At 72.2% G+C, this 57,671-nt stretch carries 50 protein-coding genes (2 of these 50 cut by a window edge); 14 read left to right on the forward strand and 36 right to left on the reverse strand.

Annotation, left to right across the window (positions count from 1 at the left end):
• Nucleotides 1-1,327 carry the 5' portion of a glutamine-hydrolyzing GMP synthase gene (gene guaA, locus QFZ58_RS14675; protein WP_307125382.1) on the reverse strand. Its footprint begins 266 nt before the window's first position, so the window shows 1,327 of its 1,593 coding nt (coding positions 1-1,327); the start codon lies at nt 1,325-1,327; the stop codon falls past the left edge of the window.
• Between the two features lie 317 nt (nt 1,328-1,644).
• On the opposite strand from guaA, the gene QFZ58_RS14680 reads away from it, so the two are divergent.
• Nucleotides 1,645-1,947 (forward strand): chorismate mutase, encoded by a 303-nt coding sequence (locus tag QFZ58_RS14680; RefSeq protein WP_307125383.1) that lies wholly within the window; start codon nt 1,645-1,647, stop codon nt 1,945-1,947.
• Between the two features lie 365 nt (nt 1,948-2,312).
• On the opposite strand, the gene QFZ58_RS14685 is transcribed toward QFZ58_RS14680, so the two are convergent.
• The 7 genes from QFZ58_RS14685 to QFZ58_RS14720 all read right to left on the reverse strand — a co-directional run bounded on the left by QFZ58_RS14685 (nt 2,313) and on the right by QFZ58_RS14720 (nt 16,618).
• Nucleotides 2,313-2,750 carry a hypothetical protein gene (locus tag QFZ58_RS14685; protein WP_307125384.1) on the reverse strand — a complete coding sequence of 146 codons (438 nt, stop codon included), beginning with the start codon at nt 2,748-2,750 and terminating at the stop codon, nt 2,313-2,315.
• A 144-nt stretch (nt 2,751-2,894) separates the two neighbouring features.
• The gene (locus QFZ58_RS14690) at nt 2,895-4,733 is read right to left on the reverse strand and encodes a GMC oxidoreductase (protein WP_307125385.1); all 1,839 of its coding nucleotides are present in this window, start codon (nt 4,731-4,733) and stop codon (nt 2,895-2,897) included.
• A gap of 77 nt (nt 4,734-4,810) precedes the next feature.
• Nucleotides 4,811-6,448, reverse strand: a complete 1,638-nt coding sequence (locus tag QFZ58_RS14695) for a succinic semialdehyde dehydrogenase (RefSeq protein ID WP_307125386.1) — start codon at nt 6,446-6,448, stop codon at nt 4,811-4,813.
• 461 nt (nt 6,449-6,909) lie between these two features.
• Nucleotides 6,910-8,586, reverse strand: coding sequence for a serine/threonine-protein kinase (locus QFZ58_RS14705; RefSeq protein ID WP_307125387.1), 1,677 nt, complete (start codon nt 8,584-8,586; stop codon nt 6,910-6,912).
• 115 nt (nt 8,587-8,701) lie between these two features.
• Nucleotides 8,702-11,692, reverse strand: coding sequence for a protein kinase (locus tag QFZ58_RS14710; RefSeq protein ID WP_307125388.1), 2,991 nt, complete (start codon nt 11,690-11,692; stop codon nt 8,702-8,704).
• 196 nt (nt 11,693-11,888) lie between these two features.
• The gene (locus QFZ58_RS14715) at nt 11,889-14,018 is read right to left on the reverse strand and encodes a serine/threonine-protein kinase (RefSeq protein WP_307125389.1); all 2,130 of its coding nucleotides are present in this window, start codon (nt 14,016-14,018) and stop codon (nt 11,889-11,891) included.
• 893 nt (nt 14,019-14,911) lie between these two features.
• Nucleotides 14,912-16,618, reverse strand: a complete 1,707-nt coding sequence (locus QFZ58_RS14720; RefSeq protein WP_307125390.1) for a glycerol-3-phosphate dehydrogenase/oxidase — start codon at nt 16,616-16,618, stop codon at nt 14,912-14,914.
• Between the two features lie 282 nt (nt 16,619-16,900).
• Between QFZ58_RS14720 and QFZ58_RS14725 the strand changes: the two genes are divergently transcribed.
• Entirely contained in the window at nt 16,901-18,163 is a 1,263-nt protein-coding gene (locus tag QFZ58_RS14725) for a nucleotide sugar dehydrogenase (RefSeq protein ID WP_307125391.1), read from the forward strand.
• A 122-nt stretch (nt 18,164-18,285) separates the two neighbouring features.
• Nucleotides 18,286-18,903, forward strand: coding sequence for a hypothetical protein (locus tag QFZ58_RS14730; RefSeq protein ID WP_307125392.1), 618 nt, complete (start codon nt 18,286-18,288; stop codon nt 18,901-18,903).
• A gap of 69 nt (nt 18,904-18,972) precedes the next feature.
• Here QFZ58_RS14730 and QFZ58_RS14735 read toward each other — a convergent pair whose 3' ends face one another.
• The 4 genes from QFZ58_RS14735 to QFZ58_RS14750 all read right to left on the reverse strand — a co-directional run bounded on the left by QFZ58_RS14735 (nt 18,973) and on the right by QFZ58_RS14750 (nt 23,329).
• Complete coding sequence (locus QFZ58_RS14735; RefSeq protein WP_307125393.1) at nt 18,973-20,097, reverse strand: GuaB3 family IMP dehydrogenase-related protein; 1,125 nt, start codon at nt 20,095-20,097, stop codon at nt 18,973-18,975.
• A gap of 104 nt (nt 20,098-20,201) precedes the next feature.
• Nucleotides 20,202-21,707 (reverse strand): IMP dehydrogenase, encoded by a 1,506-nt coding sequence (guaB, locus tag QFZ58_RS14740; RefSeq protein WP_307125394.1) that lies wholly within the window; start codon nt 21,705-21,707, stop codon nt 20,202-20,204.
• Nucleotides 21,708-21,843: 136 nt separating this feature from the next.
• Nucleotides 21,844-22,419, reverse strand: a complete 576-nt coding sequence (locus QFZ58_RS14745) for a sigma-70 family RNA polymerase sigma factor (RefSeq protein WP_056796454.1) — start codon at nt 22,417-22,419, stop codon at nt 21,844-21,846.
• Between the two features lie 298 nt (nt 22,420-22,717).
• The gene (locus QFZ58_RS14750) at nt 22,718-23,329 is read right to left on the reverse strand and encodes a response regulator transcription factor (RefSeq protein WP_003948568.1); all 612 of its coding nucleotides are present in this window, start codon (nt 23,327-23,329) and stop codon (nt 22,718-22,720) included.
• 422 nt (nt 23,330-23,751) lie between these two features.
• On the opposite strand from QFZ58_RS14750, the gene QFZ58_RS14755 reads away from it, so the two are divergent.
• Nucleotides 23,752-24,084 (forward strand): WhiB family transcriptional regulator, encoded by a 333-nt coding sequence (locus QFZ58_RS14755; protein WP_307125395.1) that lies wholly within the window; start codon nt 23,752-23,754, stop codon nt 24,082-24,084.
• A 334-nt stretch (nt 24,085-24,418) separates the two neighbouring features.
• On the opposite strand, the gene QFZ58_RS14760 is transcribed toward QFZ58_RS14755, so the two are convergent.
• Nucleotides 24,419-25,309: a LysR family transcriptional regulator gene (locus QFZ58_RS14760; protein ID WP_307125396.1), complete on the reverse strand. Its 891-nt coding sequence runs from the start codon at nt 25,307-25,309 to the stop codon at nt 24,419-24,421.
• An 80-nt stretch (nt 25,310-25,389) separates the two neighbouring features.
• On the opposite strand from QFZ58_RS14760, the gene QFZ58_RS14765 reads away from it, so the two are divergent.
• Nucleotides 25,390-26,058, forward strand: coding sequence for an MOSC domain-containing protein (locus tag QFZ58_RS14765; RefSeq protein WP_307125397.1), 669 nt, complete (start codon nt 25,390-25,392; stop codon nt 26,056-26,058).
• Nucleotides 26,059-26,160: 102 nt separating this feature from the next.
• Complete coding sequence (locus tag QFZ58_RS14770; protein ID WP_307125398.1) at nt 26,161-26,934, forward strand: SDR family oxidoreductase; 774 nt, start codon at nt 26,161-26,163, stop codon at nt 26,932-26,934.
• Between the two features lie 112 nt (nt 26,935-27,046).
• Here QFZ58_RS14770 and groL read toward each other — a convergent pair whose 3' ends face one another.
• The 3 genes from groL to QFZ58_RS14785 all read right to left on the reverse strand — a co-directional run bounded on the left by groL (nt 27,047) and on the right by QFZ58_RS14785 (nt 30,306).
• Nucleotides 27,047-28,672 (reverse strand): chaperonin GroEL, encoded by a 1,626-nt coding sequence (gene groL / locus QFZ58_RS14775; protein WP_307125399.1) that lies wholly within the window; start codon nt 28,670-28,672, stop codon nt 27,047-27,049.
• Nucleotides 28,673-28,770: 98 nt separating this feature from the next.
• Nucleotides 28,771-29,079 (reverse strand): co-chaperone GroES, encoded by a 309-nt coding sequence (gene groES / locus QFZ58_RS14780; protein WP_028439209.1) that lies wholly within the window; start codon nt 29,077-29,079, stop codon nt 28,771-28,773.
• Nucleotides 29,080-29,346: 267 nt separating this feature from the next.
• Nucleotides 29,347-30,306: a polysaccharide deacetylase family protein gene (locus QFZ58_RS14785; RefSeq protein WP_307125400.1), complete on the reverse strand. Its 960-nt coding sequence runs from the start codon at nt 30,304-30,306 to the stop codon at nt 29,347-29,349.
• Between the two features lie 90 nt (nt 30,307-30,396).
• Between QFZ58_RS14785 and QFZ58_RS14790 the strand changes: the two genes are divergently transcribed.
• The gene (locus tag QFZ58_RS14790; protein ID WP_307125401.1) at nt 30,397-31,623 is read left to right on the forward strand and encodes a methyltransferase domain-containing protein; all 1,227 of its coding nucleotides are present in this window, start codon (nt 30,397-30,399) and stop codon (nt 31,621-31,623) included.
• 168 nt (nt 31,624-31,791) lie between these two features.
• Here the strand turns inward: QFZ58_RS14790 and QFZ58_RS14795 are convergent, their stop codons facing one another.
• The 8 genes from QFZ58_RS14795 to tsaB form a co-directional block, all read right to left on the reverse strand.
• Nucleotides 31,792-32,064, reverse strand: a complete 273-nt coding sequence (locus QFZ58_RS14795) for a DUF1876 domain-containing protein (RefSeq protein ID WP_307125402.1) — start codon at nt 32,062-32,064, stop codon at nt 31,792-31,794.
• Nucleotides 32,065-32,135: 71 nt separating this feature from the next.
• Entirely contained in the window at nt 32,136-32,603 is a 468-nt protein-coding gene (locus QFZ58_RS14800; protein ID WP_307125403.1) for a VOC family protein, read from the reverse strand.
• 127 nt (nt 32,604-32,730) lie between these two features.
• Nucleotides 32,731-33,972 (reverse strand): RNA polymerase sigma factor, encoded by a 1,242-nt coding sequence (locus QFZ58_RS14805; protein WP_373428552.1) that lies wholly within the window; start codon nt 33,970-33,972, stop codon nt 32,731-32,733.
• A gap of 76 nt (nt 33,973-34,048) precedes the next feature.
• Nucleotides 34,049-34,405, reverse strand: coding sequence for a YciI family protein (locus QFZ58_RS14810; RefSeq protein WP_307125405.1), 357 nt, complete (start codon nt 34,403-34,405; stop codon nt 34,049-34,051).
• A gap of 128 nt (nt 34,406-34,533) precedes the next feature.
• The gene (locus tag QFZ58_RS14815) at nt 34,534-34,812 is read right to left on the reverse strand and encodes a hypothetical protein (protein ID WP_307125406.1); all 279 of its coding nucleotides are present in this window, start codon (nt 34,810-34,812) and stop codon (nt 34,534-34,536) included.
• Complete coding sequence (tsaD, locus tag QFZ58_RS14820) at nt 34,809-35,909, reverse strand: tRNA (adenosine(37)-N6)-threonylcarbamoyltransferase complex transferase subunit TsaD (RefSeq protein WP_307125407.1); 1,101 nt, start codon at nt 35,907-35,909, stop codon at nt 34,809-34,811. The genes QFZ58_RS14815 and tsaD overlap by 4 nt, the downstream gene beginning before the upstream one ends.
• Nucleotides 35,909-36,400: a ribosomal protein S18-alanine N-acetyltransferase gene (rimI, locus tag QFZ58_RS14825; protein ID WP_307125408.1), complete on the reverse strand. Its 492-nt coding sequence runs from the start codon at nt 36,398-36,400 to the stop codon at nt 35,909-35,911. Before rimI ends, tsaD begins: the two co-directional genes overlap by 1 nt.
• Nucleotides 36,397-37,059 carry a tRNA (adenosine(37)-N6)-threonylcarbamoyltransferase complex dimerization subunit type 1 TsaB gene (gene tsaB / locus QFZ58_RS14830; protein ID WP_307125409.1) on the reverse strand — a complete coding sequence of 221 codons (663 nt, stop codon included), beginning with the start codon at nt 37,057-37,059 and terminating at the stop codon, nt 36,397-36,399. Before tsaB ends, rimI begins: the two co-directional genes overlap by 4 nt.
• A gap of 156 nt (nt 37,060-37,215) precedes the next feature.
• On the opposite strand from tsaB, the gene QFZ58_RS14835 reads away from it, so the two are divergent.
• On the forward strand, nt 37,216-37,779 hold the full coding sequence (locus QFZ58_RS14835; protein WP_307125410.1) for a hypothetical protein: 564 nt from the start codon (nt 37,216-37,218) through the stop codon (nt 37,777-37,779).
• 51 nt (nt 37,780-37,830) lie between these two features.
• Here the strand turns inward: QFZ58_RS14835 and QFZ58_RS14840 are convergent, their stop codons facing one another.
• The 8 genes from QFZ58_RS14840 to glmS all read right to left on the reverse strand — a co-directional run bounded on the left by QFZ58_RS14840 (nt 37,831) and on the right by glmS (nt 45,453).
• Nucleotides 37,831-38,049 carry a hypothetical protein gene (locus tag QFZ58_RS14840; RefSeq protein ID WP_307125411.1) on the reverse strand — a complete coding sequence of 73 codons (219 nt, stop codon included), beginning with the start codon at nt 38,047-38,049 and terminating at the stop codon, nt 37,831-37,833.
• 170 nt (nt 38,050-38,219) lie between these two features.
• Nucleotides 38,220-38,738: a tRNA (adenosine(37)-N6)-threonylcarbamoyltransferase complex ATPase subunit type 1 TsaE gene (tsaE, locus tag QFZ58_RS14845; RefSeq protein ID WP_307125412.1), complete on the reverse strand. Its 519-nt coding sequence runs from the start codon at nt 38,736-38,738 to the stop codon at nt 38,220-38,222.
• 51 nt (nt 38,739-38,789) lie between these two features.
• The gene (locus QFZ58_RS14850; RefSeq protein WP_307125413.1) at nt 38,790-40,010 is read right to left on the reverse strand and encodes an alpha/beta fold hydrolase; all 1,221 of its coding nucleotides are present in this window, start codon (nt 40,008-40,010) and stop codon (nt 38,790-38,792) included.
• A gap of 78 nt (nt 40,011-40,088) precedes the next feature.
• Nucleotides 40,089-41,288 (reverse strand): alanine racemase, encoded by a 1,200-nt coding sequence (gene alr, locus QFZ58_RS14855; RefSeq protein ID WP_307125414.1) that lies wholly within the window; start codon nt 41,286-41,288, stop codon nt 40,089-40,091.
• 60 nt (nt 41,289-41,348) lie between these two features.
• Nucleotides 41,349-41,735, reverse strand: a complete 387-nt coding sequence (locus tag QFZ58_RS14860) for a DUF488 domain-containing protein (RefSeq protein WP_307128870.1) — start codon at nt 41,733-41,735, stop codon at nt 41,349-41,351.
• A gap of 37 nt (nt 41,736-41,772) precedes the next feature.
• The gene (locus QFZ58_RS14865; protein ID WP_307125415.1) at nt 41,773-43,218 is read right to left on the reverse strand and encodes an NAD(P)H-hydrate dehydratase; all 1,446 of its coding nucleotides are present in this window, start codon (nt 43,216-43,218) and stop codon (nt 41,773-41,775) included.
• Nucleotides 43,219-43,222: 4 nt separating this feature from the next.
• A complete protein-coding gene (locus QFZ58_RS14870; protein WP_307125416.1) occupies nt 43,223-43,591 on the reverse strand; it encodes a holo-ACP synthase in 369 nt (122 codons plus the stop codon).
• A 14-nt stretch (nt 43,592-43,605) separates the two neighbouring features.
• Nucleotides 43,606-45,453 (reverse strand): glutamine--fructose-6-phosphate transaminase (isomerizing), encoded by a 1,848-nt coding sequence (gene glmS / locus QFZ58_RS14875; protein WP_307125417.1) that lies wholly within the window; start codon nt 45,451-45,453, stop codon nt 43,606-43,608.
• A 577-nt stretch (nt 45,454-46,030) separates the two neighbouring features.
• Between glmS and QFZ58_RS14880 the strand changes: the two genes are divergently transcribed.
• From QFZ58_RS14880 to QFZ58_RS14900, 5 genes are all read left to right on the forward strand, one after another.
• A complete protein-coding gene (locus QFZ58_RS14880; protein ID WP_307125418.1) occupies nt 46,031-46,978 on the forward strand; it encodes a hypothetical protein in 948 nt (315 codons plus the stop codon).
• 4 nt (nt 46,979-46,982) lie between these two features.
• Entirely contained in the window at nt 46,983-48,749 is a 1,767-nt protein-coding gene (locus QFZ58_RS14885) for a pitrilysin family protein (RefSeq protein ID WP_307125419.1), read from the forward strand.
• 458 nt (nt 48,750-49,207) lie between these two features.
• Nucleotides 49,208-50,200, forward strand: a complete 993-nt coding sequence (gene coaA, locus QFZ58_RS14890) for a type I pantothenate kinase (protein ID WP_307125420.1) — start codon at nt 49,208-49,210, stop codon at nt 50,198-50,200.
• Between the two features lie 18 nt (nt 50,201-50,218).
• Entirely contained in the window at nt 50,219-51,184 is a 966-nt protein-coding gene (locus tag QFZ58_RS14895; RefSeq protein WP_307125421.1) for a DUF389 domain-containing protein, read from the forward strand.
• A 111-nt stretch (nt 51,185-51,295) separates the two neighbouring features.
• Complete coding sequence (locus tag QFZ58_RS14900; RefSeq protein ID WP_307125422.1) at nt 51,296-52,840, forward strand: PH domain-containing protein; 1,545 nt, start codon at nt 51,296-51,298, stop codon at nt 52,838-52,840.
• 45 nt (nt 52,841-52,885) lie between these two features.
• Here the strand turns inward: QFZ58_RS14900 and glmM are convergent, their stop codons facing one another.
• The 4 genes from glmM to QFZ58_RS14920 all read right to left on the reverse strand — a co-directional run bounded on the left by glmM (nt 52,886) and on the right by QFZ58_RS14920 (nt 57,328).
• The gene (glmM, locus tag QFZ58_RS14905; protein WP_307125423.1) at nt 52,886-54,244 is read right to left on the reverse strand and encodes a phosphoglucosamine mutase; all 1,359 of its coding nucleotides are present in this window, start codon (nt 54,242-54,244) and stop codon (nt 52,886-52,888) included.
• Nucleotides 54,245-54,456: 212 nt separating this feature from the next.
• Entirely contained in the window at nt 54,457-54,993 is a 537-nt protein-coding gene (gene rpsI / locus QFZ58_RS14910; protein ID WP_373428553.1) for a 30S ribosomal protein S9, read from the reverse strand.
• Nucleotides 54,994-55,038: 45 nt separating this feature from the next.
• Complete coding sequence (gene rplM, locus QFZ58_RS14915) at nt 55,039-55,482, reverse strand: 50S ribosomal protein L13 (protein WP_307125424.1); 444 nt, start codon at nt 55,480-55,482, stop codon at nt 55,039-55,041.
• Nucleotides 55,483-55,708: 226 nt separating this feature from the next.
• Complete coding sequence (locus tag QFZ58_RS14920; protein ID WP_307125425.1) at nt 55,709-57,328, reverse strand: ABC-F family ATP-binding cassette domain-containing protein; 1,620 nt, start codon at nt 57,326-57,328, stop codon at nt 55,709-55,711.
• A gap of 67 nt (nt 57,329-57,395) precedes the next feature.
• Here QFZ58_RS14920 and QFZ58_RS14925 point away from each other — a divergent pair, with 67 nt between their 5' ends.
• Nucleotides 57,396-57,671 carry the 5' portion of a hypothetical protein gene (locus tag QFZ58_RS14925; protein ID WP_307125426.1) on the forward strand. The gene runs 573 nt beyond the window's last position, so only the first 276 of its 849 coding nucleotides appear in the window; it begins with the start codon at nt 57,396-57,398; its stop codon lies beyond the right edge, outside the window.

The following is a 57,671-nucleotide window of genomic DNA, read 5'->3' on the forward strand; positions in this document are numbered from 1 at the left end:
CGGCCGCGGTCAGCTCCTCGCGGGCGATGGCGTCCGCGTCCCGGAGCAGGTCGAGCCGCTCCTTGGTGACCTCGCCGACGATACGGATGCCGAGGCCGGGGCCGGGGAACGGCTGGCGCTGGACGATCTCCTCCGGCAGCCCGAGCTCCTGGCCGACCATCCGGACCTCGTCCTTGAACAGCTGGCGCAGCGGCTCGACGAGCTCGAACTCGATGTCCTCGGGCAGCCCGCCCACGTTGTGGTGCGACTTGATGTTGGCGGTGCCGGTACCGCCGCCGGACTCCACCACGTCGGGGTAGAGGGTGCCCTGGACGAGGAAGGCGACGTCCTCGCCCTCAGCGGCCTCGGCCACGATCTCCGCCTGGGCCTGCTCGAAGACCCGGATGAACTCCCGGCCGATGATCTTCCGCTTCTGCTCCGGGTCGCTGACCCCGGCCAGTGCGTCCAGGAAGCGCTTCTCGGCGTCGACGACCTTCAGCTTGACGCCGGTGGAGGCCACGAAGTCCTTCTCGACCTGCTCGCTCTCGCCCTTGCGCATCAGACCGTGGTCGACGTACACGCAGGTGAGCTGGGAGCCGATGGCCTTCTGCACCAGGGCTGCCGCGACCGCGGAGTCCACACCGCCGGAGAGGCCGCAGATCGCACGCTTGGTGCCGACCTGCTCGCGGATGAGGGCGATCTGCTCCTCGACGACGTTGGTGGTCGTCCAGGTCGGCTCGATGCCCGCGCCCCGGTACAGGAAGTGCTCCAGTACCTGCTGGCCGTAGGTCGTGTGCATGACCTCCGGGTGGTACTGGACGCCGTACAACTTCTTCTCGTCGTCCTCGAAGGCGGCGACCGGGACGACGTCCGTGGACGCGGTGACGGTGAAGCCCTCGGGAGCGGCGGAGCAGGCGTCGCCGTGGGACATCCACACGGACTGCTCGGTGGGCGTGCCCTCGAAGAGGGTCGATCCGGCCTTGGAGACGGCGAGCGGGGTGCGACCGTACTCGCGTGCGCCGTTGTCGTCGACCGTGCCGCCGAGGGTGGTGGCCATCAGCTGGAAGCCGTAGCACATGCCGAAGACGGGGACCCCGGCCTCGAACAGCGCGCGGTCCAGGCTGGGGGCGTCCGGCGCGTACACCGAGGACGGGCCACCGGACAGGATGATCGCCCGGGGGTTCTTGGCCAGCATCTCGGCGACCGGCATCGTGGACGGGACGATCTCGCTGTAGACCCGGGCCTCACGGACGCGGCGGGCGATGAGCTGGGCGTACTGGGCGCCGAAGTCGACGACGAGGACCACGTCGGTGGTGGGGTCGGCGGCGGCGGGGGGTGCTGCTGGCACGGGAGCGGCCTTCCGGCGGTGGAGAAGAGGGGTCGGTCCACCCAATTCTACCGGCCGCGGAACTTTGTCCTCCCGGACTCCCGTCTCAGCATCCGGGCCCGCCGTGGCCACCGTCCCCGGGGCGGGTCCATACTGTCCTCCATGCGCCAGCACACGATCTTCGTCTTTACCTATGGCATCCGGCCCGCCGGGTGTCATGGTCGTGCTGCTTGAGCAACTGACGAGCAACGTTCCAGACGCCCCGGGCCGACAGGCCCGGGGCGTCTGGCGTTCCGGGCCTGTCGCCCCGGGGGGACCGACCCGACCGGGAGTCACAGATGACCAGCACCGCACCCACGAAGACGGCCACCGAGCAGACCGGCGCGCGCACCGAGGAGGCCGCCTCCCTGATCGGGGGCGCCCGTACCCGGATCGACGTCCTGGACGACCGGATCATCGGTCTCGTCCAGGAACGCATGGCCGTCTCCGCGGTCATCCAGGAGGCCAGGATCACATCCGGGGGCCGCCGGGTGAACCTCTCCCGCGAGATGGACGTCCTCAGCCACTACAGCGACGCCCTGGGCAAGCCGGGCACGGCACTCGCCATGACGCTGCTGGAGCTCTGCCGCGGCCGGGTGTGACAGCAGGGGCGGCACGAACCGGACGGACGGCACGGGACTCGAAGCTGTACGAAAGCTGTACGGACGGACGGACGGCACGGGACGGAAGGCTGTACGGCCGTACCCGCGTTCGGGCCCTGTCTCACCCGTACGGCGCGTGACCGGGCCCCCTCGGCTTCGTTGGTCCGGGTGCCGTGCCAGCCAGGGGCGGCGAGGCAGGAATCCACGCGTGGCTCCGCCGGGACGTGCGACGTGCTGCAGGTACGTCGTGGGACCGCGTCCCGGCGCGTGTGACCGGTCGGCAGGGGACAGCGGTCCGGTCACCCACACACGCGGCCGGCCCCGGGGACGCCCGGAGCCGGCCGCTTCCGGACCGTGGCCGGCGATCAGGCCCGCGCGGTACGGCGCCGGCCCGTCGCGTACAGCACGCCACCCGCGGCCGGAGCGCTCGCCGCGGCGCCGGAGGCCACCAGTGCCACCGAGCCGGTGGAGGCGACGCCACCGCCCGTGCCACCGCCCGTGCCCGACGACGCCGAGCCGGACGTGCCCACGCTTCCGCCCGCACCCGACAACGTGCCCGGGGCGCCGGTGCAGGACGTCCCCGGATCCTGGCCCGCGTTTCCACCGCCGGCCGAGCCATGGGTGGGTCCGCCTGTTCCGCCGGTGCCGCCCGACGTGCCGCCCGTGACCTCGGCGCCCTCGGGGACGGTGAAGTCGCGGGAACAGGAGGGCGGGGACAGTGTGCGCGGCGCGACGGCGGTGCACGGCGGTGGGGCGTCCGGTGGGCGTGCGCGGTAGGCGTGCGCGTGTGTGGCGAGCGCCACATGAGGAATCCGCGAGTCCGGGGGCAACCGTTGCCCGGGTTCACAGGTCATGCAGGGCGAACACCATGCGTGGGGGCTGCACTCGGAGGGGGGTGCAGCCCCCGTGCGTACCCGGTGCCCGGCCGTGGATCGGCGGGGGCGGGCTCAGGCCTCGGAGGCGGTCGCCTTCGGCGGCACGACGGGGATTCTGAGGAACGGCAGTTTCAGCGCGCCGAACGCCTTCTCGGGTACGGCCGGCGTCTTCGGCTCGACCGCGGCGAGCCGCTCGTACGCCTCCCCCTGCGCCGGACGCGGGTCCGCCTCGCCCTTGTTCGGCCAGAAGGACATCGCACGTTCCGCCTGCGCGGTGATCGTCAGCGACGGGTTGACGCCGAGGTTGGCGGAGACCGCCGAACCGTCGACGACGGAGATGCCCGGGTGTCCGTACACCCGGTGGTAGGGGTCGATGACCCCCTCATCGGCGCTCGCCCCGATCGCGCAGCCGCCCAGGAAGTGCGCGGTGAGGGGGGTTCCCATCAGCTCCCCGATGTTCGACCCTGCGAAGCCGTTGATCTCCTGGGCGAGGAGTGTGGCGCCCTGCGTCGCCTCGGCAATCTGCGTCGGGTTCGGTGCCCCGTGTCCCTGCCGGGCGGTGAGCAGGCCCTTTCCGACACCCCGGGGCTTGCGGTAGGCGACCAGGGAGTTGTCCAGCGACTGCATGACGAGTCCGATGATCGTGTGCTCCGACCAGCGCCGGTTGGACAGGGAGCGCATCGTCAGCCACGGGTGCCTGGCCACGTTGCCGAACCAGCTGCGCACCCGGTGCGTGCTGTAGGGGACCTGCAGGATGGTCAGCGCGCCCATCGCGTTGGAGCCCTTGCCGTAGCGGACCGGCTCGATGTGGGTGTTCGCGTCCGGGTGGATCGACGAGGTGATGGCGACGCCCTTGGTGAAGTCGGCCTTCGCGGCGCCGTGCTTCCTGCGGTAGCGGCGGTCGCTGGTCTGCGCGCCCACCAGGCCCTCGGAGTTGGTCCGGGTCAGCTCGCCGAGCTTCGGCGAGAGCCGCGGCAGCAGTCCTTCGTCCTTCATGGTGTGCAGCAGGGTCTGGGTCCCGTACGTGCCCGCCGCCACGATCACCTTCCGGGCCCGCAGGACGGTCGGCCGCGCCTTCCTGCGCCGGTGGGTGGGGACGGTGGAGACGCGGTAGCCGCCGTCCGGGTCGTCGGTGACGGCCACGACGGACGTCATCGGGCGGATCACGGCGCCGGCCTTCTCGGCCAGGTACAGGTAGTTCTCGTTGAGGGTGTTCTTCGCCCCGTGGCGGCAGCCCGTCATGCACTCACCGCACTCGGCGCAGGCCTTGCGGGCCGGGCCGGCACCGCCGAAGTAGGGGTCGGCGACCTCCCCGCCGGGCTTCGCCCTGGACGTCCCGTCGGCGTCCTGCCCGTCACCGAAGAAGACGCCCACCGGGGCGAGGTGGAAGGTGTCGCCGACGCCCATGGTCTCGGCGGTCGCCTTCAGGTGGATGTCGGCCGGGGTCATGGTCGGGTTGAGCCTGACCCCGAGCATCCGCTTCGCCTGGTCGTAGTACGGCGCCAGTTCGTCCTGCCAGTCGGTGATGTCCGCCCACTGGCGGTCCTCGAAGAACGGCGCGGGCGGCACGTACAGGGTGTTGGCGTAGTTGAGGGAGCCACCGCCGACACCCGCTCCCGCCAGCACCATCACCTTGCCGAGCAGGTGGACGCGCTGGATGCCGAAGAGGCCGAGCGCCGGGGCCCACAGGTAGTTCTTGATGTCCCAGGAGTTCTTGGGGAGGGTCTCCCGCGTGAAGCGGCGGCCCGCCTCCAGGACGCCGACCCGGTAGCCCTTCTCGCTCAGCCGCAGGGCCGAGACCGCGCCACCGAAGCCCGAACCGACGACGAGGACGTCGTAGTCGTACGCGTCGTCGTCGGCCGCCTCGACGGCGGATCCGGCCGGTATCTGGGCAGGGCTGTCCTGGGACATGGCTCTCCTCGGTACGACAGAGACGGAAAGGAGCGGGAAGAAGCGGGGGCGGGGGTGCGCGAAGGACGCCGCCTGGGTCAGTGCAGCCGGAGGGCCTTCATCGCCTTGAGGCTGCGGCTCATGAAGGCGGCGTACTTCTCGTCGTCCATCCCGAAGGCCGGCGCGAGCGGCATCAGCCGCTGCTGGGCGACCGTCTGGGCCTCGGTGTACTTGAGGATGCCCTCGGAGCCGTGGCGCCGGCCGAGGCCGGAGTCCTTCATGCCGCCCATCGGGGACTGGACGCTGCCGTACGCCGGTGCGTACCCCTCGTTGATGTTGACGGTGCCGGTCCGCAGGCGGGCGGCGACCCGGTGACCGCGCCGCGCGTCCTTGGTCCAGACACTGGAGTTGAGGCCGTAGGGCGTGGCGTTGGCGAGGGAGACGGCCTCCTCCTCGTCGCTGAACCGGTAGACCGAGACGACGGGGCCGAAGGTCTCCTGGGTGCAGACGGCCATGGGCGCCTCGACACCGTCCAGGATGGTCGGTTCGTAGAAGAGCGGGCCGATGTCGGGACGGGCGACGCCGCCCGCGACGAGGGTGGCGCCCTTCTCGACGGCCTCGGCGACGTGCCGGCTGACGGTCTCGAGCTGGCGTTCGCCGACGAGGGAGCCCATGTCGGCGCCGTACGCGAGCGAGCTGCCGAGCCGCATCGCCTTCGTACGGGCGGCGAAGCGCTCCACGAACGCGTCGGCGACGGACTCGTGGACGTACAGCCGCTCGATGGAGATGCAGAGCTGGCCGGCGGAGGAGAAGCAGGCGCGGACGGCGCCCGCGGCTGCCTTCTCCACGTCGGCGTCCTGGAGGACGAGCATGGCGTTCTTGCCGCCGAGCTCCAGCGAGACGCCGACGAGGCGGGCGGCGGCGCCCTGGGCGACCTCGCGGCCGGTGCGGGTGGAGCCGGTGAACGAGACGTAGTCGGCGTGCCTGACGACCTCGGGACCGACGACCGGGCCCTCGCCGAGGACGACCTGGAACACCGCTTCGGGCAGTCCGGCCTCGATCAGCAGGTCGCGGGCCCACAGGGCGGTCAGCGCGGTCTCGGTGTCGGGCTTCATCACGACGGCGTTGCCGGAGACGAAGGCGGGCAGCGCGTCCCCGACGGAAAGCTCCAGCGGGTAGTTCCAGGGGGCGATCTGGCCGACGACCCCGCGCGGCTGGCGCAGCTCAGTGACCTTGGTGAGGGTCGGGACGACGCCGGTGTGCCGCTTCGGCTTCAGGTAGGCGGCGGCCCTGCGCCCGTAGTGCCGGGCAGACACGGCGACGGCCTGGACCTCCTCGTGGGCGTGCAGCCGGGCCTTGCCGGTCTCCAGCTGGATGAGGTCGAGGACCTCGGACTGGCGCTGGAGGACCAGGTCGTGGAAGCGCAGCAGTACGGCGGCCCTCGCGCGGACGGGCGTCGCCGCCCAGGCGGGCTGGGCGGCGCGGGCGCGCTCGTAGGCGCCGGCGACGTCCTCGGGGGTGGACTCGGGCAGATCGGCCAGCTTCGCCCCGGTGAAGGGGGTGTGGTTGGCCGTGCGCCCGGAGCCGACGACGCCGCGGATCAGCCGGGCGATCACCTCGGGTGTGACCACGTCAGCGGCGGTGCGCACGCCCGCGGGGGCGGCGGCCACGGGGTTCGTGCCGACGCGGTCGCCGGAGGCGGCGGAGGTGGTCGTGGAGGCCTGCGAGTCCGTCATGTGGGCGAGAGTATGTCCACCCGCCCGCTTTGGGTACCCGTGGGTAACAGGTTTTCACAGTCCCACGACAACCCGCGGCCCCACCCCGGCGACCCAGCCAGTGATCACTGGCTACATAACTGCTGATCAGGGCCTATCTTCCGGTGACCGGTCAGGAATCGTGAATCTTCAGGCGCTCGGCGACCTATGCCGTCACCTTCGAGACGGCAGTCGCGCGGGACCTTCCCGCTCTTCAGCCGGGACAGCGCGTGTTCCCCTCGGGCTCGGGGCCCGGTGAGGGACGGCGTCCTCAGCATCTCGCTGCGGGGTTCGTCGCTGCGGGGCTTCCGCTGCGGGCCGAGATGTCTCCGGCCACGCCGCCTGCGGTGCGGGACGGCCGTACGCCTGGGTCACCACAGGGGACGCCGCAGCGGCTGCAGAGCCGGGGCGGTCCGTGGCACCCGGCAGGGCGGCAGGCCCGGTCACTGCTCCGGCGGCTGCCAGCTGCGCAGCATCGCCGCGAAGAGCTCCCGGCTCTCGGCCCAGTCCTCCTCGGGCCCCGTCATGTAGAGCGCGTACTCCGGGCCGCCGGTCTCGCCGAAGTACATCTGGTCGATCCCGTGGCGCGGACCCGGGTGGTCCTTGGACTCGACCCAGGTGAACTCCCACTCGGAGCCGGGCCGGTCGCGGAAGGTGTTGGAGTGCAGGGTCAGCCGCTCGTAACCGGGCAGCCGCACCGAGAGGTCCTTCTCGATGCTCAGCATGTGCAGGTACGAGTTGTCGAAGTCGGGCTGCGGATCGACGCTGATCCTGATGCGGTGCGCCCCGTTGTCCGGGGTGTAGTCGATCTGCCCGCCGCTCTCCTGCCGTGTCCATCCGTGGGGGACGGCCAGGACGAAGCCCTCGGGGTCCTCGACGCGGCGCCAGCCCTCCGGTATCTCCCGCACGGCCTGCGAGTCCTCGGCCGACAAGGACGGAGAGGCCTTCGAGTCCGACGACGAGGGGGACGGACCAGGTGTCGTCGAGCCGGTGACGGTCCGCTCACCCGTGCCGCCTCCTGTGTCCCGGTCGTCGCCCGCGTACTTCATCGCCACGAAGCCGGCCGCTCCGCCGATCAGCGCGGCGACGGCGACGACCAGCAGGACCGTGCGCCACCGGCCCCCGCCGCGCCGGGTGGCGGACGCCGGGGTGGGCGGGACGACGAGCGCCGCGGGGAAGGGCTGCCGGTCGAGGCGGGCCGTCGAACCGTCGGGGGTGGAGAAGGCGTGCAGATCCTCCCCGGACATCCGCTGCGTCGGCACATGGGCCTGCGCGGCGCGGGGCTTGCGCCCCTTCATGGCGTCCAGCAGCATCCGTTCCGTCTCCGCGGCCGTCGGCCGGTCCGCCGGATCCTTGCGCAGCAGTGCGGTGATCACGGGTTCCAGCGCACCGCCCCTCAGCGGCGGCGGCGGTTCCTCCGTGACGACGGCCTGCATGGTGGAGATCGGCGACGAACGGCGGAACGGCGAGTGTCCCTCGACGGCCGTGTAGAGCGTGGCGCCCAGCGACCAGAGGTCGGACGCCGGGCCCGGGTCGCCGCCGCGTACCCGCTCGGGTGCCAGGTAGTCGATGGAGCCGACCAGTTCGCCGGTCCTGGTGATGGTGGAGTCGCCCTCGATCGCGGCGATCCCGAAGTCGGTCAGCAGCACCTGCCCGTCGCGGGCGAGCAGGACGTTCCCCGGTTTGACGTCCCGGTGCAGCACCCCGGCACTGTGCGCGGCCCGAAGGGCGCTCAGCACGTGGAGGCCGATCCTGGCGGCCTCGCGCGCCTCGACCTCGCCGGTCTCCTTGGCCGTGTCGGCGAGCGAGGGCCCGTCGACGTACTGCATGACGATCCACGGGCGGTTGTCGTACTCGATGACGTCGTGGACGGTGACGACCCCGGGGTGGGTGATCCGCGCCGCCGCGCGCGCCTCCTTCTGCGTACGGGCGTGGAGCACCACCCGGTCCGCCTCGGCGGCGTACAGGCCGGCGGTCAACTCCTTGACCGCGACGGTCCGGTGGAGCACCTCGTCGTGGGCGCGCCACACCTTGCCCATGCCCCCTCGGCCCAGGACGTCACCGAGCCGGTACCGCCCGGCCAGTACGATTCCCGCTCCCGTGCCCTGCGCGTGTTCCACGTGTGTCCCCGCCCCATTCCTTCGAATGCCAGGTTACGGAGGGGGGCATCGCGGCGTAACCTCGCACCGCCCACGAGACCGCACTGTGATGCTTGTCGCGAGTGCCGACAAAAGGTCAAGAAGTCACGCGGTAGGTGGAGATGGCCTGTTCGTAGAGATCGGACACCTTGTCACGCTCGCTCTCCGGGCCGATCGCCTGGATGATGTGGTACCTGCCGTCCACGATCATGACCATGTTGCGGACGTAGACCTCGCGTCCGCCGCTCTCCTGCCAGGTGAACTGCCCCTCGGCCATGGCCTGCCGGCCGACGTCGACCCGGCGCAGGCCGGTGGACGTGGCCCAGCTGGACTCCCGGAAGGGCTTCAGTTCGGGTTCGCTGCTGCGCTGATAGTCCAGCGGGTCGGTGCCGTTGGCCTTGACGGTGTCCCTCCCGGGCACGATCAGCACGCTGAACCCGTCGCTGCCGTAACGGATCTGACGGTCCGCGTTGGCGGGGCTGCGCTGCCACTCCTTCGGGACTCCGATCTCGAAGCCCTCCGGGTCCTTGCGCAGCGCATGTCCGGGGGCGAGCGTGGCCGCGGAGTGGCTGGTCTGCGGCTGCTGCGAGCCCGAGGAGCCATCGGAACCGGTGGACGCGCCGGCCGACCCGCTCGCTTCGGGCTCCGGCTCGGCCGGTGCGGCCGGGGCCGAGCCGGAGGGCCGGGGCGCCCCTGACCTCGCCCCCGAGGGGGAGCCCTCCTCGGGCATGAACATCACGGCGTAGACCACGACAGCGGCCAGCAGCAGCAGGATCAGTCCGAGCAGGAGCCGGCCCAGCCGTCGCGGAGTTCGCCCGTCCGGCTGCCGGACGGGCGGTGCCTGGCGGCGCAGCACCTTGGGTTCCTTGGGTGCCCGCGGGGCGCGCGCCGGCTTCTCGTACCGCTGCGGCCTGCCCTGCCGGTGCCGGCCGTGCGCCGCCCCGCGCCCCCGGCGCCTGCGCACCAGCTCGCCCCTGCGGCGCACGACCGGCAGGCGGGTGACGTCGGCGGGTGGCAGTGGCACGACGTCGGTGCCCGCCTCCGGCTCGGGAGCCGAGCGCACCAGGGAGCGCAGCCAGCCGCGCAGCTCCTCGAAATCGGGCCGCTCCGTCGGGTCCTGACGCAGCAGCGACTCGACGACGGGCCTCAGCGGGCCGCAGTCCTCCGCGAACGCGGGCGGCTCCGCACAGACCATCTGGACGAGTTCGGCCGCGTTCTCCTCCGGGTAGGGCGCGTGGCCCTGCACGGCGCGGTAGAGCAGGGCGCCGAGCGCCCACAGGTCCGTCGATGGGCCGATGGGCGGGGCCAGCTGCCAGTTGTCGTGGACGGGCCCGGCCTGCTCGGGTGCCCACCGCTCCGTGACGGCGCCGACCACGGCGATGCGGGCCTGCCGGGCGCGTTCGGCGGCGAGGGGAGTGGCGGGGCCGCGGTAGGCGGGGGTGTCACCGTTCGTGGCGACGACCGCGTCCCATCCGCCCGAAGCCCCCCGCGCCGCCACCGGCTGCGGCAGCCTGTCCTGGCGCTCCACGGGCCCGCTGCCCATGCGCCGGGAGTCGGCGCGCAGCGCGTCCTCGCCGGAGCCCGCGGAGCCGCCCGCGGGCACGGAGCGGCCGGCGCCGGGGCCGTCCCCCCAGGTACCGGCGAGGTGGACACGCCGGCCGGGGGGCAGGAGGCCGCCGGGACCCTCCCCGTCCTCGGGGCCGTCGTCGTCCCCGTCGCCCTCGTCCTCGTAGTCCTCGTCGTCTCCGGCCTCGTACATCGCCGCGTACGGGGCCTCGGCCGCCGGGCCCCAGGGACCGGCCGGCCGCGGGCGTTCCCCGGCGGCCGGGGGCGCGGCGGACTCCTCCTGGGGCCGGGCCTGGGACGGCCGGTCCACGTACGCCGGGCCCTCATACGCCCGGTCCGTGCGCGACGGGTCCTCGTGGGGCTCGTCCACGTACGCCGGACCCGCATGCGGCCGGTCCACGTACGCCGGACCCTCATACGCCCGGTCCGTGCGCGACGGGTCCTCGTGGGGCTCGTCCACGTACGCCGGACCCGCATGCGGCCGGTCCACGTACGCCGGACCCTCATACGCCCGGTCCGTGCGCGACGGGTCCTCGTGGGGCTCGTCCTCGCCCGGTCGGCCGCCCCCCGGGACGGCGTCGCGCGGCAGGCCCTCGTTGGCCCGGGCCGCCGCGCGGGCGCCCGCGCGGTAGGCGGCGATCGCTCCGGCGCGGGCGGCACGCAGCTGCGCCGCGCTGCCCGCCCCGGGCTCCGCCACGGGGACGGCGGGAGGCGCGGGCCTGGGGACGAGCTCCTGCCGGCCCCGGTCCCCGTCCTCCTCCGGCGGGCGCACCGCCTCGATCTCCGCCTGAGGGCGTGCGGCAGGCACTCCCGCGGAGGTTCCCTCCGGGCCGGGCAGCGCGTCCGGTAGCGACGGCTGCGACGGCGGCTCGTACGGGCCGGTGGGGCCCGTCTCGACCGCCGGAGCCCCGTAAGCGCCCTCGTCGTCGGGCTGCGGCACGGGCACGTACCCGCACAGCGCCTCCTCGGCGGCGCCGGCCGCCAGACCGGTCAGCACGACACGGCCGTCGTCGCAGACCAGGACGGTGCGGATGGTGATGTTGCGGTGGGTCCAGCCGTGCGCGTGCAGCACCCGCAGGGCGGTGAGCACGTCGGAGCCGATCTCGGCGGCGCGGTACGGGTTGAGCGGGCGCTCGGCCAGGAGCGCCGCGAGCGGCCGGGCGGCTACCAGTTCGCTCACTATCCACAGCGATCCCGCCTCGGCGAAGACGTCGAAGACCTGGTCCAGCCGTGGGTGGTCGGGAACCTGGGCCGCTGCCTGCGCGGCCTCGATCGCCCGCCGGACGGCGGGGTCCGTGGACCGCCGCACCGCCCGGCCGGTGGCGCGCCTGGCCGTCGCGGCCGATCCGTCGGCGTCGATCACCTCGGCGTCCACGACCTCCGGCAACGGCACCTGGCGGACCAGGACCTCCTGCCCGCTGTAGGTGTCGAACGCCCGGGTCTCCGCCAGTTCGTACGCATCGGACGGAGGCAGCGGAAGGCGGTAGCGGTCGGCGAGTACCCGACCCGCGTAGTCGTCCACGAGGCCTCCCCAGAGCGTACGGTCTCCTGGTCACGGAGACCGTGTCGAACCATCAATTGCGGTCACTTGCGGTGCAGTTGACCCACGATTCCGGCTGCGTACGGTCCATGGCCTCTCACGATACGTGGCAAGTGCCGGCCACGCGGTCGGGTCGGGCCAACCCGGCCGTTGTGTTCAGCCCGGCCGGGCACCCCCGTCAGTCGGTGGACCCGAAGGTGGCGAACGCCGTCTCACGCAGCGTCCGGCACTCCGCGCCGTCCCACTCGCTCTGCTTGCAACTGATCATGATGGAGTACCCGTGGGTGGCGTCGGCCTTGAAGCCCCGGTTGAGGACCTGGACCCGCATACCGTCCTGGATACGTGAGAAGTCCCAGTCGGCGACCGTCGGGTAGCCGTTGTACTCGACGGTCTTTATACGGATGTGCCTGTAGCCGTTGCTGAAACCCCTGACGGAGGACACAGCTGACTTCCAGGCATCGGCGGCGTCGTCCTTCGGGGAGGAGGTGTAGTCGACCTGGAGGCGCGGGAAGCCACCGTCGGTGTTGTAGATGGCACCCGAGTTCGCCCCCGCCACCTTGTCGAACGAGAAGGTCTCGGGCATCGCGACGGTGAAGTGGAACTGCTTGTTGGTGACCTTCTTGTAGCCCGCGGGCAGCGCGCCCGTGCCGGGGGCGTCGCTCTCCGGAGCGGGTGAGGGGTCGTCGGACGCCTGGCCCTTGTCCTCCCCCTGCCCTCCCTTCGCGCCGTCGCCCGTACCGCTGTCGCCGCCGCTGTCCTTGCCGCTGTCCGTGCCCTTGCCCGATCCGCTGCCGGTGTCCGTGCCGCCGCCGGACGTCGATCCGGCCGACGCGGTGGTGCCGCCGGTGGCCTTGCCTCCCTGATCGCCCGCACTGTCGTCGCCGAGGGTGAGCGCCAGGACCGTGCCCAGCACGGCCAGTACGACGACACCGGCGATGACCGCCAGCGTGCGGCGGGGCACGACGTCGGTGATCGACGCGCGGATCGGGGCCGGCTGGCCCGCCGGCCGTGGCGGTCCGCCCGGCGCGGAGGCGGACGCGGAGGCCGTGGCCACCGGGGCCTTCGCGTTCCGTACGGAGCGCAGCGCGCCTCGAAGCCGCTCCCGCGTGCTCTCCCCCAGCCCCGGGCCGGAGGCCCCAGCGGAAGAGGCTGAGGCGGAAGCGGCGGGGATCGCCGGCCCGGCGGGGGCCGCCGAGCCGGTGGCTCCGACGCCCGCCCCGGAAGCGGAACCCGCCGGGGAGCCGCCTGTGGCACCGCCGGCGGCGCCCGCTCCGGCCGCCCCGGCAGAGGCGGCACCCGCGGCACCCGCCGCACCCGCCGCACCCGCCGCACCCGCCGCACCCGCGCCGGATGTACCGGACGTACCGGACGCCTTCTTGCCGCCGCTCTTGGGTCCGCTGATCGTGGGCAGGGCCATGATCTGGGTCCGGTCGGCCGGCGGCTCGGCAGGCCGCTCCGGCGCGTTGATCACGGCGTTCAGCAGAACGCGCGCCCCCGCGTCGTCCAGCCTCTGCTCGGGATCCCGGACCAGCAGGCCGTAGATGACCTCCTCGAGCGGGCCCGCGTTCTTCGGCGGGTCGACCGGCTCCGTCATCACGGCGGTCAGCGTGGCGATGGCCGAGCCCTTGTCGTACGGCGGGCAGCCCTCCACGCTCGCGTACAGCAGTCCGCCGAGGGACCAGAGGTCGGCGGGCGGTCCCGGCTTGTGCCCGCGGGCACGCTCCGGGGAGATGTACGAGGGGGCGCCGACGAGCATGCCCGTCGACGTGACGGACGGGTCGCCCTCCACCTGGGCGATTCCGAAGTCGGTCAGGACGACCCGGCCGTCCTCCGCGATCAGTACGTTGGACGGCTTCACGTCGCGGTGCAGGATGCCCTCGCGGTGCGCGGAGCGCAGCACGTCGAGGACGGCGAGGCCGACCTCCGCCGCCCGTCTCGGCGTCAGCGTCCCGTCCTCGCGGATGACCTCGGCGAGCGACTTGCCCTCGATGAGCTCCATGACGATCCACGGCCGGTCGTCCTCGTCGACCACGTCGTAGACCGTCACCGCGCTGTTGTTGCGGATCCTCGCGATCGCCTTCGCCTCACGCAGCGTGCGCGTGATCAGCCGTCGCTTCTCGTCCTCGTCGATGGCCGAGGGGAACCGCAGTTCCTTGACCGCGACCGTGCGGCCCAGCGTCTCGTCGGCAGCACGCCAGACCGTGCCCATGCCGCCCCGGCCGAGCACCTCCCCGAGTCGGTACCGCCCCGCGAGGAGACGTCCGTCCTTGTCCCGTTGGGGCTCCCGTGCCTGCTCCGCCTCCGACATGCGTCCCCTCTGCGATCAACCCGCCCTGGCAGAGCGTTCATTGTCCCTTACCCCGGGACCGGTCGTGGTCCCGGGTCCGGGGTCGGCCGTGATGTGGCCGGAGGAAGGATCCCGTGGCCGTGCCCGTCCCCGCGCCCGTCCCCGTGCGCTCGCCTGCGCCTCGCCGCTACCGGCTCGGCCCACCCGGGAACGACGAGCCTGCCCAGCGAACCACACCGCACCCCCGCATCGTCCTCCCTTTCCCTGCTCGCCGTCGAGGGCGGGTCTCCCCCGGCCGCCTCCCCGGGCCGTCCCAACTCGCCCGAACGGGAGGAGACCTGCGCGTCGGCGGGGCCCGGCATCGGGCGCCGGACGACCCGTGACGGGAGGGCAGTGTCAGCAGGACGTGCACGGTGGAGGCCGTCCTCCGGCCTGCCCGCCCACGACGGCGGGCTGCGGCTGCCGACCGGCGTCGAGGACCGCTTGCCGGGCCTGGAGTTCGGCAGTCGCGACGACAGCGCCCGCGACTCCGTGCGCGATCTGCCGACGCACACCAGCGGCCCGTACGACTGCGCGCGGCGCCACCCGCCACCGGATCCCGCCGTCACGGGCGGCGCCGGGCCGTCCGCCCCCAGCCGCTCACCCCCGGCGCCGCCGGCCGGTGCCGTCCGTCCGGCCGTGGCACCCCGCCCGGTGACCCGGCCCGGCTCGGACGCGTACTCCGGCACCATCCACGCCCTGCTCCGGCCGGTCGTCCAGCGTGTCGGCAGACACGTGCGGGCCGCCGCCACCCGCGACGGCCCGCACGTCCTCACCATCCGGTTTCGGCACGACGCGCCTCCCGCCCCGGCCGGTGAGCGGAACTGCCGAACACGGAGTCCCGCCGCACCTGCCGGGCGGCGCCCGGCGCTCCGTCAGATCGGCACGATGTCCGGCGCCCCCAGCCGCGCCGCGTCCGCCGTCTGGTCGTCCGGCTGCCGCTGCGACTCCCGCTCCGCCTCCACACGCTTGCGGTAGTGCTCGACCTCCCGCTCGATCTGGCCGGTGTCCCAGCCGAGCACCGGCGCCATGAGGTCCGCGCACTCCCGCGCGCACCGGGTGCCCCGGTCGAAGGTCTCTATGGAGATGCGGGTGCGCCGCGTCAGGACGTCGTCGAGGTGGCGGGCTCCCTCGTGCGAGGCGGCGTAGACGACCTCGGCGCGCAGGTAGTCCTCCGCCCCGGCCAGCGGGTCGCCCAGCGAGGCGTCACGCTTGACCAGCTCCAGGAGCTCCTCGGCCATCGAGCCGTACCGGTTGAGCAGATGCTCCACCCGGACGACGTGCAGCCCGGTGCGGGCGGCGATCCTGGCACGGGCGTTCCACAGGGCGCGGTAGCCCTCGGCGCCGAGCAGCGGGACGTCCTCGGTGACGCAGTCGGCCACCCGGGTGTTGAGCCCATGCACCGCCTCGTCCACCGCGTCCTTCGCCATCACCCGGTACGTCGTGTACTTGCCGCCCGCGACGACGACGAGCCCCGGCACGGGATGGGCCACCGTGTGCTCGCGCGAGAGCTTGCTCGTGGCATCCGACTCGCCGGCCAGCAGCGGCCGGAGCCCGGCGTAGACGCCCTCGACGTCGTCCCTCGTCAACGGCGTGTTCAGCACCGAATTGACGTGCTCGAGCAGATAGTCGATGTCGGCGCTGGACGCGGCCGGATGCGCCTTGTCCAGGTCCCAGTCGGTGTCCGTCGTGCCGACGATCCAGTGCCGGCCCCACGGGATCACGAAGAGGACGGACTTCTCCGTGCGCAGGATCAGCCCGGTCGAGGAGTGGATGCGGTCCTTCGGGACGACGAGGTGGATGCCCTTCGACGCCCGGACGTGGAACTGACCGCGCTCACCGATCAGCGCCTGGGTGTCGTCCGTCCACACACCGGTCGCGTTGACCACCTGTTTGGCCTTGACCTCGTACTCCCCGCCCCCCTCGACGTCCTGCACGCGGGCACCGACGACCCGCTCGCCCTCCCGCAGGAAACCGACCACGCGCGCCCTGTTCGCCACGTGTGCGCCGTAGCCCGCGGCCGTGCGCACGAGTGTCGCCACGTAGCGCGCGTCGTCCATCTGGGCGTCGTAGTACTGCAACGCTCCGACCAGCGCCTCCTTCTTCAGGGCCGGCGCGACCCGCAGGGCGCGGCGGCGGGAGAGGTGCCGGTGCACGGGCAGCCCGCGGCCGTGGCCTGAGGAAATCGACATCGCGTCGTACAGGGCGACGCCGGAGCCCGCGTAGAGCCGCTCCCACCCCTTGTGCTGCAAGGGGTAGAGGAACGGGACGGGCTTCACGAGATGCGGGGCCAGCCGCTCCAGGAGCAGTCCGCGCTCCTTGAGCGCCTCGCGTACGAGCGCGAAGTCCAGCATCTCGAGGTAGCGCAGCCCACCGTGAATCAGCTTGCTCGACCTGCTGGACGTCCCGGACGCCCAGTCACGCGCTTCGACCAGGCCGGTCGAAAGTCCTCTGGTGACCGCGTCGAGCACCGTCCCGGCGCCTACCACGCCCGCGCCCACGACCAACACGTCGAGTTCGCCTTCGGCCATCGCGGCCAGCGCCTCGGCGCGCTCCGCGGGTCCCAGTGTCGCTGTCCTCACTGCTGCCTCCCGGTACTCCTCGTGGATCGGGGTGCTACGGCGCGGAAGCGGGGCCGGCCGGGAAGCCGGGCGCCCGTGCCCACCACTCGATTCTGTCCGGGGTCCACGACTTCAGCCACCGCCTGTGGACAACACCCGGTCGACGAGAGACACAGAATGCGACATATAGGTCATATTTACGCCTATTCTGACAGAGCGCTGCCCCCAGCGGTTGCGCTTTCTGACTTCTTGGTGTTGGCCCCAGTGCCCGCCGAAAGGCCCCAGGGAAGGACGGCCCTCGACATGCCCGCAGACCTCGCTGTCATCGGACTCGGTCACCTCGGCCTGCCCCTCGCCCAAGCGGCCGTCGGCGCCGGCATCCACACCGTCGGCTACGACACCGACCCACGCCCCTACGCGGAACTGTCGGCGGGCCATACGCCGGTCGAGGGATCCCTCAGCGCCTCGGACATCCGCCGGATGCTCTCCGGAGGCTTCAGACCGACCGCCGACCCGGCCGAACTGGGCCGGGTGCGGACCGCCGCGATCTGCGCCCCCACCCCGCTCGGACCCGACCGCACCCTCGACCTCCGCGCCGTGACCGAAGCGGCCCGCGCCCTCGCCGCCCGGCTGCGCCCGCACACCACCGTCCTGGTGGAATCCGCCGTGCCGCCCGGCACCACCGAGAACGTCGTACGGCCGCTCCTGGAGGAGGGCTCGGGCCTGCGCGCCGGGCGCGACTTCCACCTCGCCCACTCCCCCGGCCGGCTCGACCCCGGCAACCGCGTCCACGTCTACGCCAACACCCCCAAGGTCATCGGCGGCCTGACACCCGCGTGCACCGAGTCGGCCGCCGCCTTCTACGGCCGCCTCACGGACAAGGTCGTCCGGGCCCGGGGGCCACGCGAGGCCGAGATGACCAAGGTCCTGGAAACCAACTTCCGGCACGTCAACATCGCGCTGGTCAACGAGATGGCGGTGCTCTGCCATGACCTCGGCGTCGACCTCTGGGACGTCATCAGGTGCGCCGAGACCAAGCCGTTCGGCTTCCAGCCGTTCCGTCCCGGCCCCGGCGTCGGCGGACATGGCGCCCCCGTCGACCCCGGCTACCTCCCGTACAACAGCCGCACCCCGGGCCACCCGTTGCGCATGGTCTCGCTGGCCAAGGAGATCAACGACCGGATGCCGAGCTACGTGATCCAGCGCTGCGCCACCCTGCTGAACGAACACGGCAAGTCGGTCCGGGGAGCCCGGGTGCTGCTTCTCGGGGTCACCTACAAGCCGGACCTCGCCGACCAGGAGGCCTCGCCTGCCCGGGACATCGCGACCCGGCTCCTGGACATGGGTGCCCAGATCGGCTTCCACGACCCGCACGTCCTGGACTGGCGTGTGCGCGAACAACCTGTCCCCCGCGCCGACTCGCTCTACGAGGCAGCCGCCGGGGCCGACCTGACGGTGCTGCTCCAGCACCACCGTACGTACGACCTCCAGGGCCTCGCCGTGAAGGCCCAGCTCCTCCTGGACACGCGGGGAGCCACCCCGGCGGGAGCCGCGCACCGGTTGTAGGGGATGCCGCCGGGGCCGACGCCCGCAAGGATTCCGGTGGGCCGTGTCGGTATGGACTGCTAGCCTGCGGCGTCACTTCTCGCACAGTTGTGCGCGTCACCGTCCCAGGGGGAAGATCCACCATGAGCCAGCCCGTTCAGCCGCCGAACCCACCCCAGCAGCCGTACGGCGGCGGGCAGCCGACCGACGGGAACCCGTACGCGGCGCAGCAGCCGGGCAATCCGTACGCGGGCCAGCAGGCCGGTGCGCCGACGGGCAACCCGTTCGCCGGTCAGCAGCCCGGGCAGCCGGCCGGCCAGTTCGGTGGCGGGATGACCTTCCCCTCCGCCCCGCCGGTCTCCCGGAACAACCTCGGCCTCGGTGTACTGGCCGCCCTCGGCACCGCGATCGTCGCCGCGATCCTCTACGGCGTCATAGCCGGCTCGATCGAGCGCGAGGTCGGTTACGCAGCCGTCGGTGTCGGCTTCCTGGTGGGCTTCGCCGCGAGCAAGGTCGGCGGGGCCAACCCGGCCGTCGCGGTCGTCAGCGCCGTCTTCTCCCTGGGCGCCGTCTACCTGGGCCAGCTCGTCTGCATGTCGATGATCCTGGCGGACGGTCTCGGCGTCGGCTTCTCCGAGGTCTTCTTCGACCACTTCGGTGACGTCGTGGACATCTGGAAGGACGAGGCCGACTTCATGACGTACCTCTTCCTGGCCCTGGGCCCGATCGCCGCCTTCGGTGGCGCCAAGCGGGGCGCGTAACCGGCAGCAGCACGCGGGAGGGCCCGGACCGCAGGTGCGGTCCGGGCCCTCCTGCGTGTGCGGGAAGCGTCAGCGGCGGTGCTGCGAGTCCGCGACCGTCACCTCGACGCGCTGGAACTCCTTGAGGTCGCTGTAGCCCGTGGTGGCCATCGCCCGGCGCAGCGCGCCGAAGATGTTCATCGAGCCGTCGGGGTTGTGCGAGGGGCCGGTGAGGACCTCCTCCGTCGTGCCGACGGAACCGAGGTCGACCAGCTTGCCGCGCGGCACGTCCGCGTGGACGGCCTCCATGCCCCAGTGCCGGCCACGGCCGGGAGCGTCCGTGGCACGGGCCAGCGGGGAGCCCATCATCACGGCGTCCGCGCCGCAGGCGATGGCCTTGGGCAGGTCGCCGGACCAGCCGACGCCGCCGTCCGCGATGACGTGCACGTACCGGCCGCCGGACTCGTCCATGTAGTCACGGCGCGCACCGGCCACGTCGGCGACCGCGGTGGCCATCGGGACCTGGATGCCGAAGACGTTGCGCGTGGTGTGCGCCGCGCCGCCGCCGAAGCCGACGAGGACGCCGGCCGCGCCGGTGCGCATCAGGTGCAGGGCGGCGGTGTAGGTGGCGCAGCCGCCGACGATCACCGGGACGTCCAGCTCGTAGATGAACTGCTTCAGGTTGAGCGGCTCGGCGGCACCGGAGACGTGCTCGGCGGAGACCGTCGTACCGCGGATGACGAAGATGTCCACGCCCGCGTCGACGACGGCCTTGGAGAACTGCGCGGTGCGCTGCGGCGAGAGCGCGGCGGCGGTGACGACACCGGAGTCGCGCACCTCCTTGATGCGCTGGCCGATCAGCTCCTCCTGGATGGGAGCGGAGTAGATCTCCTGGAGCCGCGGGGTCGCGGTCTCCACGGGCATCTCGGCGATCTCGTCGAGGAGGGACTGCGGGTCGGCGTGCCGGGTCCACAGCCCTTCGAGGTTGAGGACGCCCAGGCCACCCAGCTCGCCGATGCGGATGGCGGTCTGCGGGGAGACCACCGAGTCCATGGGAGCGGCCAGGAAGGGCAGCTCGAAGCGGTAGGCGTCGATCTGCCAGGCGATCGAGACCTCCTTCGGGTCACGGGTACGACGGCTCGGCACGACAGCGATGTCGTCGAACGCGTATGCACGGCGGCCGCGCTTGCCGCGCCCGATCTCGATCTCAGTCACGATGGTGTGGCCTTTCCTCTACGTCTGCGCTGACCAGTATCCCCGACACACACATGAGGGGCGGTCCCGGGAACCCCGGTCCGCCCCTCACCTGCGCTGATGTCTTACTTCCTGCTGTAGTTCGGTGCTTCGACCGTCATCTGGATGTCGTGCGGGTGGCTCTCCTTGAGACCCGCCGAGGTGATCCGGACGAAGCGGCCGTTGTTCTGGAGTTCCGGAACCGTCCTGCCGCCGACGTAGAACATCGACTGGCGCAGACCGCCGGTGAGCTGGTGGACCACCGCGGAGAGGGGGCCCCGGTAGGGAACCTGACCCTCGATGCCCTCGGGGACCAGCTTCTCGTCGGACGCCACGCCCTCCTGGAAGTAGCGGTCCTTGGAGTAGGAGCGCTGGTCACCACGGGTCTGCATGGCGGCGAGCGAACCCATGCCGCGGTACGACTTGAACTGCTTGCCGTTGATGAACATCAGCTCGCCCGGGGACTCCTCGCAGCCCGCGAGCAGCGAGCCGAGCATGACGGTGTCCGCGCCGGCCACGAGGGCCTTGGCGATGTCGCCGGAGTACTGCAGGCCGCCGTCGCCGATGACCGGGACACCGGCCGCCTTCGCGGCGAGCGAGGCCTCGTAGATGGCGGTGACCTGCGGGACGCCGATGCCGGCGACCACACGGGTGGTGCAGATGGAGCCGGGGCCGACGCCGACCTTGATGCCGTCGACGCCCGAGTCGATCAGCGCCTGCGCGCCGTCACGGGTGGCGATGTTGCCCCCGATGACGTCGACGCCCGAGGCGTTCGACTTGATCTTGGCGACCATGTCGCCGACGAGGCGGGAGTGGCCGTGCGCGGTGTCGACGACGATGAAGTCGACACCGGCCTCGGCGAGCGCCTGCGCCCGCTCGAAGGCGTCACCGGCGACGCCGACGGCGGCACCGACGAGCAGCCGGCCTTCCTTGTCCTTGGCGGCGTGCGGGTACTTCTCCGCCTTGACGAAGTCCTTGACGGTGATGAGGCCCTTGAGCACCCCGGCGTCGTCGACCAGTGGAAGCTTCTCGATCTTGTGGCGGCGCAGCAGCTCCATGGCGTCCACGCCGGAGATGCCGACCTTGCCCGTGACCAGCGGCATCGGCGTCATGACCTCGCGCACCTGGCGCGCACGGTCCGGCTCGAAGGCCATGTCGCGGTTGGTGACGATGCCGAGGAGCTTGCCGGCCGCGTCGGTGACCGGGACACCGCTGATGCGGAACTTGGCGCACAGGGCGTTGGCCTCGTGCAGCGTCGCGTCCGGGTGCACCGTGATCGGGTCGGTGACCATGCCGGACTCGGAGCGCTTGACGAGGTCGACCTGGTTGGCCTGGTCGGCGATGGAGAGATTGCGGTGCAGGACACCCGCGCCGCCCTGACGTGCCATGGCGATCGCCATGCGTGCCTCGGTGACCTTGTCCATCGCCGCCGAGAGCAGCGGGATGTTCACCCGCACGTTCTTCGAGATGTACGAAGAGGTATCGATCTGATCGGGCGCCATGTCGGACGCGCCGGGCAGCAGCAGCACGTCGTCGTATGTCAGCCCGAGCGTCGCGAATTTCTCGGGCACTCCGTCGACGTTTGCAGTCATGACACCTTCCCCAAATGGCCTTGATCGGTGCGGATGTCCATGCTAACGGGCTCGCAGGGTGTCTCATTCCACGATCAAGATCACCCAGCCGTTCTGTGGCTTCCCACAATGCCGTGCGGGCCCACCCGGGCCGCCTCTACTGCCCCGCGAGGGCGCGCAGTCTGCTCAGTGCGCGGTGCTGGGCGACCCGCACCGCGCCCGGCGACATACCGAGCATCTGCCCGGTCTCCTCCGCGGTCAGCCCGACCGCGACCCGGAGGACCAGCAGCTCGCGCTGGTTCTCCGGAAGATTGGCGAGAAGCTTCTTCGCCCAGGCCGCATCGCTGCTGAGCAGCGCGCGCTCCTCCGGACCGAGCGAGTCGTCGGGCCGCTCCGGCATCTCGTCGGAGGGCACCGCCGTCGACCCCGGGTGCCGCATCGCGGCGCGCTGGAGGTCGGCGACCTTGTGGCCCGCGATGGCGAAGACGAAGGCTTCGAAGGGTCTGCCGGTGTCCTTGTACCGCGGCAGCGCCATCAGCACCGCGACGCACACCTCCTGCGCCAGGTCCTCCACGAAGTGACGGGCATCACCGGGCAGCCGGTTCAGCCGGGACCTGCAGTACCGCAGGGCCAGGGGGTGGACGTGGGCCAGCAGGTCGTGCGTGGCCTGCGCGTCGCCGTCGACGGCACGGTGCACCAGAGCACCGATCACCGTCGTCTCGTCGTCACGCATCGGACCATGGTGCCCTGATGCCGTCTGATCCGCGGCATCGCGTCCCGAGTTGTGCACCGAAGCGTTATGAGCGGGTGTGCGGGTCTCATGAGCGGGTGCGCCGGATGTCATGGCCTGCGCCCTCCCCTTCCGCTCGACCGAATCGTTCCCGAGGAACTCCACACCTCAAGGATGCGGCATCGGCCGGGAAGCGTCACACAGCGCTGGTGGGGAGGGCCCGGCCGCAGGTCCGCCGCCACCGTCGCCCCGTCCGCCGGTGTGCGGACGGGACCGTACGGCTACCGGCCTCGCCGCGGCATCAGCGGACCAGGCCCCAGCGGAAGCCGAGCGCCACGGCGTGCGCACGGTCCGAGGCGCCGAGCTTCTTGAACAGACGCCTCGCGTGCGTCTTCACCGTGTCCTCCGAGAGGAACAGCTCGCGTCCGATCTCGGCGTTGGAGCGGCCGTGGCTCATGCCTTCGAGCACCTGGATCTCCCGCGCGGTGAGCGTCGGGGCCGCGCCCATCTCCGCGGACCGCAGCCGGCGCGGGGCCAGCCGCCACGTCGGATCGGCCAGCGCCTGGGTCACGGTGGCCCGCAGTTCGGCGCGCGAGGCGTCCTTGTGCAGGTATCCGCGGGCGCCGGCGGCGACGGCGAGCGCCACGCCGTCCAGGTCCTCGGCGACGGTCAGCATGATGATCCTGGCCCCGGGGTCCGCCGAGAGCAGCCGCCGGACCGTCTCCACACCCCCCAGGCCGGGCATGCGTACGTCCATCAGAATCAGATCCGAACGGTCGGCCCCCCAGCGGCGGAGGACTTCCTCACCGTTGGCCGCCGTCGTCACCCGCTCCACGCCGGGCACGGTCGCAACCGCGCGGCGAAGCGCTTCTCGGGCGAGCGGGGAGTCGTCGCAGACGAGGACGGATGTCATGACCGTCCTCCGCAGCTGATGCGCGTCACCTTGAGCCTCCAGGCTGGTACAAGTCGTCACCTCTGCGGTCGACCCCCTCGGACATCTGCCCGAGCTCGTTCTGCGTCAACCGCTTCCCCCTCATCAACGACGGTCACTCGAAAGAGTTACGGGCCGAAGCTTCCGGTTCGGCACTCTAAGTGAGGGGCCGGACACACAGGAGAGCGACGCGGGATCCTTCACGCGTCAACAGAACTTTCACCCGGAGGCATGCCCTATTTAGTGGGTTTTCTTCCCTTTTGCTGGCGTCTATGACTAGATTCGCAATCAGTCATATTTACATCTACTAACACCGTAGATGTACGGTCGGGACTCAGGTCGCCGACGGTCACGACGGTCGAGGGTGCCGTTTCCGATGCAGCAAGGTTTCGAGGGGACACGCAATGGCAGATTTCTCCCGCCTTCCCGGACCCAACGCAGATCTGTGGGACTGGCAGTTGCTGGCCGCCTGCCGCGGGGTCGACAGTTCACTGTTCTTCCACCCCGAAGGAGAGCGCGGGGCGGCCCGGAGCGCCCGTGAGACCTCGGCGAAAGAGGTCTGCATGCGGTGCCCCGTGCGCGCCGAGTGCGCAGCACACGCCCTCGCGGTACGGGAGCCCTACGGCGTGTGGGGCGGCCTGACCGAGGACGAACGCGAAGAGCTCATGGGCCGGGCCCGCAACCGCCTGATCTCGGCCCACTCGGGAGTCCCGCACGGACACCCCGGCCCCACCTGACACTCTGCGCCTCCCACCGAACGCAGAAACGTTTTTCCGCACCACCTGGCGTGTCGCCTGGCTGCCGCCGGACGCGGCGCACCGGTACGGCGACGCGCGGCGCCCCCGCGTGTGCGCGGACCCCCGACGCACGGGCCCCCGGCATGCGAACCCTCGACGCGCGCCCCCTCGACGCACAGACCCGCCACGCAGACCCCCGCCGCGCCCAACCGACGTGCGAACCCTCGACGCGCGAACCCTCGACGCGCCATTTCATCGACGCGCGGATCCATCGACGTACGCCCCCCGGACGCACCGGCCACCGGACCGTGGATCACCCTCGTGGCCGCCCCTGTCAGCGCGCGGCCGCCAGGGACAGCTGGTCCAGCGTGGCCGCCACCGCCGGGACCCGGGCGAGGTCGGGCAGCGTGAGCGCCACGATCTCCCGTTCCACGGCGGGCTCCACGGTCACGGTTCGGGCCCCCCTGGGACGGACGGACTCGACCGCCAGTTCGGGCAGGACGGCCACCCCGAGCCCCGCACCGACCAGCCCGATGACGGCCGGGTAGTCGTCCGTGGCGAAGTCGATCCGCGGCGTGAACCCGGACTCCTCGCAGACCTCCACCAGCTGACGCCTGCAGCGCGGGCAGCCCGCGATCCACGACTCGTCCGCCAGCTCGGCGATGCCCACCGCCTCGGCACCCGCCAGCCGGTGCCCTTCGGCCACCAGGCCCACCAGCCGGTCCCGGAGAAGCGGACGTACGACCAGGTCGTCCCACTCGCCGCCGGCCGTCCCGTACCTGAACGCCAGCGCGATGTCGCAGTCCCCGTCACGCAGCATCTCCACCGAGCGCGGCGGCTCCGCCTCGACGAGTGACACCCGGGTCCCCGGGTGCGCGGCCCGCAGCGCGGCCAGGGCACCCGGCACGAGGGTGGAGCTTCCGCTGGGGAACGACACGAGCCGGACGCGGCCCGCGCGCAGCCCGGCGATCGCCGCGACCTCCTCCTCGGCGGCGGTCAGCCCGGCGAGGATGCCGGACGCGTGGCGCAGCAGCGCCTGCCCTGCCTCGGTGAGCCGCATCTCACGCCCCGTACGGATCAGCAGAGGTGTACCCGCCGAGGACTCCAGCGCCTTCATCTGCTGGCTGACCGCGGGTTGGGTGCAGCCGAGCTCCCGCCCGGCGGCGGAGAACGAGCCGGTGGTGGCGACGGCGCGCAGGACACGGAGATGACGAGCTTCGATCACCCTCCCACCATAAGCGGCACTTGCAGCGGAGGGCGAATAATCACAGGCAGCTTTGAGGGCCGAATGGTTAGCGTGTGGGCATGAAGTTGCTGAGCGTGAATCTGGGCCGCCCCACGGCCTCCCCGAACACCGACGGCCCCGGCGGGGTCACCGGGATCGACAAGCGTCCGGCCGATGGCCCGGTGACGGTCACCGACCCCGGCCCCAAGGGCACCGGCGGCAGCGGCCTGGCCGGTGACGCCGTATGCGACCTGCGCCACCACGGCGGCTCGGACCAGGCGGTGTACGCCTTCGCCCGAGAGGAGCTCGACGCCTGGGAGAAGGAGCTGGGCCGGCCCCTTCCCAACGGCACGTTCGGCGAGAACCTGACGACCCTCGGCCTTCCGGTGAGCGACGCCAGGATCGGTGAGCGCTGGCGCATCGGCGGCGGAGTGGTCCTGGAGGTCACCGCGGGCCGCATACCGTGCCGGACGTTCGCGGGCCATCTGGACGAGAAGGGATGGGTGAAGCGGTTCACGCGGGCGGCGGCAACGGGCGCGTACCTGCGGGTCGTCGAACCGGGGACGATCCGTGCCGGCGACCCGGTCGAGATCGTGCACCGTCCGGACCACGAGGTCACCGCCGCGCTGCAGTTCCGTGCCGTCACGACCGAGCGGGAGCTCCTGCCGCTCCTGCTGGCCGCCGGGGAGGCCCTGCATCCGGAGGCGCTGCGCCAGGCGCGGAAGTACGTGGCGGCGCACGGCTCCTGAGGGCCGGCGGACCGCGGGCGGGCCTGCCGCCCGCGGTCCCGGGGGACGGCGGGTGGTGGGCGGGCCGACCGCCCGCACCCGCGGGGCACTAACGTGCCGCGTATGACGACTGCACTGATTACGGGCGCGACGGCGGGGATCGGCGCCGCCTTCGCACGGCGGCTCGCGGGTGACGGGCACAACCTGGTGCTGGTGGCCCGTGACACGGAGCGGCTGCGCGCACAGGCCACGGAACTGCACGACCGGCACGGCATCGAGGCCGAGGTGCTGACGGCCGACCTGTCCACGGACGCCGGGATCGAGGCGGTCGAGGCCCGCCTGACGAAGCGTGTGAGCCCCGTCGACCTGCTGGTGAACAACGCCGGCTTCGGCAACAAGGGGCGTTACCTGGACGTCTCCATGGCCGATGAACTGACCATGCTGAAGGTGCACTGCGAGGCGGTGCTCCGGTTGACCTCGGCTGCAGCGGGCGGGATGCGGGAGCGTGGCCGCGGCGGAGTGGTCAACGTGGCCTCGGTGGCGGCCTTCCTGCCCCGGGGGACGTACGGGGCGTCGAAGGCGTGGGTCGTGCAGTTCACCCAGGGTGCGGCGAAGGACCTCGCGGGTTCGGGGGTGCGGCTGATGGCGCTCTGCCCCGGCTTCGTACGGACGGAGTTCCACGAGCGGGCGGGGATGGGTACGGGCAACATCCCCGGCTGGATGTGGCTCGACGCGGACAAGCTGGTCGCGGCGGCCCTGGCCGACCTGGCCAGGGGCAGGACGGTGTCCGTGCCGGATCCCCGGTACAAGGCGATGATGGGTCTGGTGAAGGTGACACCCCGGGGACTCCTCGGCGGAGTCACCTCCCGCGCGGGCCGTACCTACGGCCCCCGGTAGCGGCCTCCTCGCCTCGCCCGGATCGCGGCCGCGGCGGCGAGGGGCCAGGACGCACCGAGGCCCGGTGCCCCCGCGACGGGGGTACCGGGCCTCGGTGGCGTACGGAGCCGTACTAGTGCGAGTGGCCGTGGCCGCCGTGACCGGAGTCGCCCTCGTCATCGGCCGGCTTCTCTACGACCAGGGTCTCGGTCGTGAGCAGCAGCGACGCGATGGACGCGGCGTTCTCCAGGGCGGAGCGGGTGACCTTGACCGGGTCGATGACGCCGGCCTTCACCAGGTCGCCGTACTCGCCGGTCGCGGCGTTGAAGCCCTGACCCTTGTCGAGCTCGGCGACCTTCGAGGTGATGACGTAGCCCTCGAGGCCGGCGTTCTCGGCGATCCAGCGCAGCGGCTCGACGGCGGCGCGGCGCACGACCGCGACACCCGTGGCCTCGTCGCCGGTCTTGCCGAGGTTGCCCTCGAGGACCTTGACGGCGTGGACCAGAGCGGAGCCACCACCGGAGACGATGCCCTCCTCGACCGCGGCGCGGGTCGCGGAGATGGCGTCCTCCAGACGGTGCTTCTTCTCCTTGAGCTCCACCTCGGTGGCGGCACCGACACGGATCACGCAGACGCCGCCGGCCAGCTTCGCGAGGCGCTCCTGGAGCTTCTCGCGGTCCCAGTCGGAGTCCGTGGACTCGATCTCGGCCTTGATCTGGTTGACGCGGCCCTTGACGTCGGCGGAGTCGCCGCCGCCGTCGACGATGGTCGTGTCGTCCTTCGAGACGGTGACGCGGCGGGCGGTGCCCAGCACGTCCAGACCGGCCTGGTCGAGCTTGAGGCCGACCTCCTCGGCGATGACGGTCGCACCGGTGAGGGTGGCGATGTCTCCGAGCATGGCCTTGCGGCGGTCACCGAAGCCCGGGGCCTTCACCGCGACGGCGTTGAAGGTGCCACGGATCTTGTTGACGACGAGGGTGGAGAGCGCCTCGCCCTCGACGTCCTCGGCGATGATGAGCAGCGGCTTGGAGGCACCCGCCTGGATGACCTTCTCCAGGAGCGGGAGCAGCTCCTGGATGGAGCCGATCTTGCCCTGGTGGATCAGGATGTACGGGTCGTCGAGGACGGCCTCCATACGCTCCTGGTCGGTCACCATGTACGGGGAGAGGTAGCCCTTGTCGAAGGCCATGCCCTCGGTGAACTCGAGGTCCAGACCGAAGGTGTTGGACTCCTCGACGGTGATGACACCGTCCTTGCCGACCTTGTCCATCGCGTCCGCGATGAGCTCGCCGACCTGGGCGTCCTGCGCGGAGAGCGCGGCCACGGCGGCGATGTCGGACTTGTCGTCGATCGGGCGGGCGGTCGCGAGGAGCTCCTCGGACACGGCCTTCACGGCGGCGTCGATGCCCTTCTTCAGGGCGGCCGGGGACGCGCCCGCGGCAACGTTGCGCAGACCCTCGCGGACGAGCGCCTGGGCGAGCACGGTGGCGGTGGTGGTGCCGTCACCGGCTACGTCGTTGGTCTTGGTCGCCACCTCCTTCACCAGCTGGGCACCGAGGTTCTCGTACGGGTCGTCGAGCTCGACCTCGCGCGCGATGGTGACACCGTCGTTGGTGATGGTGGGAGCGCCGAACTTCTTGTCGATGACGACGTTGCGGCCCTTCGGGCCGATCGTCACCTTCACCGTGTCGGCAAGCTTGTTGACGCCGCGCTCAAGGGCGCGACGGGCGTCCTCGTCGAACTTCAGAATCTTCGCCATGGGCTGAGCTGTCCTCTCAAACGAACTGCGCCCCTCGCCACCCGGCTAGTTATTTCGCAGGGGGCCAGGGGCGCAGAACGGAAGCAAACGTGGGTGAGTTACTTCTCGATGATCGCGAGAACGTCGCGCGCCGAGAGGACGAGGTACTCCTCGCCGTTGTACTTCACCTCGGTACCGCCGTACTTGCTGTACAGAACGACATCGCCGGTCTTGACGTCGAGCGGAAGGCGCTCGCCGTTCTCGAAGCGGCCCGGGCCCACGGCCAGGACGACGCCCTCCTGGGGCTTCTCCTTGGCGGTGTCCGGAATGACCAGGCCGGAAGCCGTGGTCTGCTCGGCGTCGAGCGGCTGGACCACAATGCGGTCCTCGAGCGGCTTGATCGCAACCTTGGAGCTGGTGGTCGACACGATCCGGTCTCCCCCTTCGGAGATCTCACGGGGTTTAACAGTCTGTGGGTGGCGACCAGGTGGATCCGTCGTCGCGGGTGCCGGACCTGCCCTGTCGCAGTGGTGCTGGCACTCTCCAGTGGGGAGTGCCAGCACTGAGACTATGACTGCGATTAGCACTCGGTCAAGCGGAGTGCCAATTGACCACCCTCGCGTGGCGTGGCCGGGCGGCTCCACGCCCGCACAACGCCGGAGATCCGCACAGGGTTCCGTACGGCGGACGGCCCGTCAGACGTAGTCCTCCAGCCTGGCCACGGCGTACCCCTTGCCGGTGACCGTCCTCATGACGTTGCGGATCATGTCGGCCATGGATCCGTCCCAGTCGTCAGGGCCCCGGAAGTGGGTGAGGATGATGTCGCCGGGATGCAGGTCCCTGTCCCACTCGCGCCACTCCATGCGGTCGGGGAACGCCTCGGCGGCCCACAGGGGCACGGCCTCGATGCCGCAGGACTTGGCGACGCGCAGGGTGTCGCCGTTGTAGTTGCCGTACGGCGGCCGGAAGAGAGTGGGCCGCTTCCCCAGGCGCTTCTCGATCCTGTCCTGCGAGCCGCAGATCTCCCGCCGCTGGTCCTCCTCGGACAGCCCGGGGAGGTAGGGGTGGGTGAGCGTGTGGTTGTTGAGGGTGACCCCGTGGGCCTGCATCTCCTTGAAGTAGCCGTAGTCGTCGCTCACCTCGTAGTCGCTGAGGAAGGCGCTGTACGGGATGTTCAGCTCCGACATCATCCGCAGCAGCTCGGGGTCCTTCTCGGCGCCGTCGTCCATCGTCAGGAAGACGATCCGCTCCTTGGTCGGCACGGTGGTGAAGACCGGCGGCAGATCCTCCCCGCCCTCGACCTCGAAGCCCTCGCGGGTGGCGATGTGCGGCTTCTCGGCAGGCGGCGCGGGCGCGGTGAGCGGGACCTCGGACAGCCCCCACCTCTTCGCGACGGCGACGCGGGCCGCCTGCTGCCGATTCAGCAGCTCGGCCTCGGCCCGCGTCTCGGCAGCGGCCGCGGCCGCGGCGGGGCCCGCCTGCGCGGCGGCGGCTCCCGGCTGCCCGGCCGCCGGCTCCCCCTGGCCGGCGGCCCCTTCGTCCCCACCGTCGGCGCAACCGGAGGCGGCGGCACCGATCAGCAGGGCGACCAGGACCGCACAGGCCGTTCTGTGCGGTTTGATGACAGGTTTTTCGTTTTGTCGTACTAGTTGCATGGCGCCGCATCCTGCCACCGGGGCACCGGCCGCCTCCCACGACACCTCCACCGCACCCGGCGCGTCCCCCGGCTGGCTCACAATGGAGCCGTGAACGCCCTTTCCCCTGCCGATCAGGCCGAGCCCGCCGACCCGCTCGCCGCCTTCGCCGCCCTGCGCACCCCCGAGGGCACGGCGCTCCTGGACGAGCTGCGCGACCACGACCCCGCCCGGGAGCTGGCCACCGCGACCCGGCTGCGCCGCACCCACCCGGCCGCCCTCGTGTCAGCGGCGCTCGGTCAGGCGCGGCTGCGGCAGCGCGCGGTCGCGAAGTTCGGGGCGGCCGACGCGTACCGCATGTTCTTCACCCCCGACGGCGTGGAGCAGGCCACCCGGACCTCCGTCGCCACCTACCGTGCCGAGCGGTTCGCGGGGCTCGGCGGCGTACGGCGCGTCGCCGACCTGTGCTGCGGCATCGGCGGCGACGCCATCGCCCTCGCCCGGGCCGGGATCGGTGTCCTCGCCGTGGACCGCGACCCGCTGACCGTCGAGGTCGCCCGCGCCAACGCCCAGGCGCTCGGCCTCCAGGACCTCGTCGAGGTGCGGTGCGCCGACGTCACGGAGATCGACACCTCCCCGTACGACGCCGTCTTCGTCGACCCGGCCCGGCGCGGCGGACGCGGCAGGATCTTCGACCCGGAGGCGTACTCACCCCCGCTCTCCTGGGCCACCGCCGCCGCCCTGAAGGCGCCCCGCGCGGCGCTGAAGATCGCCCCAGGCGTGCCGCACGAGGCGATCGGGCCGCACGCCGAGGCCGAATGGATCTCGGACGGCGGGGACGTGAAGGAGGCGGTGCTCTGGTTCGGCGACGGTTTCCGTCCCGGAGCCTTCCGGGCCACCCTCCTGCCGTCCCGCGCGACCCTGACCGCCGCCGCCCCGCTCCCCGCGCCGCCCGTCGGACCCGTCGGCCGGTATCTCTACGAGCCGGACGGCGCCGTCATCCGTGCCCACCTGGTCGCCGACGTCGTCGAGCGGTGCGGGGGCCGGCTGATCGACGAGACGATCGCGTACGTCACGAGTGACGCCCCCTACGACTCCGGCTACGCGACCGGGTACGAGATCACCGATCAGCTGCCCTTCCACATGAAGAGGCTGAAGGCGCTGCTGCGGGAGCGCGCGGTGGGCGTGCTGACCGTCAAGAAGCGCGGTTCGGCGGTGGAACCGGAGGAGTTGCGGCGCAGGATGAAGCTCCAGGGGCCGCACTCCGCCACCGTCTTCCTGACGCGGGTGGCCGGAGCACCGACGATGCTGATCGGGCAGCCGCTGAAACGCCCCTGAGCCCCTGAGCCTGCCGGGGACCCTGAAGCCCCGGCAGGACCGGCCGCGTACTCAGGTGGTAGCAGGGGGCCAGGCGGTTCAGGCGGTTCAGGCGGTTCAGGCGGTCAGGTGGCCAGGTGGTCAGGTGGCCAGGTGGTCAGGTGGTCAGGTGGTCAGGTGGTCAGGTGGTCAGGTCAAGGGGTACGAGGTCCGGCCCGAGGCCTCGTCGATCTCGTCGTGCGCCTTGGTGAGCAGCTTCATGGCCAGTTCGTTGAGTGCGCGGGCGCCTGCGATCTCCTCACCGACCCGCGGCTGTTCCGCGTCGGATGGGTGCCGGCTGGCGTAGCCGTGGGCCCGCACCTCGCTCCCGTCGCTCAGCCGCACGAGTGCGGCCGCACGGGTGCGGTGGGTGTCCTCCTCGAACTCCAGCTCGATGTGCCATCCGACCGTGGTCTCCATCATGACGGTCACCTCCCGGGATTCCTGTTTCCAGGGTGCGCCCGTTCGCCGGGAGGCGCACGGCGCCGGGCGCCTCAGGCGTCCCGGACCGCCTGCAGGTCCAGCTTCCGCATCCCCATCATCGCCTTCATGGCGCGCTCCGCCCTGGCCCGATCGGGGTCGGAGAACACCTCGGTCATGCCGCGCGGGACGATCTGCCAGGACAGCCCGTACTTGTCCTTGAGCCACCCGCACCGGCTCTCCTCGCCGCCGTCCGCGGTGAGCGCGGCCCACAGCCTGTCGACCTCCGCCTGGTCCTCGCAGTCGACGGACAGGGAGATCGCCTCGGTGAAGGAGAACTGCGGGCCGCCGTTGAGGGCGACGTACTCCTGGCCGGCGAGCCGGAACTCCACGGTCATCACCTTGCCCACCTCGTCCGGTGACTCCTGGGGATAGCGGGCGACGTCCAGGATGCGGGAGTCGCCTCCGATGACCGAGACGTAGAACTCCGCGGCTTCCTGCGCCTGGCCGTCGAACCACAGGAAGGTCCTGATCTTCTGCATGGTCTCGCTCCTCGCGTGATGTGGTGCTTCCGGTACGGCGGGTCCGACACCGTGCGCCCGGGCCGGTGCACCCGGGCCTGCGCGTCGGAGGACGCTGTGCAAGGTAGACCGGTCCCGGCCCCGGAACTCATCGGGACACGCGCTGTGCCCGGGCGAGCAGCAGCGCCCGCTCCCGCGCGTTACGGGTCAGCTCCGCCGCCCGTACGAATTCGGCGCGCGCCTCCTCCTGCCGCCCCAGCCGCTCCAGCAGGTCCCCCCGCACGCTCGGCAGCAGGTGGTACGCCGTCAGCGCCGGGTTCCCCGCGAGCGCGTCCGTCAGGGCGAGGCCCGCCGCCGGGCCCTCGGCCATGGAGACCGCGACCGCACGGTTCAGTTCCACGACCGGTGACGGGGCGGCCTTCGCGAGACTGCCGTACAGCGCGGCGATCGTCGCCCAGTCGGTGTCCTCGTAGCGCCACGCGCGGGCGTGACAGGCGGCGATGGCGGCCTGCAGGGCGTAGGGACCGGGGGCGCCGCCCGCCGCGTGCGCCCGCTGCAGGGCCGCGAACCCGCGCCGGATCAGCAGCTGGTCCCAGCGGGAGCGGTTCTGGTCCGCGAGCAGGACCGGCGCGCCGTCCGCCCCCGTCCTGGCCCTGGTCCGCGAGGCCTGGAGCTCCAGCAGGGCGACGAGCCCCTGCACCTCGGGCTCACGTTCCATGAGGCCCGCCAGCACCCGGGCCAGGCGCAGCGCGTCCTCGCACAGCGCGGGACGCAGCCAGTCGTCGCCGGCGGTCGCCGCGTACCCCTCGTTGAAGATCAGGTAGATGACGTCGAGCACGGAGCCGAGGCGGGCGGCGCGCTCGGGGCCCTCCGGCACCTCGAAGGGGACGCCCGCCCGGCCCAGGGCCCGCTTGGCGCGGACGATGCGCTGGGCGACGGCCGACTCCGTGGCCAGGAAGGCGCGGGCGATCTCGTCGGTGGTCAGGCCGCCGAGCAGGCGCAGGGTGAGGGCGACGCGCGCCTCGGTGGAGAGCACGGGGTGGCAGGAGGTGAAGACCAGCCGGAGCAGGTCGTCGTCGATGTCCTCCGGGTCGGCCGGCTCGGGCGGCGGCACGTCCTCCAGGGCCCGCCCGACCTCCGCCAGCTTGCGGGCGTAGGTCTCCTTGCGGCGTACGAGGTCGATCGCCCGGTTCTTCGCCGCGGCGGTGAGCCAGGCACCCGGCCGGTCCGGGACGCCGGTCCGCGGCCACTGCTCCAGCGCCGAGACGAGGGCGTCCTGCGCGAGCTCCTCGGCGATTCCCACGTCCCGTACGACACGCGCCGTCGCGGCGATGATCCTCGCCGACTCGATGCGGTACACGGCTTCGACGGCGCTGCTCGCTTCTGTCACGGCCACCCATGAGAGCAGCCGGGGGCGGGTGCGGCAAGGATCCGCCGCCCCGCCCCGTGCGCTGTCGCCGTGCCTGTCAGCCTTCGGCGATCTCGCGGATCTCGGAGGTGACGGTCCAGTACGTCTCGTGGACCGCGAGGAAGCGCTTGGTCCACTCCAGGACCTCGGCCTTGTCCTTGGCCTGGATGAGGGCGTAGCCGCCGATGACTTCCTTGGTCTCGGTGAACGGCCCGTCGGTGACGGTGAACTCGCCGTCGGACCAGGTGACCCGGGTGCCCTCGGAGGTCGGGGCGAGTCCGGCCGTGTCGAGCAGGACTCCGGCCTTGGTCATCTCCTCGATGAGTTCGCCCATGCGCTGCATCAGGCCCTCGCTGATGCCTTCGGGCGGCGTGTTGTTCTCGTCGATCCGGACCATCGTCAGATAGCGCGGCATGGTGTCTCCTCAGGTCGGACGGCGGGGCCTTTCCCGCCTCTCACCCCTGCGTCGAACGGGAAGGGCCCGGATCGACACGTCCGGCAGTATTGTTCCGACGATTTTCCGGCGCGACCACCGGAGCTCTGTCAGCCGCCCGCCGGGCCGAGGGATTCGAAGCGCCAGCGGTGTACGGGACGGGTGATCAGCGAGGCCTCCGGTTCGGGGAGTTCCGGCAGTTCGTCGTCGTATTCCGCCTCCCACCAGGTGAGCACGAGCACCCGGTCCTGGGGAGCGCGCAGCAGCTCCGCGCGCAGGGGGGACCGGGCCAGTTCGCCCGCCCTGGCCCGGGCCCACTCCAGCACCTCCGCACCGCGGCCCTCCGCGGCGCGGGCCTCCCACATCAGGGCGACGGTCGTGCCGCTCATGAGTAGAGGTTGTCCTTGCTGATCTCGTGCACGTGGTCGTGGGTGTGGCTGTGCGCGCCCGGGACGTGCGGCTCGGTGACCGGCAGCGAGGAGTCCGCCGAGAGCTCGAGGTCGGAGGCGGGGCGGTTGCGCGCCACCATCTCCGCGCCCAGCGCGGCGACCATCGCACCGTTGTCGGTGCAGAGGCCGGGCCGGGGCACGCGCAGCCGGATCCCGGCCCGTTCGCACCGCTCTTCGGCCAGCGCCCGCAGCCGCGAGTTCGCCGCGACGCCGCCGCCGATCATCAGGTGCCCGACGCCCTCGTCCTTGCAGGCGCGGACGGCCTTGCGGGTCAGCACGTCGACCACCGCCTCCTGGAAGGACGCGGCGACGTCCCGCACGGGCACGTCCTCGCCGGCCGCCCGCTTCGCCTCGATCCAGCGCGCCACGGAGGTCTTGAGGCCGGAGAACGAGAAGTCGTACGCGGGGTCGCGTGGGCCGCTGAGGCCGCGCGGGAACGCGATCGCCTTCGGGTCGCCCTCCTTGGCCAGCCGGTCGATGACCGGGCCGCCGGGGAAGCCGAGGTGCAGCACGCGGGCGATCTTGTCGAACGCCTCACCCGCCGCGTCGTCGATGGTCGCGCCGAGCGGCCGCACGTCACTGGTGATGTCGGGGGCCAGGAGGAGCGAGGAGTGCCCGCCGCTGACCAGCAGGGCCATGGTCGGCTCGGGGAGCGGGCCGTGTTCCAGCTGGTCGACGCAGATGTGCGAGGCGAGGTGGTTCACCCCGTACAGCGGCTTGTTCAGCGCGTACGCGTACGCCTTGGCGGCCGAGACGCCGACGAGCAGCGCGCCGGCGAGCCCCGGGCCCGCCGTGACCGCGATGCCGTCGAGGTCGCGGGCGCCGACCCCGGCCTCCTTCAGGGCGCGCTCGATGGTGGGGACCATCGCCTCCAGGTGCGCGCGGGAGGCGATCTCCGGGACCACACCGCCGAAGCGGGCGTGGGTGTCGACGCTGGAGGCGACGGCGTCGGCGAGCAGCGTCGTCCCGCGCACGATGCCGACGCCGGTCTCGTCGCAGGAGGTTTCGATACCGAGTACGAGCGGTTCGTCAGCCATCAGTCAGTCTCTGTTCCTTGTACGGTCAGGCGCATGACGAGTGCGTCGATGTTCCCCGGCTGGTAGTAGCCCCGGCGGAAGCCGATGGGCTCGAAGCCGAAGCGTTCGTACAGCTTCTGCGCGCGGGTGTTGTCGACACGGACCTCCAGGAGCACCGCGGTGCACTCGAGGGCCGTGGCATGTCTGAGCAGGTCGGTCAGGAGTTCGGAGCCGAGTCCGCCGCCCCACTGGCCCCGGCTGACGCCGATCGTCTGGACGTCGGCGAGGTCGCCGGCCGAGGCGAGGCCCGCGTAACCGACGATCCGGCCGCTGGAGGGGTCCTCGGCGACGACGTAACGGTGGGTCGCCTGCGGGCCGCGGGCCCGCGCGAGTTCCGACCAGAACATGCCGGCGGACCAGGCGTCCTCGGGGAACAGCTCGTGTTCGAGCTCCAGCACCGGGTCGATGTCCCACCAGCGCATCTCGCGGAGCACAGGGGTCGCGGTCGTCACCGGGGGGTGACCACCTTGTAGTTCTTCGGCACCTGGGCGTCGGGCCTGCGGAGGTAGAGCGGCTGCGGCGGCAGCAGATCGGCCCCCGCGGCGAGGCGCTCGGCGGCGAGGGCGGCGAGGGCGCCGGCGCGCACGTGCTCCGGGCCCCGGGCGTCCGGGAAGGCGTCGGGGTAGAGCAGGGCGCCCGCACCGACGACCGGCAGGCCGGCGAGCTGCCCGGCGATGTCGGCGGGCCGGTCCACGCCGGGCTCCCCGGTGCGGGTCCGGGCGTCCTCGTACCGGGCCCAGTAGACCTCCTTGCGGCGCGCGTCCGTGGCGACGGCGAACGGGCCTTCGAGGCCGTCCAGGCCGGCCGCGTACGCGAGGCCGTCGAGCGTGCACAGCCCGTGCACGGGGACGGAGAGGACGGAGCCGAAGGTCGCCGCGGTGACCAGGCCGACGCGCAGCCCCGTGTAGGGGCCGGGGCCGACCCCCACGACGACGTCCGTCACGGCGTCGAGCTTCAGTCCGGCCTCGGAGAGGACCCGGTCGACGGCGGGCAGCAGCAGTTCCCCGTGCCTTCGGGCGTCGACCTGGCCGGTCTCGGCGACGACGGAGGTCCCGTCGTGAAGGGCGACGGTGACGGCGGGGGTGGCGGTATCCACGGCGAGCAGGAGCACACAAACAGCCTACGGCTCCGCCGACTCGGGTACGCCCGCCCCGTACGTCGTCCCGGTCCGCCCTTCCGCTGCTGGTACCGTCGCCCGGGTACACGCGTGTACGACGTAAATGCTTGTACGACATTCGACGGACGGCATGCGAAAGGGGAGCGTACGGTGGCAAGGGGCAGCTCGGGATTCGTGGCCGGGCTCACAGCAGCGGCGCTCGCCGCGGTCTGTTTCCTCGCCTACCAGGCCTCGGCGAACGCGCCGGACTCGGTCGTCGACCCCTCCGCGGGCGCTCCCGGCACCGCCACGACGGCCTCCCCGTCCCCCAAGCCCGCGCCTCCCGCGCAACCGCTCGCGGTCCCCGCCGACTCCGACACGGGCAAGCGCGTCGTGTACGCGCTGAAGGACCGGCGCGTCTGGCTCGTGGACGACGCGGAGAAGGCGCTCCGCACGTTCACCGTGATGCCGAGCGCCGTGAGTCCCCTGCCCGGCGTCTACGCGGTGACCTCCCGGTCCGGAAGCATCAAGGGCTCGGACGGCGTACCGATCGAACACGTGGTGCGTTTCGCGAACGTCGACGACGTCTCCGTGGGCTTCAGCGCCGCACAGGACAACTCGATGCAGAGCCCGGACCCCACGCTGAAGACCGGCGGGGTCCGGATGAAGCGTCCCGACGGCGATGCCATGTGGACCTTCGCGACGGTCGGCGCCAAGGTCGTCGTCGTCCCGTAAGGGGCTCGCGCCCCTGACCGACTGTCCTCGTGTGAGGGGCTTCGCCGCTCGCTACGCGGCGTCGCGTCCGGCGGACAGGTGTCCCCGCCCGTCGTCCTCGTGCTCGTCCTCCTGCCCGTGCCCGCCCCGGGGGTCCGCTTCGCCCGGCGGGGTCGAGACCGCCGACGCGGCCGCACAGGAGGCCAGCAGGTCCCGCATCGACACGGCCGACGGTGACGGCGGCTCCGCCTGCGGCGACCGCGGCTGCGCTTCTCGCTCGGTTGCGGGCATTGCATGCCTCCTCGGGCTTCGACGGGGGACCCGGCCGGCCTGAAGTTAGGTAGACCTAACCAAGTCTCCCACCCATGTGACCACGGCCGACGCCCCCCGCGCAACATTTTACCGACAGCCTGTCGGAACATGAGGACACGGTTCGGCCCCGGCCGCCCGCCCGGCACGTGTCAGACCGCGGCGAAATCCGTCCGCAGCCCCGCCCAGCGCGCCCCGGTCCCCACCAGCGTCACGGTGCGGCGCTCGTCGTCGGTGTCACCGACGGCGCGGTCGATGACCACCTGGAGCCGGTCGTCCGACAGCTCCTCGACCTTGCCGTCGCCCCACTCCACGACGACGACCGAGTCCGGCAGCGACACGTCGAGATCGAGGTCCTCCATCTCGTCCAGCCCTCCGCCCAGCCGGTACGCGTCGACGTGGACCAGGGCGGGACCCGTGCCCAGCGGCGGGTGGACCCGGGCGATCACGAAGGTGGGCGAGGTGACGGCGCCGCGTACCCCGAGGCCCTCGCCGAGGCCCCGGGTCAGGGTGGTCTTCCCGGCACCCAGCTCGCCGGTGAGCATCACCAGGTCGCCGGGGGCCAGGAGGCCGGCGATGCGGCGGCCGAGGTCCCGCATCTCTTCGGGGGACTCGACGGCGAGGTCCAGGGTGACGGCGCCGGGTGCGGCGGTCTCGTGTGCTGCTTCCATGCCGTCCAACGTTACGGCCTCGCCCCCGCGGGGGAGTGCGGCCGCCAGGGGTCAGGGCGTCTCGGCCGGAACCGCGCCGATGCGTACCAGCAGGTCCGCGAGCCGGTCGGTGACCGTCTCCGGGTGTTCCAGCATCACGAGGTGACCCGCGTCCGGCACGATGACCAGTTCCGCGTCCGGGAGCTCGTCCGCGATGGCCTCGCTGTGCGAGCTGGGCGTCACCAGGTCCTTGTCACCGGCCAGGATCAGCACGGGGATGTCCCGAAAGGCGGGCAGCGCGCCGCTCTTGTCGTGTTCCGTGAACGCCGGGTAGAACTCCGCGACGACATCGATCGGCGTCGACTCGATGAGCCGCTCGGCGAACCGGGCGACCGCCGGGTCCACGTCACGTGATCCGAACGAGTACCGCTTGATCAGCCCCGCGAACAGGTCGGCGGTCGCCCGGCGCCCGCGCTCCACCAGCTCCGCCTGCGAGCCGAGTGCCTTGAGCACCCCGGGGAGCACCCGGCGGACCGCGTTCACCCCGGCCACCGGCAGCCCGAAGTTCACCTCGCCGAGCTTCCCGCTCGACGTGCCGACGAAGGCCACGGCGGCGACCCGGTCGCGGATCAGCTCGGGGTACCGGTCGGCGAGGGCCATCATCGTCATGCCGCCCATCGAGTGCCCCACCAGCACCAGCGGGCCCTCGGGGGCCGCCGCGTCGATGACCGCCTTGAGATCGCGGCCGAGCTGGTCGATGCCGATCGGTACGCCCTCGGCCTGCGCCCTGCCCCGCTCGGATCGGCCGTGGCTGCGCTGGTCCCAGTGGACCGTGCGGACCAGCCCGCGCAGCGCGGCCCGCTGGAAGTGCCAGGAATCCTGACCGAGGCAGTAACCGTGGCTGAAGACGACGGTGACGGGCATCGGGGGCTTTTGGCCGAAGAGCCTGCGCCGGCGCGAACCGGAGCCGGAGCCCGCCTGCGGCCGCTCGCCGGACTCCGCCGTGCTGCTGTCCGGTTCGACCTCGTCGACCTCGTAGTACAGCTCGGTGCCGTCGTCCGCGACAGCGCGGCCGGGCTGTCCGCGCAGCGACCCGTACGGGCCCGAGGCGTCCAGCGCCAGGCGCGCCTTCTTGCGCATGCCGCGGCCCACCGTGAGCCGTTCGACGGCGACTCCGGCGGCCGCGCCGGCGGCGACGACGCCTATCGCCGCCCCGGCGAGGCCCGCCCGCCGCCAGCCGGCCGCGGCGACGGCCGCCGTCGCCGCCACGTCCCCCGCGCTGGTCTCGCTCACCGTGCCGTGCTCCCTCGTCGTAGTCGTCGTCGGGCCGGAGCCGGCCGGACCTGCCCCCGGCCGGCGCGGGCCGGTTGCTCAGCCCCGGCCGCGGACCCCGCCCGTCGCGCCGGTCTTCCGGGCTCCATGGCCTGTGCCCGCCCCGTCGCGATAGACACGGGGCACGCGCCCGCCGATGCGCGTGACGATCTCGTACGCGATCGTGTCCGCCGCCACCGCCCAGTCCTCGGCCGTCGGCTCACCCCGGTCCCCGGGACCGAAGATCACCGCCTCCGCACCCGGCTCCGGGGTGTCCCCCCCGAGGTCGACCACGAACTGGTCCATGGCCACGCGGCCCGCCACCGTCCGTCGCCGGCCGGCGACGAGGACGGGACCGCGGCCCGACGCGTGACGCGGGATGCCGTCCGCGTAGCCCAACGGCACCAGGGCGAGGGTCGTCTCGGCGGTGGTCGTGTAGTGGTGCCCGTAGCTGATGCCGTGGCCCGGCGGGACCTGCTTGACCAGGGCCACGGAGGCGGCGAGCGTCATGACCGGGCGCAGCCCGAAGTCGGCCGGCGTGCCCAGCTCGGGGCTGGGCGAGATGCCGTACATCGCGATCCCGGTGCGTACGAGGTCGAAGTGGGACTCGGGCACCGTGAGCGTCGCCGGGGAGTTGGCGATGTGCCGCACCTCGGGCCGGACGCCCTCCTTCTCGGCGTACGTCACCATGTCGCGGAAGACGTTCAGCTGGGCGGCGATCGAGGGGTGGCCCGGCTCGTCGGCGCAGGCGAAGTGCGACCAGAGGCCGGTGACGCGCAGGATGCCCTCGGCCTCCGCGGCGCGGGCGGCCGAGACGAGCTCCGGCCAGTCGGCCGGCTGGCAGCCGTTGCGCCCCAGGCCCGTGTCGGCCTTGAGCTGGACGCGGGCCGGGATTCCGGCCTCCGTGGCGGCGGCGACGACCTCGCCGAGCGCCCACATGCCGCTCACCGACACGTCGATGTCGGCCTCGATCGCCTCCCGCCACGGGCCGCCCGGCGTCCAGAGCCAGCACATCACCCGGCCACCGAGTCCGGCCGCGCGCAGGGCGAGTGCCTCCTGCGGTGTGGCGGTTCCCAGCCAGGTCGCGCCCGCCTGCAGCGCGGCCTCGGCGCAGCGCACCGCGCCGTGCCCGTAGGCGTCCGACTTCACCACCGCCATGAGCTGCGCGCCGGACGCCCGCGTGCGCAGGGCGCGCACATTGGCACGCAACGCGGCGAGGTCGATCTCGGCACGGGCTCTCAGGGTCGCTGTCTCGTTCATCGCGCCCAGTGTCTCAGAGCCGTACGCCTGTGCCCTCGACCTCCCGGCCCGGTGAGGCGGTCACCGGTGCCCGAGCGTGTGCTCCACGTGGTCGACCAGGACCGGGACGTGGCTGGCCGCGACGTCCTTCACGGCGGTGACCAGGGTGACCGGGCGCCCCTCGCGCACCAGGCCCACGAGGTCGTCGACGGCCCGGGTGTGGGCGGGGTCCCCGAGCTCGGTGCGGTAGCGGTCCACGAAGTCGTCGTACCGCGCGCCGGTGCGGTCCTCGTGGTACCAGGTGCGGAGCTCCTTCGAGGGCGTCACGTCCCGGGCCCACACATCGATGGCGGCGTGTTCCTTGGACACCCCGCGCGGCCAGAGCCGGTCGACGAGGACCCGGATCCCGTCGCCCTCCTGTGGCGGGTCGTAGACCCGTCGTACGCGTACGGCCGTCCCGCTGCCCACACCGATCACCGCCCTGTCCGGGTCCTTCCAGCGTGGCTCAGGCCCGGACGTCCCGCCAGGCCGCGGGGATCGCGTCCGCGACGTCCTGTGCCGCGACCGGTGCCCCGTCCGCCGCCCGGCGGGCCGCGAGCCCGTGCAGATAGGCGCCCACCGACGCGGCGTCGCGCGGGGCGAGGCCGGCGGCGAGCAGCGAGCCGGTCAGGCCGGAGAGCACGTCGCCGCTGCCCGCCGTGGCCAGCCAGGACGTGCCCGTCGGGTTGACCCGCACGGGCGCGTCCCCGGCCTCCGCCACCAGGGTCGTCGAACCCTTGAGCAGCACCGTCGCGCGGTAGCGCGCGGCCAGTTCCCGCACGGCGGCGAGCCGCCCCGCCTCCACCTCCTCGCGCGCCACGCCGAGCAGGGCGGCAGCCTCCCCGGCGTGCGGGGTGAGCACCGTGGCGGCGGTGCGCGACCGTACGGCCGCGGCGTCCATCAGCCGCAGCCCGTCCGCGTCGATCAGGACGGGGACGTCGGCGGCCAGCACGTCGGAGACCGCATCGGCCGCCTGCGTGCCGTCACCGAGTCCGGGGCCGGCCACCCACGCCTGGACGCGCCCGGCCTTCGACGGCGGCCCGGGGTGGACCAGGGTCTCCGGGAAGCGGGCGATCACCGCGTCCGCGCCGGGTCCCGCGTAGCGCACGGCTCCCGCGCCGCCGCGCAGCGCGCCGGCGACCGCGAGGACCGCCGCCCCGGGATACCGCTCCGAGCCGGCGGCCACCCCGACCACGCCGCGGCGGTACTTGTCGCTCTCGCCTGCCGGAACGGGCAGGAGGGCGGCGACGTCGGCGTACTGCAGGGCCTCCAGGTCGGGCCGCCCGGGCAGTTCCGGGGTCAGGCCGATGTCGACGAGCCGCAGGGCGCCCGCGTGTTCGGCCGCCGGGTCGATGAGCAGGGCCGGCTTGTACGTACCGAAGGTGACCGTCGCGTCCGCCCGGACGGCCGCGCCGGGCACCTGCCCGGTGTCCGCGTCGACGCCGCTCGGCAGGTCGACGGCGAGGACGGGGGCGTGGCCCCCGGTGACCGCGCGCACCAGCTCCTGGGCCTCGGGGCGCAGGCCGCCGCGTCCGCCGATGCCGGTGATCCCGTCGACGACGAGGTCGACGGGGCCGAACCCGCCGGGGTCGTCCAGGACCTGGCCGCCCGCCGCCAGGAGCGCGGCCAGGCCCCCTCGGTGGACCTTGTCCGGGGAGGTCAGCAGAGCCCTGACACCTGCGCCGCGCCGGGCCAGTCTGGCCCCCGCGTGGAGCGTGTCGCCGCCGTTGTCGCCGCTGCCGACGAGGAGGAGGACCCGGGACCCGTAGACCCGGCCGTTGCGCCGGAGCAGGTCGCCGCAGGCCACCGCCAGCCCGGCGGCGGCGCGCTGCATCAGGGCGCCGTCCGGCAGCCTTGCCATCAGCGCCTGTTCGGCGGCCCGTACGGTCTGAACGCTGTACGCATGTCGCATGTGCTCAACCCTCCGCGATCACCACGGCCGACGCCACCCCCGCGTCGTGGCTCAGCGACACGTGCCAGCCGCGCACACCGAGCTCGGCGGCGCGTGCCGCGACGGTTCCCCGGACCTCCAGGCGGGGCTGCCCGCTGTCCTCGACGCAGACCTCGGCGTCCGTCCAGAGCAGTCCGCCCGGGGCGCCGAGCGCCTTGGCCAGGGCCTCCTTGGCGGCGAACCGGGCCGCCAGGGAGGCGATTCCCCGCCTCTCCCCTCCGGGCAGCAGCAACTCCCGCTCCAGGAAGAGGCGATCGGCCAGCTGGGGCGTGCGCTCCAGCGCCGCGCCGAAGCGTTCGATCTCCGCCACATCGATCCCGACCCCAATGATCACGCGTGCTCACTCACTCATTCGACTGTCACGGACTTCGCCAGATTGCGCGGCTGGTCCACCTCGTTGCCCCGGGCGGTCGCCAGTTCGCAGGCGAATACCTGCAACGGCACGGTGGCGACCAACGGCTGAAGCAGCGTAGGCGTTACGGGGATCCGGATGAGGTGGTCGGCGTACGGGACGACCGTCTCGTCGCCCTCCTCGGCGATGACCACGGTGCGTGCGCCACGCGCCCGGATCTCCTGGATGTTGGACACGATCTTCCCGTGGAGCACCGAGCGGTTGCGCGGGGACGGCACGATCACGACGACCGGCAGCCCGTCGTCGATGAGCGCGATCGGGCCGTGCTTGAGCTCGCCCGCCGCGAATCCCTCGGCGTGCATGTACGCGAGCTCCTTGAGTTTCAACGCGCCTTCCAGGGCCACCGGGTAGCCGACGTGCCGGCCCACGAAGAGCACGGTGTCGCGGTCGGCCAGGGAGCGCGCCAGCTCCCGTACCGGCTCCATGGTGCCGAGCACCCGTTCGACGGCCACGGACATCTCGGAGAGCTGGCGCACGACGGTGCGGATCTCGTCGCCCCACTTGGTGCCGCGCACCTGGCCGAGGTACAGCGCGACGAGGTAGCAGGCGACGAGCTGTGTCAGGAACGCCTTGGTCGAGGCGACCGCGACCTCGGGGCCGGCGTGCGTGTAGAGGACCGCGTCCGACTCCCTCGGGATCGTCGAGCCGTTCGTGTTGCAGATGGCGAGTACCTTCGCGCCCTGCTCGCGGGCGTGCCGCACCGCCATCAGCGTGTCCATGGTCTCGCCGGACTGCGAGATCGCGACGACGAGGGTGCGCTGGTCCAGGATCGGATCGCGGTAGCGGAACTCGCTGGCCAGTTCCGTCTCGCAGGGGAGCCTGGTCCAGTGCTCGATGGCGTACTTGGCGATCATCCCGGCGTGGAACGCGGTCCCGCACGCGACGACCACGACCTTGTCGACCTCGCGGAGCACACCGGGCGGAATGCGTACCTCGTCCAGGCGGAGCACGCCCTCCGCGTCGATCCGCCCGAGGAGCGTGTCGGCGACCGCCTTGGGCTGGTCGGCGATCTCCTTGAGCATGAAGGAGGCGTACCCGCCCTTCTCGGCCGCGGACGCGTCCCAGTCCACGTGGTACTCGCGCACCTCGGCGGGCCGCCCGTCGAAGCCGGTGACGGTGACGCCCTCCCGGCGCAGCTCCACCACCTGGTCCTGGCCGAGCTCGATCGCGTCCCGCGTGTGCGCGATGAAAGCGGCCACATCGGAGGCGAGGAACATCTCCCCCTCCCCCACGCCCACCACCAGGGGCGAGTTCCGCCGCGCCCCGACGACCACGTCGGGCTCGTCCGTGTGCACGGCGACCAGGGTGAACGCCCCCTCCAGGCGGCGGCACACCTGCCGCATGGCCTCCGCGAGGTCCCCGTTCGAGGAGTACGCCTCCGCGAGCAGGTGGGCCACCACCTCGGTGTCGGTCTCGGAGGCCAGCGCATGGCCCCGGTCCGCCAGTTCGCCGCGCAGTGCGGCGAAGTTCTCGATGATCCCGTTGTGCACGACGGCGACCCGGCCCGCGTTGTCGAGGTGCGGGTGCGCGTTGACGTCGGTCGGCCCGCCGTGGGTGGCCCAACGGGTGTGCCCGAGACCGGTGTTCCCACCCGGCAGAGGCCGGTCCTTGAGCTCCTTCTCCAGATTGACGAGCTTGCCGGCCTTCTTCGCAGCGGCCAGCCCTCCGTCCGAGAGGACGGCGATGCCCGCCGAGTCGTAGCCCCGGTATTCGAGGCGCTTCAGCCCGGCGACGACGACATCCTGCGCCGACTGGCCACCGACGTATCCCACGATTCCGCACATATCGCCACCATAAGGCCGGGGTCCCCGCCCGGGGACGCGCCGAAGCGCCCGCCGCTGCGCCAATGGTGTCCGGCTCCCTGCCGTGCGGGCCGGCGGCCCGCGTGCCCGCACCGCTTGCCCACCCCTTGGCGTCCGCGCGTACGCCCCACGGCCCGGAGGTGTCCGCGCGTACGCCCCCCGGCCCGGAGGTGTCCGCGCGCACGCCCACGGCCCGGAGGTGTCCGCGCGCACGCCCCCAAGGCCCCGAGGCGTCCGCCGGAAGCTTCGCCCGTGATCAGGCGACAGCGCGCCGGACACCGGGCTCACCCCCGCCCCGCCCCGGACAGCTCGCCGAGGAGACCGGCGAGTTGTCCGGCGGGTGCGCACGAGGGGAATCGGCGTACGGACGGTGCCCCCGGGTCAGGCCGGCGGCGCGCCCCGTACCCGCCCCGCGCCTGTTCCCTGTCCCCCTGTCAGCGCAGGCTGCTAACCTGCGGCTTCCCCCCTCACCGCTGCCCGCCACCCGTCTGTGTGCCCACGCGTCCTCGACTCCGTTCGAGCCCGTGCGGCAACGGCCGTGTCCCCTCCGAGGACGGTCATGTCTTCCACCGCTCCCCCGATACGCGCGGAGTTCGACCCGTGCGTCACCATCCCCTCCCTGGCCGATCTGCGCGCCGCCCTGCGCGACGACGACTGGGCGACCGTGGAGGCCTACTTCGAGTTCCTCGAACACGAGGAGGACCGCGCGGTCGCCGCCAGGATCGTCGACGGCACCAGCACCTCACAGCGGTTGCTGGAGAGGACCGTGGCCGCGCAGCCGCGCTCCGCACTCGCCCGCACCCTGCTCGCCAGGCGCTACATCGTCGTCGGCTGGGACATCCGCAGCTCGTACCGTGCCGAACACGTGTCGCGCGAGCAGTTCCGGCAGTTCCACGAGTGGCTGCGGCGCGCGGAGCAACTGCTCATCGACGTGTGCGCCGAGTACCCCGACCACGCGCTGGCGTGGGGGGCCCGGCTGACCACCGCGCTGGGGCTCGAACTCGGGCTCAGCGAGGCGCGGCGGCGCTACGAGCGCCTGGCCGAGCACCATCCGCACCACATCTCCGCGCAGTCGTCCCTGCTCCAGCAGTTGTGCCCCAAGTGGGGCGGCAGCTGGGAGGAGGCCCACGGCTTCGCGCGCGCCTGCCTGGAGTCGGCGCCCCCCGGCAGCCATGCGGGCCGGCTCGTGGCCGAAGTGCACCTGGAGCGCTGGCTGGACGACTCCGACAACGGCCACAGCACCTACCTGCGCTCGGCCGGGGTCCGCGACGAGATCCTGGCCGCCGCCGCCCGGTCCGTGCAGCACCCGGACTACCGGCCCGGCTTCGACTGGGTCCACGATCACAACACGTTCGCGGGGGCGCTCTGCCTGGGCGGCCACCACCGCGAGGCTGCGCCGTTCTTCCGCACCCTCGGCGACAGGGCCACCGCATCGCCCTGGCACCACGCCGGCGACAAAGAGGTCCAGTTCCTCAAGCACCGCAGAACCGCACTGTCGAAGGGCTGAACCGATGTCCCAGGAAACCCAGGGGCTCGGCCCCGTCGCGCCTGCCGCACCCGCCGCACTTGCCGCGCATCCCGTCCCGCCCGCCGACGACATCCGTGAGACCGAGGTCGACGGCATCCGCACGGTGCTCGCCGCCGGCTCCGGGCCGGTGACGGCGGGACTCTTCTTCCGGGTCGGGGTCGCCGACGAGACGCTCGCCACCACGGGCATCACCCACCTCGTCGAACACCTTGCCCTGCACCGCCACGGCCTGTCCGACCTGCACTACAACGGCGCCACCGCCGCCACGTACACCCTCTTCCACGCCACGGGCACGCCCGAGGAGGTCGTCACCTACCTCAACGGTGTCTGCGCGGCCCTGCGCGACCTGCCCCTGGAGCGGCTGGAGACCGAGCGCGAGATCCTGCGCACCGAGGCCGCGGGCCGCAACCGCGGCCCCAACCACCAGCTCCCCCTGTGGCGTTACGGCGCACAGGGCTACGGTCTCAGCAGCTACGCAGAGCACGGCACCTGGCACCTGACGGCCGACGCCGTACGCGACTGGGCACGCACCCGGTTCACCCGCGACAACGCGGTCCTGTGGATCACCACCGCCAGCGTGCCCGAGGGCCTGGACCTCACCCTCCCGGCAGGCACCCCGCACCCCCTGCCCGCCCCGACCTCTGCCCTTCCCGTCACCCCGGCGTACATCACCGGCAACGACGGTGGTGTGGTCCTGGACGGCATCGTCCGGCGCTCGACGGCCGCCTCCCTCTTCGCGGAGGTGCTCAGCCGTGCGCTCTACACGGATCTGCGGCAGAAGGGCGGCTACTCCTACGTCGCCGACGCCGACTACAGCCCGCGCGACAACGACTTCGCGTCGATCACCGCGTTCGCCGACGCGCTCCCGAAGAAGCAGGACGCGGTGGTCGGCGGCTTCGTCGACGCCCTGGCCCGGCTGCGGGCCGGCACCATCGAGCAGACGGAACTCGACTCGGCACGCGCCAAGTTCCTCAAGCAGTACGACACCCCGGATCTCGGGGCGGCCCGGCTGCCCTCCTACGCCCTGAACCTGCTGACCGGGCACCGCAATCTCACCCCGGACGAGCACCGGGCCGAACTCGCCGCCGTCACCCTGGACGACCTGCGCGAGGTGGCCCGCGAGCTGCACTCCACGGCGCTGCTCCAGGTCCCCGGCCGAGGAGCGGACTGGGCGGGCTTCACCGCGGCGCCGCAGTGGTCGACGGACACTCCGACGGCCTCCGGTACCCGGCACCCCGGCCTGGAGGACTCCTCCACCTCGCTGACCGTGGCCCCCGACGCGGTGTCCCTGACCACACCCTCCGGCCAGGTGGTCATCCGCTACGCCGACTGCGCCGCCCTCCTCGTCCACCCCGACGGCGGCCGCCACCTCACCGGCCTGGACGGCTTCCAGATCCGGGTGGAGCCCACGCTCTACAAGGGCCTCACCCCGGCGCGCACCGCCGTCATCGACGCGGCGGTACCGCCGGCTGCGGTCATCCGCATGCCGCCCCGCGACCCGGACCGCATCCCCCGCCCGGACAGTGGGAGCGGGACCCGTCCGGCGACCGCGACCGCCGGGCGGGTGCGGACGGCCTTCGTCTGGCTGGCCGGCACCGCGACCGTCCTCTGGGGCCTGATCGCGCTGGTGGCCACGGCCCAGGAGCTGGACACCCGGTCTCCCGACCCGGTCACGATCATCGTCCTCTGGGCGCTGCTCGCCGCACCGCTGGGCGCGTTCTTCGGGCTGCGGAGGGGGCGCCGGGGCTGACGGCAAGGCCCTCGGCCGCCGCACCGCCGTGCCTCCGCCTCCGTGCTTCCGCCGCGGCCCCTTCGACCGCCGTGCGTCCGCCGCCGTTCCGCCGCCGCCCCGTCCTCGCGCCGGCGGCGGAACCGCCGGCACGGCGGTGGTTACCAGTGCCCTGACCAGGCGTTCCGGGTGGGTGATCATTCTGCGACCGGCGGCCTTGGGACCTGCCCGGAGCCGTCGCCGTGGACGGGGAACGCGGTAGTTCCGCCAGGATCAGCGCATGTCCCGGACACGGTGCCCGCTCAGGTGGGGGCGCCGGCCGGGCGGCCGCGCACCGGCCCGCGTCGTCGTGGGGAACGGTCAGGCTCACGTCACCGGCAGCGGACGCGGGAGGCGGGAGGGCACGACCCGCCAGGCGCTCCTCCCCACGTGACCGAGCCCACCCCCCGCTCCGTACGAACTCCCGCGACAATGAGTACGTGATCACTTCGCCCGCACGGAGCCCCCGACGCACCGAACACGCGCCGACGCCCTACGTCGACCTGTCCCGGGCCGAGTGGAGCGCCCTGCGTGACAAGACCCCGCTGCCGCTGAGCGCCGAGGAGGTCGAGAAGCTCAGAGGACTCGGCGACGTCATCGACCTCGACGAGGTGCGGGACGTCTATCTGCCGCTCTCCCGGCTCCTCAACCTCTACGTCCAGGCGACCTCCGGCCTGCGCGGCGCCCTGAACACCTTCCTGGGGGACGCGGGCAACGGGCACGGGGAACAGCGCGGCACCCCGTTCGTCATAGGGGTCGCCGGAAGTGTCGCCGTCGGCAAGTCCACCAGCGCCCGTATCCTCCAGGCGCTGCTGGCCCGCTGGCCGGAGCACCCCCGGGTGGAGCTCGTGACCACGGACGGGTTCCTGCTGCCGATGAAGGAACTGCGGGCGCGCGGGCTGATGTCGCGCAAGGGCTTTCCCGAGTCGTACGACCGGCGTGCCCTGACCCGGTTCGTCGCCGACATCAAGGCCGGCAAGGACGAGGTCACGGCGCCCGTCTACTCCCACCTCATCTACGACATCGTGCCGGGCGAGCGGCTCACCGTCCGCCGCCCCGACATCCTGATCGTCGAGGGGCTGAACGTGCTGCAGCCGGCCCTGCCCGGCAAGGACGGCCGGACGAGGGTCGGGCTCGCGGACTACTTCGACTTCAGTGTGTACGTGGACGCGCGCCCGGAGGACATCGAGACCTGGTACCTGCACCGCTTCCGGCGACTGCGCGAGACCGCGTTCCAGGACCCGTCCTCGTACTTCCGCAAGTACACCCAGGTCGCGGAGGACGAGGCCCTGGACTACGCGCGCTCCATGTGGCGGACCATCAACCGGCCCAATCTGCTGGAGAATGTGGCGCCGACGCGGGGCCGTGCCACGCTGGTGCTCCGCAAGGGGGCGGACCACAAGGTCCAGCGCCTGTCGTTGCGCAAACTCTGATTCCCGGGAGCTCCCGCCGTGTTGCATCTGCGCCTCATCGTGCCCGCCGACCGTACCGACGAGGTCGTCGATCTCCTGGAGCGCACCGTCGGCACCGCCCACCTCGCGGTGCTGCCCGGGGTCGCCCGCGATCCGGTGGGGGACGTGGTCCTGTGCGACGTGGCGCGGGAGGCGGGTGACGAACTCATCGGCCGTCTGCGGGAGCTGGGGATCGACAGGACCGGCTCGATCACCGTGGAGAACGTGGGCCTGACGCTCTCCGCGCACGCCGACGAGGCGGAGCGTCAGGCGCCCGGCGAGGGCGCGGACGCGGTGTTGTGGGAAGAGCTGAGCGAGGTGACCCACGAGGAGTCGACGTTCAGCGCCACCTACGTGGCGTTCCTCGCCGTCGCGACGATGCTCGCCGCCTGCGGGGTGATGCTCGACAACGCCATCCTGATCGTCGGCGCGATGGCCGTGGGCCCGGAGTTCGGCCCGCTGGCCGGGATCTCGACGGCGCTGGTGCAGCGCGCTCCGCGCCTGGTCGCGCGGTCGCTCTGGGCGCTGATCGGTGGATTCGTGGTGGCGATGGTGCTGACGGCGGGGTTCGCCTGGCTGTTGGACGCGTTCGGGCTGTTCGACGCGGACATGGTTACGGCGGACCGGCCGAACACCGGGTTCATCTGGCATCCGGACTGGATGTCGTTCGTGGTCGCCCTCCTGGCGGGCATCGCGGGCACGCTCTCGCTGACCTCGGCGAAGTCCGGGGCGCTGATCGGTGTGGCCATCTCGGTGACCACGGTCCCCGCCGCGGCCAACGCCGCGGTCGCCTTCAGCTACCAGGACCTCGACCAGACCTGGGGGTCGTCGGCACAGCTGCTGGCCAACCTCGGCGGCATCGTCCTGGCCGGGACGCTGACGCTGCTGATCCAGAAGGCACTGTGGAACTGGCAGCGCCGGTCGGCACCGGCGTACGACGTCAGGGCGGGTGGCGGCGCCGGCTGACAGGCGGTCACGGAGGCCGTCCGGGCGTACGGATCCGGCAGCGTCGGGGGGCGCGAAGCTGCCGCACACCGCACAGGTGCGGGTGATGCGGTCGGTGGCACGATGCCGCGCATGACCGATGTCCGGGAAATGAGCCGCGGTCCCGTGCGGAACCGCGCCCTGTGGTTCTTCGTCGTCCTGGGCGCGGCCGGCGCGCTCCTGGCCGTGGTCCGCACGGCCTGCCGGGGCGGGCCCGTGGACGGGTGGGTGTTCGCGGGTGCGCTGCTCGCGTTGCCGGGGCTCGTGTGCCTGCACGCGGCCACCGCCGAGATAGGCGCCGACGCGCACGGCCTGCGCACCCGGACGCTGTTGCGCAGGCGGTGCCTACCGTGGCGGGACGTCGCCGACCTGGGTGTCGACGTGCGGTACGGACGCAACCAGGAGATCCACCGCGTCGTCGTGATGCTGCGTGACGGGCGCAGGCGGCGGCTGCCGCTTCCGGTCAGCGGTTCCTCCGACGACCGCCCCGCCTTCGACGCGGACCTGGACGCGCTCCGTGCGCTGCACCGCCGTCACGGCGTGCCGAGGTCGAGCCACATCCCCGTCATCTCGTACCGCTCCGCCGGGCGCGGCCCGGCCGTGTCGCTGTGCCTGTGCGCCCTGCTGGTCGCGGGTGCCGGCCTCGCCGCGTGGTTCGTTCCGGTCGCCGAGGAGGAGAGGGCGGCGTGGGCGTCGGCCGTACCGTGCACCGCGGGGACACCGGCCGCGGAACGCGGCGAGTGCCTGACCACGCTGCCGGCGGTGATCGCACGGGCCGAGGACGGCAGGGGGAAGCGGGGCGGTCAGCTCCACTTCACCGACGGCCGGCCGGTCGACCGCCTGGCCGTCTCGAAGGAGGGCGCCCGCGGGTTCGGCACCGGCGACCACGTCGAACTGACCGTGTGGCGCGGCCAGGTGAGGGAGGTCGCCGGGGAGCACCACGTGTGGCGCGAACACTTCGCGGGGCCCGGAGAGTTGGCGGTCGTCGCGGCCGGGTGCCTCCTCTGCGCGGGATACCCCGGCGCCCGGGCGCTGCTGCACCGGCGCGGACGACGACTGCCCGACGACGAGGTCCTCCCGTCGGCTCTGCCGTTCGCGGGGGCGCTGGCCGGTACGGCTCTGTGGCTGCTGCCGCTCTGCCACCTGCACCCCGTGGCTCCGTTCGCCTCCCCCGCGACCCGTACGTGGGCGGGCTGCGGCTCGGCGGTCACCCTGGCCCTCTTCACCTGGGCCTGGTACGCCACCCGGGTCCGTACGCCGCAGGACACCGCGGACGTGCGGCAGGAGGTGCGGGAGGAGGAGTTCCTCGCCGCCCGCTTCCTCGACCACACCGGCTACAACCCGAACGGCTTCGGCACCCACATCGTCCTGGGAGGCGGCCCGCCCGCGGTGACCCCCCATCCCGGGCCCGGCAGGTTCGCGGCCAGACGGATACCGGTGGAGCGGCTCACCGTCACGGCCGTGCGGCGTGCCCGGGGCAGCGACGGCGACTCCGTCCCCAGGAGCTGGCACATCGCCGAGATCGACGACGCGGGGGAGCCGGTGCGCCTCGCCGCCGCGCCGGCCGACCTGGCCCGGGTCATCGGCGAACTGGGCCGGCCCCGCACCGCGCCGGACGCCGGACGGCCCCGGCGGTGAGGCCGGGGCCGTCCGATCGCTGACGGCCTGTCGGCCGACGGGCCGTCAGCCGAGCGCCGACTTCACGACGTCGGCCAACTGTCCGGCCACGGCGCGGGCGTGCTCGATGTCGGCGGCCTCCACCATCACCCGGACCAGCGGCTCCGTGCCCGACTTGCGCAGGAGGACGCGACCGGTGTCGCCCAGCTCGCGCTCGGCCTCGGCGACCGCGGCCGCCAGTTCGGGTGAGGTGTCCACGCGGGACTTGTCGACGTCCGGCACGTTGACGAGGACCTGCGGGAGGCGCTGCATGACGCCGGCCAGGTCGGCGAGCGTACGGCCGGTCGCGGCGACCCTGGCCGCGAGCATCAGCCCGGTGAGCGTGCCGTCCCCGGTCGTGGCGTGGTCCAGGACGATGACGTGTCCGGACTGTTCGCCGCCGAGCGCGAAGCCCTCGGCCTTCATCGACTCCAGGACGTACCGGTCACCGACGGCGGTCTGGACGAGCTGGATGCCCTCCCGCTCCATCGCCATCTTGAAGCCCAGGTTCGACATGACCGTGCCGACGACGGTGTCCTTGCGCAGGTGGCCGGCCTCGCGCATGGCGAGGGCGAGCACGGCCAGGATCTGGTCGCCGTCGATCTCCTCGCCCTGGGCGTCCACGGCCAGGCAGCGGTCGGCATCGCCGTCGTGCGCGATGCCGAGGTCGGCGCCGTGCTCGACGACGGCGGCCCGCAGCAGCGCCAGGTGGGTGGAGCCGCAGCCCTCGTTGATGTTCAGACCGTTCGGCTCCGCGCCGATGGTGACGACCTCGGCCCCGGCCCGGGCGAACGCCTCGGGCGAGACCCGGGCGGCTGCGCCGTGCGCCTCGTCGAGGACGACCTTCAGCCCGTCGAGCCGGTTGGGGAGTACGCCGATCAGGTGGGCGACGTAACGGTCGAAGCCCTCCGCGTAGTCGGAGACCCGGCCCACCCCGCCACCGGTCGGACGGGCCCACGGCTCGCCGGTGCGGTGCTGCTCGTACACCGTCTCGATGCGGTCCTCCAGCTCGTCGGCGAGCTTGTGGCCGCCACGGGCGAAGAACTTGATGCCGTTGTCGGGCATGGCGTTGTGACTCGCGGAGAGCATGACACCGATGTCGGCGCCGAGCGCACCGGTGAGGTACGCCACGGCCGGGGTCGGCAGCACGCCGACCCGCAACACGTCCACGCCCGCGCTGGCCAGGCCCGCCACCACGGCGGCCTCCAGGAACTCCCCGGAGGCGCGGGGGTCGCGGCCGACCACCGCTGTCGGCCGGTGCCCCGCGAAGGTGCCGGCCTCGGCCAGTACGTGCGCCGCCGCGACCGAGAGCCCGAGCGCGAGCTCGGCCGTCAAGTCCGCGTTGGCGACACCGCGCACGCCGTCCGTGCCGAAGAGTCGTCCCACTGATGTCCTCCGATGGTGCTCCGAAACCACAAAACCAAAGCAAGCAGAACAGGGCGAAGCAAGGCGAAACGCAGCACAGTGAGATGCGGTCGAGGCCGCCAGCCCTATAAGCGTCTTAAGCCGTTATACGCCCGCGAGCGCTGATAAACGAACGCCCCAGCAGCACGAGGTGTGCCGCCGGGGCGAACGTGTAATGCAGACGAGCAGGCGATTTAGCGCTTGCTGTACTGCGGGGCCTTGCGGGCCTTCTTGAGACCGGCCTTCTTGCGCTCGACCGCACGGTCGTCGCGGGAGAGGAAGCCGGCCTTCTTCAGCGTGGCGCGGTTGTTGTCCACGTCCGCCTCGTTCAGCGCGCGGGCCACGCCGAGGCGCAGGGCACCGGCCTGACCGGAGACGCCGCCACCCGAGATGCGGGCGATGACGTCGTAGCGGCCGTCGAGCTCGAGCACCTTGAAGGGCTCGTTGACTTCCTGCTGGTGCACCTTGTTGGGGAAGTAGTCCTCAAGGGTGCGACCGTTGATCTTCCACTTGCCGGAGCCCGGAACGATCCGGACGCGGGCGATGGCGTTCTTGCGACGGCCAAGGCCGGCCGCGGGCTGCGGGTCGCCGAAGCGGCCCGCGAGCGACTCGGAGGTGTACTCACCCTCGACGGGGACCTCCGACTCGAAGGTGGTCACCTCGGCGAAGGTCTCTTCGCCCTCGGTGCCCGCCGTGTCGTCGGCGGTCGTCTCAACAGTGGTCTCGGCCACGATTCTCCTCAGATCTTTCTTTGCGTCTTAGGGGGGAGGCCGGAACTACTGCGCGACCTGGGTGATCTCGAACGGGACCGGCTGCTGCGCAGCGTGCGGGTGCTGGTCACCCGCGTAGACCTTGAGCTTCGAGAGCATCTGACGACCCAGGGTGTTCTTGGGGATCATGCCCTTGATGGCCTTCTCGACGGCCTTCTCGGGGCTCTTCGCAAGCAGCTCGTCATAACGCACGGAACGGAGACCGCCCGGGAACCCGGAGTGGCGGTACGCCATCTTCTGGGTCTTCTTGTTACCGGAGAGGTGAACCTTCTCGGCGTTGATGATGATGACGAAGTCGCCCATGTCCATGTGGGGGGCGTAGATCGCCTTGTGCTTGCCTCGGAGGAGGTTCGCAGCCGTGGTGGCCAGACGGCCCAGGACGATGTCCTCGGCGTCGATGATGTGCCACTGGCGAGTGACATCGCCGGGCTTGGGGCTGTACGTACGCACTTCGTAGCCTTCGCTTCTTCAGTGGATGAGGTCCAACACATGGCACCCCTGAAGCGATCATGCAGCTGGGACCCACAATGCCGGGGACACTGCCCGTATGCGAGCCACTGGTAACTGCTCCAGAGAACCTACGTAAGGGCTGTTCGCGTGAGAACGCCGAAGCCGATACGTATAACAACCCCCGACAGTACCCGCCCCGCCCGGGACGGGTCAAAACGCGCCGGCCCTACCGCTCCCGCCGGACCCTGCGCTCGTCCCAGACCGGCTCCGAGGACTCCCGGACGACCCCGTCCGAGCCGAAGACCAGGTACCGGTCGAAGGACTTCGCGAACCAGCGGTCGTGCGTCACGGCCATCACCGTGCCGTCGTACACCTCCAGCCCGTCCTGCAGGGCCTCCGCCGACTCCAGGTCCAGGTTGTCCGTCGGCTCGTCGAGCAGCAGCGCGGTCGTCCCTGCCAGCTCCAGGAGCAGGATCTGGAAACGCGCCTGCTGCCCGCCGGACAGCCTCTCGAAGGCCTGGTCCCCCTGCCGCTCCAGCTCGTACCGGCGCAGCACCGACATCGCCCCGCCCCGGTCCTTGGCGTGCTCCGTCCACAGGATGTCGACGAGCGTCCTGCCCAGCAGCTCCGGGTGGGCGTGTGTCTGGGCGAAGTGTCCGGGCACCACCCGGGCCCCGAGCTTCCACTCCCCGGTGTGGGCCACCGGCTCCCCGGCCAGCAGGCGCAGGAAGTGTGACTTGCCCGATCCGTTCGATCCGAGGACCGCGACCCGCTCCCCGTAGTAGATCTCCAGGTCGAACGGCTTCATGAGGCCGGTCAGCTCCAGGTTCGTGCAGGTCACCGCGCGTACGCCGGTCCGCCCGCCGCGCAGCCGCATCCTGATCTCCTGCTCGCGGGGCGGCTCCGGCGGCGGTCCCGCCTCCTCGAACTTCTTGAAGCGGGTCTGCATCGCGTGGTAGCGGTTCGCCATGTCGGGGCTGTTCGCCGCCTGCTGCCGCATCCGCAGGACCAGCGCCTTCAGCCGGGCGTGCTCCTCCTCCCAGCGCCGCAGGAGCTCCTCGAAGCGCGCGAACCGCTCCTTGCGGGCCTGGTGGTAGGTGGCGAATCCGGCACCGTGCACCCATACGTCCGAGCCCGCCGGACTGGGCTCCACGCTGACGATCTTCTCGGCGGCCCGGGAGAGCAGCTCCCGGTCGTGGGAGACGAAGAGCACCGTCTTACGGGTCTCCTTGAGCTTCTCCTCGAGCCACCGCTTGCCCGGGACGTCCAGATAGTTGTCCGGCTCGTCGAGCAGCAGCACCTCGTCGGGGCCCCTGAGCAGCGCCTCCAGGACCAGGCGCTTCTGCTCGCCGCCGCTGAGCGTGCGCACCTCGCGCCACTGCGCCTTCTCGTAGGGCACGCCGAGTGCGGCCATGGTGCAGATGTCCCACAGCGTCTCGGCCTCGTACCCCCGCACCTCCGCCCAGTCGCTGAGCGCCTGCGCGTACGCCATCTGCGCGGCCTCGTCGTCCACGGTGAGGATGCGCTCCTCGGCCGCGTCGACGGCCTTCGCCACCTCCCTGATCCGGGGCTGCGCCACGGAGACCAGCAGGTCGCGCACGGTCCGCTCGTCCCGTACGGAGCCGACGAACTGGCCCATCACCCCGAGTCCGCCGCTCACCGACACGGAGCCGCCGTGCGGCTGGATCTCCCCGGCGAGCAGTTTCAGGAGCGTCGTCTTGCCCGCTCCGTTCGCCCCGACGAGGGCGACGACCGCCCCGTCCGCCACCCGGAACGAGGCATCGCCGAGCAGCACCCGCCCGTCCGGCAGGTAGTACTCCAGATGGCCCGCTTCAAGATGTCCCATACACAGCATTGTCACGGCCCGCGAACCCCTGACCCAACCGGATTACGGTCGGTCTAGGATTCGCGGCATGAGCTTTGGGCAAGGGGGGCCCTCCTGGGGGCCCGGAGACAGCGGGACTCCGGACTGGGCGGCACTGGCCGAGGCGTCCGCGGCACGCAGCCGGCGCAAGAAGTGGCTGATGATCGGCGCGGGCGCGCTGGCCACCGCAGCGGTCGCCGCGATCGTCGCGGTGGCCGTCATCACGACCGACGGCGGCGGTACCTCCCCGGACAGCGACGCGAGCGCGCTGCCCTCCCCCACAGACCTGCCCTCGGAGACCTCGGTCCCGCAGCCCTCCTTCTCC

This window comes from Streptomyces sp. B1I3, assembly GCF_030816615.1.
GTDB lineage: Bacteria > Actinomycetota > Actinomycetes > Streptomycetales > Streptomycetaceae > Streptomyces.

Coding starts and splice junctions, on each gene's coding strand:
- glmS (WP_307125417.1), bottom strand. CDS start 45,453: ATGTGCGGAATCGTGGGATACGTCGGTGGCCAGTCGGCGCAGGATGTC.
- tsaE (WP_307125412.1), bottom strand. CDS start 38,738: ATGGAAGCAGCACACGAGACCGCCGCACCCGGCGCCGTCACCCTGGAC.
- QFZ58_RS14795 (WP_307125402.1), bottom strand. CDS start 32,064: ATGATGGAGACCACGGTCGGATGGCACATCGAGCTGGAGTTCGAGGAG.
- QFZ58_RS14885 (WP_307125419.1), top strand. CDS start 46,983: ATGTCCCAGGAAACCCAGGGGCTCGGCCCCGTCGCGCCTGCCGCACCC.
- QFZ58_RS14745 (WP_056796454.1), bottom strand. CDS start 22,419: ATGCGTGACGACGAGACGACGGTGATCGGTGCTCTGGTGCACCGTGCC.
- QFZ58_RS14920 (WP_307125425.1), bottom strand. CDS start 57,328: ATGGGACATCTTGAAGCGGGCCATCTGGAGTACTACCTGCCGGACGGG.
- QFZ58_RS14765 (WP_307125397.1), top strand. CDS start 25,390: ATGAAGTTGCTGAGCGTGAATCTGGGCCGCCCCACGGCCTCCCCGAAC.
- alr (WP_307125414.1), bottom strand. CDS start 41,288: ATGAACGAGACAGCGACCCTGAGAGCCCGTGCCGAGATCGACCTCGCC.
- QFZ58_RS14810 (WP_307125405.1), bottom strand. CDS start 34,405: ATGCCGCGCTATCTGACGATGGTCCGGATCGACGAGAACAACACGCCG.
- QFZ58_RS14730 (WP_307125392.1), top strand. CDS start 18,286: ATGAGCCAGCCCGTTCAGCCGCCGAACCCACCCCAGCAGCCGTACGGC.
- QFZ58_RS14680 (WP_307125383.1), top strand. CDS start 1,645: ATGACCAGCACCGCACCCACGAAGACGGCCACCGAGCAGACCGGCGCG.
- QFZ58_RS14755 (WP_307125395.1), top strand. CDS start 23,752: ATGGCAGATTTCTCCCGCCTTCCCGGACCCAACGCAGATCTGTGGGAC.
- QFZ58_RS14785 (WP_307125400.1), bottom strand. CDS start 30,306: ATGCAACTAGTACGACAAAACGAAAAACCTGTCATCAAACCGCACAGA.
- QFZ58_RS14725 (WP_307125391.1), top strand. CDS start 16,901: ATGCCCGCAGACCTCGCTGTCATCGGACTCGGTCACCTCGGCCTGCCC.
- groL (WP_307125399.1), bottom strand. CDS start 28,672: ATGGCGAAGATTCTGAAGTTCGACGAGGACGCCCGTCGCGCCCTTGAG.
- QFZ58_RS14840 (WP_307125411.1), bottom strand. CDS start 38,049: ATGCCCGCAACCGAGCGAGAAGCGCAGCCGCGGTCGCCGCAGGCGGAG.
- QFZ58_RS14750 (WP_003948568.1), bottom strand. CDS start 23,329: ATGACATCCGTCCTCGTCTGCGACGACTCCCCGCTCGCCCGAGAAGCG.
- QFZ58_RS14880 (WP_307125418.1), top strand. CDS start 46,031: ATGTCTTCCACCGCTCCCCCGATACGCGCGGAGTTCGACCCGTGCGTC.
- QFZ58_RS14815 (WP_307125406.1), bottom strand. CDS start 34,812: ATGAGCGGCACGACCGTCGCCCTGATGTGGGAGGCCCGCGCCGCGGAG.
- guaB (WP_307125394.1), bottom strand. CDS start 21,707: ATGACTGCAAACGTCGACGGAGTGCCCGAGAAATTCGCGACGCTCGGG.
- QFZ58_RS14900 (WP_307125422.1), top strand. CDS start 51,296: ATGACCGATGTCCGGGAAATGAGCCGCGGTCCCGTGCGGAACCGCGCC.
- QFZ58_RS14690 (WP_307125385.1), bottom strand. CDS start 4,733: ATGTCCCAGGACAGCCCTGCCCAGATACCGGCCGGATCCGCCGTCGAG.
- QFZ58_RS14865 (WP_307125415.1), bottom strand. CDS start 43,218: ATGCGACATGCGTACAGCGTTCAGACCGTACGGGCCGCCGAACAGGCG.
- QFZ58_RS14800 (WP_307125403.1), bottom strand. CDS start 32,603: ATGCAGAAGATCAGGACCTTCCTGTGGTTCGACGGCCAGGCGCAGGAA.
- QFZ58_RS14695 (WP_307125386.1), bottom strand. CDS start 6,448: ATGACGGACTCGCAGGCCTCCACGACCACCTCCGCCGCCTCCGGCGAC.
- QFZ58_RS14770 (WP_307125398.1), top strand. CDS start 26,161: ATGACGACTGCACTGATTACGGGCGCGACGGCGGGGATCGGCGCCGCC.
- QFZ58_RS14715 (WP_307125389.1), bottom strand. CDS start 14,018: ATGTCGGAGGCGGAGCAGGCACGGGAGCCCCAACGGGACAAGGACGGA.
- tsaD (WP_307125407.1), bottom strand. CDS start 35,909: ATGGCTGACGAACCGCTCGTACTCGGTATCGAAACCTCCTGCGACGAG.